This is a genomic window from Sphingopyxis sp. LC81, from assembly GCF_000756375.1.
GTDB lineage: Bacteria > Pseudomonadota > Alphaproteobacteria > Sphingomonadales > Sphingomonadaceae > Sphingopyxis.
Genome location: NZ_JNFD01000026.1, coordinates 1 through 53353, shown reverse-complemented (window position 1 = coordinate 53353; position 53353 = coordinate 1). Strand labels below are relative to the sequence as shown.

Below are 53353 nucleotides of genomic sequence, written 5' to 3'. Positions count from 1 at the left end.
GGTTCAGTCCACCCATCGCCTCGCGGAGTTCCTGCCGCGCGACGACGTGGCCAATCCCCATGCCGCCAAGGTGCGCCTTGTCGAGCAGGGTGAGGCCAGCCGGGAAAAGCTCGCGATAGATGACGCGCTCGCCGAGCCCCGGGATGACGCGGAACCCGACCCGCCGCGACAGCTGGGTCAGCGCCTCGCCGACGCGCCGCATATTATGCGCATCGACGTGCTGGAGGCGGTTGCGCAGGATGATCCAGTCCATCGTCCGCCCGTCGGCCTTCGCGCGCGTCTTGCGCGCGTCCCAGATCAGTTCGGAATAGAAGCTGGGACGGGTGACCTGAAAGGTTTCGGGATCGACCTGTCCGATCAGGTCGAAGTCGATGAAACTGTCGTTGATCGGGGTGACGAGCGTATCGGCGCTGGTCGCGAGGTGGCGCGCGAAGACATCGTCGCGGCCCGGGGTGTCGGCGATCAGATAATCGACGTCTTCGCTCAGCGCCGCGACCTGTTCGTCGAGTTCCTCGATCGTCGACCCGGTGAACACCTCGAAGCGCGGCGTCGGCAACGCGATCTCGCGGCGCTTCGCGGTATTCTCGCGATTTTCGAGATAGCGGTGAAAGGTGCGCTGGCGCGGGTCGAGATCGATCCCCGCGACGCGCCAGCCCTGGCTCGCCAGCGCGACCGCGAAATGCACGGCGCAAGTCGATTTGCCGGTCCCGCCCTTTTCATTGGCAAAGATGATGCGGTGCGGTGCGGGCTTCGTCGCTGAGGTCGTCATGGGGCGTTGCGATTTTCCTGTTTGCGCGGCATGGCGGCCGGCGCGCGAAGTGATATAGTCGCGCCAATATCGGAGGGCGACCAGCCGTGCAAATCATCCGTGACATCGCGATGCTGCACCGTGCCGTTACGGCACTAAAGCAGGGAGGAAAGAGCGTCGCGCTGGTCCCGACGATGGGGTCGCTGCACGATGGCCACCTCTCGCTTGTGCGTATGGCAAAGCGCGTCGCCGACCACGCGGTCGTGTCGATCTTCGTCAACCCGACGCAATTCGGCCCGAACGAGGATTTCGCCGCCTACCCGCGCGACGAGGCGCGCGATGCCGCGATGCTCGTCGAGGAAGGCACCAGTCTGCTCTGGGCGCCCGACGTCGCAACCATGTACCCCGGCGGGCACAGCACGCATATCGAGGTCGCCGAGCTCGGCGCCGATTATTGCGGCGCCGCGCGCCCCGGCCATTTCGACGGCGTCGCGACCGTCGTCGCCAAATTGTTCAACCAGGTGCGGCCCGACGTCGCGATCTTCGGCGAAAAGGACTGGCAGCAGCTCGCGATCATCCGCCGCATGGCGCGCGACCTCGACTTCGGGATCGACATATTGGGGGCGCCGATCGCACGCGATGACGACGGCCTCGCGCTGTCGTCGCGCAACGCCTATCTCTCGCCCGAACAGCGCGCGGCGGCGACCGTCTTTCCGCGTGCGCTGAACACCGCGGCGAAAGCGATCGCGGACGGCGCCGATGTTGGCGAAGCGCTCGCCAGGGCCGAGACGGTGATCGTCGGGGGGGGCTTCGACAGCGTCGATTATGTCGCGCTCGCCGATGCCGACAGCCTCGAACGATTGAGCGCGTTTCGAAAGCCCGCGCGGCTTCTGGCGGCGGCGCGGATCGGAAAAACGCGGCTGATCGACAATCTTCCGGTCGGCGATTAACGCCGAAACCCACCGATTTCCGTGGACTTCGGACGATATCCACAAAAAAGTGCAATCGCCGTTAACGCTTTGTTGACCATAAACCGCAAATTTGGGGCCCGAGGTCTCCATGTGGGGTGGAGGCAAAGGGGGTTATCATGGCGAATAGTCTGAAGTCTGCCCAATATCTGATCGAGAGCCGTCTGCTCGACGCCGCACGCGGCGACGCCAATGCCTATTTCGATCTCGGCATTGCCTTTTCGACCGGCACCGGCGGGGTCGATGTCGACCTGATCCAGGCGCATAAATGGTTCAATCTCGCCGCGCTCGGCGGCAATATCGAAGGCCAGCAGTGCCGCGCCGACTTGTCGGATGAGATGAGCCGCGACGAAATCGCCGAAGCGCAGCGCCAGGCGCGCGCCTGGCTCGACGAGACGGCGCGCCGTCCCGCCGCGCGGCGCTTTGCGGCCTAATCCTTCCGCTTGAAGGGCATCTGCCCTTCCAGCCACTCCATTTCGACTTCTTCCGCCCGCCGTTCCTGTTCGAGGTAATCGGCAACCGCGCGGCGAAATCCCGGGTCGGCGATGAAATGCGCCGACCAGGTCGCGACGGGGCCATAGCCGCGCGCGAGCTTGTGCCCGCCCTGCGCGCCCGCCTCGACGCGGGCAAGGCCGCGTTCGATCGCGATGTCGATCGCGCGATAATAGCATAGCTCGAAATGCAGATAGGGGATCTCGACGAGACAGCCCCAGTAGCGGCCGTAGAGCGTGTCAGCGCCGACGAAGTGCAGCGCACCGGCGACCGGCCTTTCCTCACCGTCATAAGCGATCAGCAGGATGATCTGCTCCGCCATCGCCTCGCCCATCAGGTCGAAGGCGGAGCGCGTCAGGTACGGATGCCCCCATTTGCGCGCGCCGGTGTCCTGATAGAAAAGCCACATCGCGTCCCAATGCTCGGGACCGATCGCGGCGCCCGTCAGCTCGTCGATCCGCAGTCCCTCGACCGCGCGTTGCCGCTCCTTGCGGAGCTGCTTGCGCTTTGCCGAATTCAGCGTGGCGAGGAAATCGTCGAAGCTGCGATAGCCCGCGTTCGCGAAATGAAACTGGATATCGCGGCGGACGAGCCAGCCCGCCTCCTCGAACAGCGGCATCTGCTCGGGCGCCACAAAAGTGGCGTGCGCCGACGACAGCCCGTTCTGCCGCACCACCGCCTCAGCGGCACGGAGCAGCAGCAAGGCGTCGCCCCTGTCATTCGATAGCAGGCGCGGCCCCGGCACGGGAGTGAAGGGCGCCGCGATCTGCAGCTTGGGATAATAATCGCCGCCCGCGCGTGCCCAGGCATCGGCCCACGCATGGTCGAACACATATTCGCCCTGGCTGTGCGACTTCAAATAGGCGGGCGCGGCGGCGACGAGCGCGCCGCCCGCATCCTCGACGAGCAACGGCGCGGCCTGCCAGCCGGTGCCCGCCCCGACGCTGCCCGATTGTTCGAGCAGCGACAGGAAGGCGTGGCCGACGAACGGATTGCCGCCATCGTGCAAGGCGTCCCATGCGGCGGCGTCGATGGCGGCGACGCCGGTTCCGAGCGATATCGTGCGCGCGGGTGGGTCGGCTTCGGCCACCGGAATGCTTAGGCGGGCTTCACCGCGACGATCGCGTCGGCCTCGACCGCCGCACCGAGCGGCAGCACCGCGACGCCGACCGCGGCACGCGCGTGGCGGCCCGCTTCGCCGAACAATGTTTCGAACAGCTCCGACGCGCCATTGGCGACCTTCGCCTGATCGGTGAAGCCGGGGGTGCTGTTGACGAACACGCCGAGCTTGACGACGCGTTCGACGCGCGACCAGTCGCCGCCGAGCGCCTGCCCGATCTGCGCGACGAGCATCAGTGCGACGCGCTGCGCGGCATCCTGCCCGCCCGCGACGTCGACATCCTCGCCAAGGCGGCCGGTGACGACCTGCCCATCGCGGAACGGCAACTGGCCGCTGACATAGAGCAGGCCGCCATGCTCGACGACGGGGACATAAGCGGCGACCGGCGCGGCGGGCTTGGGGAGTTCGAGGCCGAGTTCGGCGATTTTGGCGGCGATATCCATGATCTGTCCTTGTTCTTAAACCGGTTCGGGGGCCGGGGCGGGGATGTTTTCGGCGAGGCGCGCCAGGATCCAGTCGCGCGCCGTCGTCCAGTCGTCGATTCGCGCATGCGCGTGCTTTGCGGGCGCGATCTTGCCGGCGATCGCGGGCTCGCCGACGAGGTGGAGCCGCCACACGTCGGGCGCTTCCTGCGCGACTGACATATGATGGCCGGCGAGATCGTCGATGAACACCGCGACCGAAGGCTGATACTCCTCGATCAGGCGGCGCACCGGTTCGCCCTTGCCGCCGCGGCTGCCGATCACCGGCGCGTGGAAATCGTGGAGCGCGAGCTGCTCAACGCGCGCCTGCTGATGTTCGGGGCCGACGTTGGTGAGCACGACGATATCGGCCTCGGCACCGATCGCCGCCATCGCCGCCAAGGCACCCGGAATCGGATATTGCCGCGTCATTTCCCGGCGGAAAAAGCCGTCGAGCAAGGGCCACACCTCGGCCGCCTCGAGCGGCGTGCCGCATTCCTTGCGCTTCAAGGCGTTCGCGAAGCTCGCGTCCTCGATTCGGAAGATCACGCCATGTTCGGCGTCGACCCATTCGGCGAAGGGCACGACCATGTGCATCAGCACCTCGTCGCAATCGGTGATGACGAGCGGGCGGTTCATGCGGTGGTTCCTTCAAGTCTTTGCGCCGCGGCGGCGATGCTGGCGGGCGGCACCTGCAACGCATCGGCGCAGGCGACAAGGTCGTTTTCGTGGCCCGTCAGGAACGACAGGATCGCCGCGAGCGTCGCCTGCTCACCGAGCGAGGCGCGCAGTTCATCGGGCGCAAGCCCGGTCAGGCCGAGCAGCCGTTCGGCGCGCGGTTCGTCGCTCAAAATCCAGCCGAGCGCCTGAAGCGCCAGCGCGGCATCGCCATCGTGCAAGTCGCGTGTCCCTAATTGTGTCATGCCGCCGATTCGCCTAAACGGGCCGCGTACGCAAGGTGGGGAACATAAGTAACATGGGCAAGACCATCCTGGTCGTCGAAGATAATGAGCTCAACCTGCGTCTCTTCTGCGACCTGCTCAACGCCCATGGCTATAGCGCGCATCCGGTGCGCGACGGACGCGATGCGCTGGCAAAGGCGCGCGAGGTTTCGCCCGACCTGATCATCATGGACATCCAGTTGCCGCATGTCAGCGGGCTCGACCTGATCGGCCAGATGAAGGCCGACCTGACCCTGCGCGCGGTGCCGATCATGGCGGTCACCGCCTATGCGGGGAAGGGCGACGAGGAGCAGATCAAGGCTGCGGGCGCCGAAGCCTATGTGTCCAAACCGATTTCGGTGATCAAGTTCATCGAAAGCGTCGGGGCGTTCGCCTAGTTTTTGTGATCGCGCCGCCCCAATTGCGACGGGCCGCCCAAAATCGTCGGCGAGTCGCTGGCGCGCGCTCCGGCTGCACGATCGGGTTCAGCCACCGGCCAGCTTTCCTTTCCTAATCCTGATCGCGGGGGTTCAGGATGGAAGGACATGAGATGTTTTTGATGAAGAGGCTGGCCTTGACGGCGTTGATCGGCGCGACGACGCTGGCCGCCATGCCGACCGAAGCCGAGGCGCGCAGCCGCCACCATCGGCACGGGCATTACGACCGCGACCATGATCGCTGGCAGGATCGCCGCGAATATCGGCGTCACCGCGAAGGCCGATATTATCGGAACTGCCGCACCAGCGGCACGACGGGACTGATCGTCGGCGGCGCCGCCGGCGCCCTGCTGGGCCGCGAAATCGATAGCCGGGGCGACCGCGCCACGGGCACGATCCTCGGTGCCGCCGGCGGCGCGCTGCTCGGCCGCGAGATCGACCGCAAGCGTCGCTGCTGACCGCGGCGGGGGAAGGAAGGGACCGTCAGGCGGCGCAGGCGTCGCGGGCGGTCCGTTCCGAAAGCCGCGGTGCGGCGGTGCGTAGCCACGGCGCCGAATAATGGATGGCGACGGCGGCTTCCGAGGCCGTGACGGCGGCGGTCCAGGCGCGGGCGATCCAGCGCGTTTCGGGGGTGTTACGGGTCATCTTATGTCTCCTTCACCCGGAACCGCGGAAGATGGGGAGGGGCGGCCCGGACGAATCATTTCTACCTTAGCAAATGCGACGATCGGCGCCGAAATTGATCGTGCGTGCGACTAATTTTCGCGCTACTGTTTAATTCATGCGAAAAATGATCGACCTCGACGATTTCGACCGTCGGCTGCTCGCACTGGTGCGGCACGACAATCTCCAGCCCGCGCGAATCCTCGCCGACAAGGTCGGCCTTTCGCTATCGGCAGTGCTCCGCCGCCTCCGCCGGATGCGCGAGGAGAAGGTGATCGTCGCCGATATCGCGGTGGTCAATCCAGCGCTGACCGGATCGGCGCTCACCATGCATATCCTCGTCCGGATGCAACAGGCGGGGCCGCAGACTATGGATGCCTTCGCGCGCGAGATCGCTCGCCACCCCGAAATCACGGGGGCATGGGACGTGACCGGCGACGATGATTTCCTGCTGAAAGTGCAGATCGGCTCGATGGAGGAATATGACGTCTTCACGCGCCGCGCGCTGGGCGAGGACAAGGGCGTGCATTCGTTCAAGACGATGATCACGATTCGGCACATCATCGAAAATGATATCGCGCGCCGGCCGCTGCGCGATTGATGAGGTGGACTATGGCCTGACGGGGGCGCGGCCGTTAGCGACCGATTGCGGACATAATCTCCCCTCCCGCTTGCGGGAGGGGTCGGGGGTGGGCCAGCAACGTTGCGATCAGCCCACCCCGCTGCGGCTAACAAACAAGTTCGTAAGCCTCGCTACCCCTCCCGCAAGCGGGAGCAGATGCCCGTGTGCCGCTCGAACGGCAGCCTCCCACCCCAAAGCCGCCATTCTCCGGGCACGAAAAAGGGCGGCACGCGGCCGCCCTTCTGGATCCCCGCTTTCGCCGGGATGACGCATTTCCGTCCCACGCGCTTTCAGCGCATGGGGAAATGCATCACTTGATCTTGGCTTCCTTGAACTCGACGTGCTTGCGGACACGCGGGTCGTACTTACGCACCGACATCTTCTCGGTCATCGTGCGCGGGTTCTTTTTCGTGACATAGAAAAAGCCCGTGTCGGCGGTGCTCACCAGCTTGATCTTGACGGTCGTCGGCTTGGCCATGGCCCTGTTCCTCGAATTAACTGCACATCCACCGGAGGTCCGAGGGATGCGGCGGGACTAGGGCCCCGACGTTGGTGTGAAAAACATGAAAGGGCCGCGCGACGCCGCGCCGCCCCTCAATATCCGGGCGCCTTTGGCGGGATTCGGCCTTTCTGTCAAGCGAAAGGAAGGGCGGGCGGCACATCGGCCGCCCGTCCGGGAGGGGTGGGATTGTGGCCCTAGGCGTTCTTGATCTCGAAACGGACGCGCATTTCCTTCCAGCTTTCTTCGGCCACCCCGCCGCGCGTCGCAGCCTTGAAGCGCCACTTCGTCAGCGCGCGCCGTTTCGTCGCCTCGAAAAACGCCGGATCGTCGGTGCTGACCAGCTCGACCGCTTTCACCCGCCCGTCGGTGCCGATCAGCACGCGGACGACCGCGACGCCCTCGATCCCCTCGCGCTGGGCGCGTGCCGGATAGTCAGGCTGGAAAAGATCCGCATAGCGCTGGTCGAGCTGCGCGAGCACCAACTTCGGCATGGGCGGGTCCGGCACCACGGTCGGCCCCGGGTCGTTCCATATGACGTCGGGGACGCTCGGTCCGGTTTCGACGACATTGTCGTTCGTCGTGGTGTAAACCGTGGGCGCGACCGTCTCGGTTGCAGACGTCGTCTTCGGCCAGGTGTCGACGTGGGTCTTTTCTATCGGGGGCGGCGGATCGATCGGTTTCTCGAGCTCGATCAACGTCCCGGTCATCGGTTTGGTCTTCGGCGCCATTTCGATCATCATCGGCGACAATGCGACCGCGACGACGAGCGCGACGGGCAGCCCGACGGCGAACAGCGCGGCGACGGGGTGGTGGCGGGCATCGCTGCCATAGCTGTTGCGCGGCAGCGGCACCGCCGCCCCGGCCGGCGCGGTGGTCGCTTCGGGCGCGGCCATAATGGCTGAAATCAAGGGTATCAGGGTCATGGCATCTCTCCTTGCCTCTATGACCCGGCCCTGCCGCGTTCCGACCGTTGCTGTCGGCCAGGTCAGATCAACGTGATATTATAACATCACGTTGCATGTCAAGTGGATCGGTAAGCAAGCTTTCACACGATGCCGTGGGGAGACCTAGACGGCGGAAAGCCGCGCTACCGCCTGACCCTTGTCGATCAGCGGCAGCAGTTCGGCCATGTCGGGGCCATGATCGCGGGCGGTGAGCGCGCGGCGCAGCGGCAGGAAGAGCGCGCGGCCCTTTGCCCCCGTCGCCTCCTTCACCGCGCCGGTGAGCGCGTGCCAGGGGTCGGCGCCCCAATCGATCGCGGGTGCGGCCTGTGCCGCCGCGGCGAGCACCGGCCGGTCGGCCGCTTCGGCGGGTGGCGGGGTGAAGGGGCCGTCGAACACGGGCACCCACTCGGCCGCCTCGGCCACCGTCATCACATTGGGCCGAATCGCATTCCAGCGCGCTTCGGTGATCGCGGCGGGCAGGCGGTCCGCGATCGCCGCATGGTCGGTGTGGTGCAAGATCTTCTGGTTGAGCAGCGCGAGCTCGGCCTCGTCGAAGCGCGCGGGGGCGCGGCCGAAGCGCGCGAAGTCGATGCTTTCGACCAGCGGGGCAACCTGCGTCACCGGCTCGACCGGATCGCTTGTCCCGAGCCGCGCGAGCAAGGCGACGAGCGCGATCGGCTCGATCCCCGCCTCGCGTAGGCTCGCCATACCGAGCGAGCCCAGCCGCTTCGACAATTTGCCCTCGGTCCCGACGAGCAGCGCTTCATGCGCAAAGGCGGGCGGCGCGGCGCCGAGCGCGGCGAACATCTGGACCTGCGACGCGGTGTTCGAGACATGGTCCTCACCGCGTACGACCTGCGTGATCCCCATCGCGATATCGTCGATCACGCTCGGCAGCAGATAGAGCCAGCTGCCGTCGGCGCGGCGCACCACCGGATCGGACATCGTCTTCGGTTCGAAATGCTGCGGTCCGCGGACCATGTCGGTCCACTCGATCGCCGCGTCATGGTCGAGCCGGAAGCGCCAGTGCGGCGCGACGCCCTCGGGGACCGGCGCATCGGCCGGTTTGCGCTCGTAAACCGGCGGCAGCCCGCGCGAGAGCAATATCTTGCGGCGGATATCGAGCTCTTCGGGCGTCTCGTAACAGGCATAGACGCGCCCCGCCGCCTTCAGCTTTTCGAATTCGGCTTCATAAAGCGCGAAGCGCGCCGACTGGCGCTCCTCGCCGTCGATATCGAACCCAAGCCACGCGAGGTCGGCGCGAATCGCGTCGACATATTCCTCTTTCGAGCGTTCGAGGTCGGTGTCGTCGATGCGCAGCAGGAAACGGCCGCCATGCTTGCGCGCCCACAGCCAATTGTGGAGCGCGGTGCGGACGTTGCCGACATGCAGGGTGCCGGTCGGCGAAGGGGCGAAACGGGTAACGACGGTCATGGGCCGCGCCTATAACCGCATATTCGGCCGCCGTCAGTCGTCTTCCGCGATCTTGCGGTTCTGGACGATGTGCGCGGCCCAGCGCAGCGCCATGCCGACCACCGAAAGCACCGACCCCGCGATGATCGCCCCGATCAGCGCGCGATTCTCACCGGGCGCGGGCCACGCGACCCACGCGAGCAAGACGACGCTGACGATCGACAGCGCATAACCGATCCCGGTGAGCCAGTTCGCCACGGCGCGCTACGCCGTCCGGAAACCGTGGGTGATCGGATAGCGCCGGTCGCGCCCGAAATTGCGCGTCGACAGCTTCACCCCCGGCGGCGCCTGGCGGCGCTTATACTCGGCGAGCATCAGCAGCCGTTCGATCCGCACCACCGCGTCGCGGTCAAAGCCATAGCGCTCGACGACATCGTCGACGCTCGCCTCTTCCTCGACCAGCATATGGAGCATGCGGTCGAGGTCGACATAGGGCGGCAGGCTGTCCTCGTCCTTCTGGTCGGGGCGCAGCTCAGCGCTCGGCGGCTTTGTGATAATGGTGTCGGGCATCACCGGGGTCACCGGGTTGCGCGACAGGCGCGGGACATTTTCGTTGCGCCATTTCGCCACCGCGAACACCGTCATTTTATACGCGTCCTTCAGCGGATTATAGCCGCCCGCCATGTCGCCATAGATCGTCGCATAGCCGACGCTCATCTCGCTCTTGTTGCCCGTCGTCAGCAGCATCGGGCCGAATTTGTTGCTGAGCGCCATCAGGGTGACGCCGCGGATGCGCGACTGGACATTTTCCTCGGTGATATCGACGTCCTTGTCGGCGAAGCTGCCCGCAAGCATCGCGTCGAACGCCTCGACCGCGGGCACAATCGAAATCGTGTCGAGCTTGCACCCGATCATCGCCGCGCAGCCCGCGGCATCGTCGAGACTGGTCTGGCTCGTGAAGCGGCTCGGCATCATCACACACCACACCTTGTCGGGACCGAGCGCGTCGGCGGCGATCGCGGCGCAGATCGCCGAATCGATCCCCCCCGACAGCCCGAGCACGACGCCGGGGAAGCGGTTGCGCTCGACATAGTCGCGCAAGGAAATGATCATCGCGCTGTAGATATCGGCGGGATGCGATTCCCATTCGGCGATCGCGCCGGCTTCGCACGTCCAGCCATCCGCGCCCTTGGTCCAGTGCGTCACGCGCTCCTCGGGCTCCCAGTCGGTCAGCCGGTGCGCCGTCGTCCCGTCGCTGTTCAGCACGAACGAGCAGCCGTCGAACACGATCTCATCCTGCCCGCCGACGCGGTTGAGGAAAATGACCGGCAGCTTTGTGTCGGTGACGCGGCTGGCGAACACCTGCGTCAGGCGCCGCTCGTCCTTGTCGATTTCATAGGGGCTGCCGTTGACCGAGATCAGCAGCTCGGCGCCCTGCCTCGCCAGATGCTGGCAAACCTTCGGCAACCACCCATCCTCGCAGATCGGCAGGCCCAGCTTCACGCCGCGCCATTCGACGATATCGGGGAGCGGCCCGGGAACGAACACGCGCTTCTCGTCGAACGTCCCGTAATTGGGGAGTTCGTGCTTCCTACGCGTCGCGACGATCCGGCCGCCGTCGAGCAGCGCGACGATATTATAGAGGCTGTCGCCTTCCCGCTCGACCGAGCCGACGAGCATCGCCGGACCGCCATCGGCGGTATCGGCAGCAAGCTCGGTGAGCAGCGTCGCGGCGCGTTCGGCCAGCGCGGGCTTCAGCACCAGATCCTCGGGCGGATAGCCGATCAGCTGCAGCTCGGGATAGAGGATCAGGTCGGCGTCCGGGTGCCGCCCGCGCACGTCGCGCATCGCCGCAGCATTGGCGGCGAGGTCGCCCACGACCTGCGTCATTTGCGAAAGAAGGATGGAGAGCTTTTGTGTCATGTCGGTGGTTTAGGCCGACGCACGCCGATTTCAACTGCGGCGCGCGCAGCGGATCGGGCTTTAACCCCTTCCCCTATCGCCCCTCGCTGGCTAAGGGGGCGCGCAATCCCACTCCGCGCGAAAGGGCTTCGCAGCGCATGAAACTCATCTCCGGCAACAGCAACCTCCCCCTCGCCCGCGCGATCGCGGACTATCTGGAACTGCCGCTGACCGACACCAGCGTACGCCGCTTCGCCGACGAAGAGGTCTTCGTCGAAATCCACGAGAATGTCCGCGGCCAGGATGTCTTCGTCGTCCAGCCGACGAATTTCCCCGCGAACGACAATCTGATGGAATTGCTGATCATCAACGACGCGCTGCGCCGCGCCTCGGCAAAGCGCATCACCGCGGTCGTCCCCTATTTCGGTTACGCCCGCCAGGACCGCAAACCCGGCCCGCGCACGCCGATCTCGGCGAAGCTCGTCGCGAATCTGATCACCACCTCGGGGGCCGACCGCGTGCTTGCGATCGACCTGCACGCCGGTCAGATTCAGGGCTTCTTCGATATCCCGACCGATAACCTGTACGCCGCGCCGGTGATGAGCGCGGACATCCAGGCGCGCTTCGCGGGCAAGAATCTGATGGTCGTGTCGCCCGACGTCGGCGGCGTGGTCCGCGCGCGCGCGCTCGCCAAGCGGCTCGACAACGCCCCGCTGGCGATCGTCGACAAGCGCCGTGAGCGCGCCGGCGAATCGGAAGTGATGAACATTATCGGCGACGTGAAGGGCCGCTTCTGCATCCTGATCGACGATATCGTCGATTCGGCGGGCACGCTCTGCAACGCCGCCGCCGCGCTGAAGGCCGCGGGCGCCGAGGGCGTCGTTGCCTATTGTACGCACGGCGTGCTGTCGGGCGGCGCGGTCGCGCGCGTCGATGCGAGCGAGCTCACCGAGCTGGTGATCACCGATTCGATCCAGCCGACCGACGCGGTGAACGACAGCAGCAAGGTTCGCGCGCTCACCGTCGCGCCGCTGCTCGGCGAAGCGATCAAGCGCATCGCCGACGAATCGAGCGTCTCCTCGCTTTTCGACTGATCGCGTCAGCGCGCGACGAGCGCGCCGACGATATGATCGAGCTGCCGCCGGAAGGTCGCATGATCGGGCACGGCATGGACGAGGCCGCGCGCGGTCCAGCATAAAGCCTGCGCCATGCTGCCCGCACGCGAGACCGCCGAGCCCGGGCCGCTGAACCGGATCGCTTCGGCCATCGCGGCGACGAGCCGGCGCTCGGCCGCCCGAACCGCTTCGGGCGGATCGCGCTGGAGTGTGGCGACAATCTCGGCGCCATGCGGCGACGCATGGAGTACGTCCATATGCCGGCCGACCCATGCGTCGAGCGCATCGGTCAAACGTTCGGCGAGCGTCTTTGCGGGCTGGTCGATGCTGGCAAGCGCCGCGGCCAGCGAGCTGTCGATCAGGCGTTTCGTCGCCCAGCCGATGAATGCTCCCTTCGATCCATGCCGGTTATAGAGCGCTTGCCGCGACACACCGAGCGCCAGCGCAACATCCTCCATCGATGTCTTGCGCAGGCCATAGCGCGCGAAGGTCGCGACAATCGGATCGAGAGGAAAATCGCCCGGCATGATCGTGATTTTACAGTTTATACGTATATTGTAAAATTGATAAAATCGAGGCCTCGGCTGGTGCAATAGGTTTGCATGGACTGGCGGCCGGAGCCCCGCTGGGCTAGCGCAGGGCCATGTCGATCACATCAGACCTTACCCTCGCCAATCGTCTCGCCGACGCCGCCGGCGAAGCGATCCGTCCGCTCTTTCGTTCAAACTGGACGCACGAGGCCAAGGCCGACGCCTCGCCTGTGACCGAGGCCGACCGCGCCGCCGAGGCCGCGATGCGCCGCCTGCTCGATGCCGAGGCGCCGCGCGACGGGATCATCGGCGAGGAATATGGCGCCGAGCGTCCCGACGCCTCGCGCCAATGGGTGCTCGACCCGATCGACGGCACCGTCAGCTTCATGGCGGGACGCCCGATCTTCGGCACGCTGATCGCATTGCTCCAGGACGGCTGGCCGATCCTCGGCATCATCGACCAGCCGATCGCGGGCGAGCGCTGGGTCGGCGCGCTCGGACAGCCGACCTTGTTCAACGGGACGCCCGCGCGCACGCGCCCCTGCCGCGAGCTGGCCGATGCGGTGCTCGCGACGACCGGCCCGCAATATTTCGCCGACCATGACGCCGAACATTTCATGGCGCTCGCGGCGAAGACGTCGCACAAGCGCATGGTCTTCGGCGGCGACTGCTACAATTATGGCCTGCTCGCGAGCGGGCATATCGATCTGGTGGTCGAGGCGGGGCTCAAGCTCCATGATTTCGCCGCGCTCGCCCCCATTGTCGAAGGCGCGGGCGGGACGATGTGCGACTGGAACGGCGACCCGCTGAGCGCCGACAGTATGGGGCATGTCATCGCGCTCGGTGACCCCGCGCGGCTCGAGGATGTGATCGAAGGACTCGCCTGCCATCATTAAACGGAAGAGGAGCGAACAATGGCTTTTGAAGGAAGCTGCCACTGCGGCGCGGTGACCTATACGGTCGAGGGCGATATTCCGGGTACGGCGATGAGCTGCAACTGCTCGCATTGCCGGCGCAAGGGCTTCCTGCTCGCCTTCGTGCCCATCGACCAGTTCCGGCTCGAGAGCGGCGCCGACAAGCTCGCGAGCTACAAGTTCAACAAACATAATATCGACCATCAATTCTGCACCGATTGCGGGTGCCAGGGCTTTTCGGTCGGCACGGGTCCCGATGGATCGAAGATGGCGGCGGTGAACCTGCGCTGCGTCCCCGACGCCGACCTCGAAGCGCTCAATATCCAGAAGGTCGACGGCGCGAGTTTTTAGCCCCCGAATCGCTTGCATTTCCGGGCGAATCCCCCTAAGCGCCCCGCTTCCGATTGTGTCGGCTGGCTGAAAGGGCTGCCAGGCCGATACGCAAACGGACTTCCAAAGGAGACCAAAATGCCCAAAATGAAGACCAAGAGCGGTGTGAAGAAACGCTTCAAATTCACCGCTTCGGGCAAGGTGAAGCACGGCGTTGTCGGCAAGCGTCACCGCCTGAGCAGCCACAATGCAAAATATATCCGCACCAACCGCGGCACCAGCGTGCTCAGCGATTCGGATGTGGCCCATGTGCGCCTCTGGGCGCCCTACGGCCTGAAGTAAGGAGCGCTAAGGCATGTCACGCATCAAACGCGGCGTCACCACGCGCGCCAAGCACAAACGCGTATTGGAACAGGCGAAGGGCTATTATGGCCGTCGCAAGAACACCATTCGTGTCGCCAAGCAGGCGGTCGAAAAGGCCGGCCAGTACGCCTATCGCGACCGCAAGGTTAAGAAGCGGAATTTCCGCGGTCTGTGGATCCAGCGCATCAACGCCGCGGTCCGCGCCGAAGGCCTGACCTATTCGCAGTTCATGCACGGCGTGAAGCTGGCCGGGATCGAGCTGGACCGCAAGGTCATGGCCGACCTCGCGATGAACGAAGGCAATGTCTTCGGGGCGATCATCGCCCAGGCGAAAGCGGCGCTGCCCAAGGCAGCCTGACGCTTTTCAGCCAAGCGAACGAAATTAGGGCGGTCCCCGTCGGGGCCGCCCTTTTTCTTTGGGATTTTACGGGATCGGGACGCGCGGCACTACTGCGTGCTGTTGCACGCCTGTCCGCTAATCACCGTATAGCGCTCGGCCCGTGCCATGCAGGCATTGCTGAAAGTCTTGCGCTTCCCTCGCTTCACCGCGCAGACCGGCGCATATTCCTGCGTACAGGCGATCGGCCTTTCGGGGCCCGGGCGTTCCGGACGGGGCATGTTTTCCATGCATCCGGTCGTGAGGAAGATGGTGACAAAGCCAATAGCCGGCAGCGCGGAAATTTTCATGGCAACTCCCCTTCAACCCGGCCCCTGCCGGATTTGGGAATGGTGATCCGCAATGCGGCCGGTTGCAAGCCCCGTCGGCTCAACGTGCAAATTCGGGTCGCTGCCCTGAGAAGCGCCTTTCAAAGGAAGAGGCGGCGCCGGACTCTCGCCCCGCACCGCCTCGACAATGGTTCCAGTGGAAACCATCGCCCCCCGCCCGATCCGAATAGCCGTGGGTCGCAGAAAGCTGACGGCCGGAACGAAGCTCGGAAAATCAGTCGTCTGTTTCAGGTCCCCGCCAAGCCCCATCCCCTTGGCGTCACGCGGCGATTCTCCTCACACGCCCCCTTCGGAGCGGACCACGCAACTATGCCGCAGCCGCCGCGTATAAAATTGTAAGAACCCGACAAATATTGACGCCGGGGCATTGTTTTTCATGCACTTCGCCATCTAGGAATGGGACAGCATGCCGCACAGCGACGCATCTCCTCTTTTCCCGGCCGGCGCGCGCGTCGCCACGCGCTTCTTTCCGCTGTCGCCCGCCCTGCGTCCCTATGTCAGCACCATCTATCTGAGCGAAGTCGCCGGAACCGACGGCAGCCGGGTCGAGGATTATCTGCACCCCGAATGGGCGAACCTGCGATTCGTCGAAGGCGACCGGCCGCTCGCGGCGATCGGCGACAGTCCGGTGGTGGAAACGCCCCGCTTTGTCGCCACCGGCCCGACGAGCACCGCAACCTATTTCGCCGCCGGCAATATGCGCGCCTGGGGTATCGGCATCCTGCCGATGGGCTGGGCGAAATTCATTCCCTTGTCCGCCGAAGACTTGGCCGACCGGCTGACCGACGGCAGCGCGGACCCGGCCTTCGCTCCCTTCGCCCCTTTGCTCGGCGCCTTGCAGCACGTGAATGATGTCGACGCCGCGGCGGCGCTGATCGACGCCCATGTCTGCGCCCTCCTCGCCGACGCGCCGCCCGACGATCCGGTGATCCTCGCCGCGCATCGGGCGCTGGTCGACGACGAGGTGACGAGCGTCGCCGACCTGTCGGCGAAACTGTCGCTCTCCGAACGCTCGATCGAGCGATTGTGCCACCGAGCCTTCGGCTTTTCGCCCAAATTGCTGTTGCGCCGCCAGCGCTTCCTGCGCTCGCTCGGCCGATTCATGCTCGACCCGTCGATGGCGTGGATCGATACGATGGACCATCATTATTACGACCAGGCGCAATTCACCCGCGACTTCCAGCGATTCATGGGGATGAGCCCGCGCGACTATGCCGCGCGCCCCAAGCCGATATTGGGCGCCGCGGCGTTTGCGCGCGCCGCCGCCGCCGGCGCCGCGGTGCAGGGCCTGCACAAGCCGGCCGGATAGCCCCGTTTTCCGCCAAGTGACTTGACCCGCGCCGCGCGTTCGGTGCAAGCGGCAGGCGACGGACGCGCGGCTCGCCGCCCTATCCACAGAACCAGAGAAATGCAGGCCGGCAGCGCCAGCGCCGCCGGAACAGGACGAACGATAATGAGCGATATTCAGGCCATTCAGACCCGGCTCGTGGACGAGATAGCGGCGGCCGCCGACCTCGATGCGATCGAGGCGCTGCGCGTGTCGGCGCTCGGCAAGGCCGGGACGATCACGGCGCTGCTCAAGACGCTGGGCGGGATGACCCCCGACGAGCGGCAGGCGAAAGGCCCCGAAATCCACGCGCTGCGCGAAACGGTCACCGCGGCGCTCGGCGCGCGCAAGGCGGCGCTCGATGCCGCGGCGCTCGACGTCAAGCTCGCCGCCGAAGCGATCGACATGTCGCTGCCCGCCGACACGGCGCCGCGCGGCAGCATCCACCCGGTCAGCCAGGTGATGGACGAGCTCGCCGAAATCTTCGCCGACATGGGCTTCTCCGTCGCGACGGGGCCCGAGATCGAGGACGACTGGCGCAACTTCACCGCGCTCAACATTCCCGAGACGCATCCCGCACGCGCGATGCACGACACCTTCTATTTCCCCGACCAGATGCGCGGGGGCGCCGATGCCGGTCCGGGTGAAGGCGGCCGCATGCTGCTGCGCACGCACACCTCGCCCGTGCAGATCCGCACGATGATGTCGCAGGAGCCGCCGATCCGCATCATCGCGCCCGGCCGCGTCTATCGCAGCGACAGCGACGCGACGCACACCCCGATGTTCCATCAGGTCGAAGGCCTCGTCATCGACCGCGGCATCCATATGGGCCACCTCAAATGGACGCTCGAAACCTTTCTCAAAGCCTATTTCGAACGCGACGACATCGTGCTGCGCCTCCGCCCCAGCTATTTTCCCTTCACCGAACCCTCGGCCGAGGTCGATGTCGGTTATAAACAGGAAAAGGGCCGCCGGATCGTCGGCGGCAATGGCGACGACGACGGCCATGCGTGGATGGAACTGCTCGGCAGCGGCATGGTCAACCGCCGCGTGATCGCGAACTGCGGGCTCGACCCCGACGAGTGGCAGGGCTTCGCCTTCGGGGTCGGGGTCGACCGGCTCGCGATGCTCAAATATGGTATGGATGACCTACGCGCCTTCTTCGACGGCGACCTTCGCTGGCTGTCGCATTACGGGTTCGGCGCGCTGTCGGTCCCGACGCTCAGCGGGGGGATTTCGGCATGAAGATCACCCTCGACTGGCTGAAAGAGCATCTCGACACGAGCGCGAACGTCGATGACGTCGTCGCGACGCTCAACCGTATCGGCCATGAGGTCGAAGGCGTCGAGAATCCCGCCGAGAAGCTCGCGGGTTTTCGCGTCGCGAAGGTCCTGACCGCCGAACGTCATCCACAGGCCGACAAGCTGCAGGTGCTGACTGTCGACACCGGCGACGGCGGCGCGCCGCTTACCGTCGTGTGCGGCGCGCCCAATGCGCGCGCGGGCCTGATCGGCGTGCTTGGTCTGCCCGGCGCGGTCGTGCCCGCGAACGGCATGGAGCTGAAGGTCGCGGCGGTGCGCGGCGTCGAATCGAACGGCATGATGTGCTCGACGCGCGAACTCGAGCTTGGCGACGATCATGACGGGATTATCGAACTCCCCGAAGACGCCCCGATCGGTACGCCCTTTGCCGATTACAGCGGCGCGGGCGATCCGGTGATCGACATTTCGATCACCCCGAACCGGCAGGACTGCATGGGCGTGCGCGGGATCGCGCGCGACCTCGCCGCCGCGGGACTCGGCACGCTGAAGTCGCTCGATATCCCGACGATCGTCGGCGAGGGTGCGCCCGCGACCGAAATCGCTACCCTCGACCCCGAGGGCTGCCCCGCATTCTTCGGCCGCACGATCAGCGGCGTCACCAACGGCACCGCCCCCGAATGGATGCGCCGCCGGTTGGAAGCGGTCGGCCAGCGTTCGATCTCGGCGCTCGTCGACATCAGCAATTATGTGATGTTCGACCTCGGGCGCCCGAGTCATATCTATGACCGCGCCCAGCTGACCGGCGCACTCGCCGCGCGCCGTGCGAAAGACGGCGAGACGGTCACCGCATTGAACGGCAAGGACTATAGCCTCACCGACACGATGACGGTGATCGCCGACGATCATGGCGTCCACGATATCGCGGGCATCATGGGCGGCGAACATAGCGGGTGTAGCGAGACGACGACCGACATCCTGATCGAGGTCGCCTATTTCACCCCCGAGCGCATCGCACTCACTGGGCAGGCGCTCGCGCTGACCAGCGACGCGCGCAGCCGCTTCGAGCGCGGGGTCGACCCGGCGTTCCTCGACGACGCGACCGCGATCGTCACCGCGCATGTCCTCGCGATTTGCGGCGGCACCCCCTCGGCCGTGACGCGCGCGGGCACTCCGCCCGCCGAAGTGAAGACGGTCGATTACGACCCCGCGCTGTCGGCGACGCTCGGCGGCATCGCGATCGCCCCCGAACGGCAGAAGGAAATTCTCGCGGCGCTCGGTTTTTCGGTGATCGAACAAGGCGGCCGCTGGCAGGTCGCGGTGCCGAGCTGGCGCCGCGATGTCGACGGCGCGCCCGATATCGTCGAGGAAGTCACGCGCATTATCGGCTTCGACGCCGTGGCATCGGTGCCGCTGCCGCGTACCGACGGCGTCGCAAAGCCGACCGCGACCGCCGAACAGCTGACCGAACGCCGCGCGCGCCGCGCCGCGGCCGCGGCGGGGTTCGACGAAGCGGTGACCTGGTCGTTCATCAGCGAAAAGGATGCGGCGCCATTCGGCGGCGGCACCTGGTCGCTCGCCAATCCGATCAGCGAAGATCTGAAAGTCATGCGCCCGTCGCTGCTCCCCGGCCTGCTCGCCGCGGCGCAGCGCAACCAGAATCGCGGCGCGAACAGCATCCGCCTGTTCGAGATCGGCCGGCGCTATCTGTCCGACGCCGAGCATCCAACGCTCGCCGTGCTGATGGCGGGCGACAAAAACGCGCGCGGCTGGCAGGCGGGCAAGGCGGCGCCGTTCGATGCGTTCGACGCCAAAGCGGCGGCGCTGGCATTGCTCGAGGCCGCGGGCGCGCCCGCCGACCGGTTGCAGGTGATGGAGGCGGTCACGACCGGCAGCATCTGGCATCCCGGCCAGTCGGCGACGCTGCGGCTCGGCCCCAAGGCGGTGCTCGCCGAGTTCGGCGCGCTCCACCCGCTGCTGACGCGCGCCTTCGACGTCGACGGCCCGGTGATGGCGGTGCAGATCTTCCTCGATGCGATCCCGGCGAAGCGCGCGAGCGGCCCGGCACGTGCGGCGTTCACCCCGCCCGCGCTGCAATCGGTGCGCCGCGACTTCGCTTTCCTCGCGCCGATCGGCCTCACCGCCGCCGATCTGGTGCGCGCGGTCCGCGGCGCCGACAAGGCGGCGATCGTCGATGCGCGCCTCTTCGACCGCTTCGCGGGGCAAGGCGTTCCCGAGGGTCAGGTGAGCCTCGCGGTCGAGGTCGAGCTGCAACCGCTGGAGAAGAGCTTTACCGACGCCGAGCTGAAGGCGATCGCCGACAAGGTGGTCGCCGCGGCGGCGAAGGTCGGGGCGCTACTGCGCGGCTGATCGTCGCGTCGGCGAGGGATGAAGGGGAGAGTTTGATATGAGCACCCGCCACCTCGTCGACCGCGAAATCGCGCCGATCATCGACCTGTTCCCTCGAGTCGATCTCGGCGCGGCGCCGATCGCCCAGATTCGCGCGAAAGCAGCGGAGACCTATTCGATCCTGCCGTCGCCGGTCATCGCGCCCAAGAAACTGGTCGTGCCGTCGATCCATGGCGGGCCCGACATAATGGTCTTCCTCTATCGCCCGGCCGCAATGCGCCCGGGCGGCGGCGCGATCCTGCACATCCACGGCGGCGGCATGGTGATGGGATCGGTCGAGCAGATGCAGGCCGGGCCCGCGGCGCTGGCGGCCGCAGCGGGTGTTCCCGTCGCGTCAGTCGAATATCGACTCGCCCCCGAACATCCTTTCCCCGCGCCGCAGGAAGATTGCTATTCCGCGCTGGCGTGGCTCGCGGGGCAAGCCGATGCGCTCGGCTTCGACGCCGGCCGGATCATCATCGCGGGGGAGAGCGCGGGCGGCGGACTGGCCGCGGCGCTCGCGATCATGGCGCGCGATCTCGGCGGCCCCGCGATCGCCGGCCAGCTCCTAACCTATCCGATGCTCGATCACCGCACCGGCGGCGATGCCTGTCCGTACCAGAATCCCACAACCGGCGAATTCATCTGGACGCGCGCGAGCAACCGCTTCGGCTGGCGCGCGCTGCAGGGCGACTACAAGATCGACGATGCGCGGCGCGGCTGGTTTTCGCCGAGCCTTGCCGAAGATCTGTCGAACCTGCCCCCCGCCTATATCGCGACCGGCAGCCTCGACCTCTTCTTCGACGAAAATCTCGACTATGCGCGCCGGCTCGTCGCGGCAGGGGTGCCGGTCGACCTGCACAGCTATGCCGGCGCGATCCATGCGTTCAACGCGATTCCCGACGCCGCGCTGTCGCAGCGTTTCAACGGCGGACTGCTCGCGGCGGCGGCGATCATGGCGGGCCCCTTAGGCGGCTAAAGGCAAGCATCGTCGGCGATATGGTTTTAGCGAAATATTGAACTATATCGGACCCAAGATGAGGGACGGACATGCCCGGTCATAGCCATTATCAACTTTTCGAAACCGGCGCCGGCATCGCGGCCATCGGCTGGACGAGCACAGGGATAACGAGCTTTCGCTTGCCCGCGCCGACCGCGGCCGAAACCGAGCGTGCAATCTTGCGCCGTCAGCCCGACGCGGTGCGTACCGAGCCCCCGGCCGAAATAGCGGCGGTCATCGACGCGGCGATCCGTTATTTCGAAGGCGAGCGGATCGAGTTTTTCGAGGTGCCGGTCGATCTGGGCGAACAGCCCCTCTTCTTCGCACAGGTCTATACTTTCGTGCGCAAGCTCGGCTGGGGCGAGACGACCACCTATGGCGCCGTCGCACGCGCGCTGGACGCGGGCCCCGAACATGCCCGCGCGGTCGGGCAGGCGATGGCGACGAATCCCGTCCCGCTGATCATCCCGTGCCACCGCGTCATGGCTGCGGGTGGCGGAATCGGTGGGTTCTCCGCACCGGGCGGCTCGCAATCCAAGGCGCGTATGCTCGAACTCGAAGGCGTGCCCCTTCCCCCGGTTCAGCAGGGATTCGATTTCTAGGCCGCGACCGCGTCCTCGCTGTGGCTCGTCGCCGCTTCGAGCAGGCGTTTCTCGAGGCTCTTCACGCGTGCCGTGCTGTCGATCTTGTCGCCGATCAGGTCGGTGACATAGAAGGTGTCGACCGCGCGCTCGCCATAGGTTGCGACATGCGCGCTGTGCACCGTGACCTTCGACTGGAAGAGCGCATAGGCGAGCTGGTTGAGCAGCGCGGGACGGTCCTGCGCATTGACCTCGATCACCGTGAAGCGGTTCGACGCCTTGTTGTCGACAAAGACATTCGGCGCGACGCGGAACGCCTCGGCGCGCGTGCGCGGCAGCGCGCGCGCTTCGAGCTTCGGCAGCAATTTGTGGCGGTTGGCGAGCGCATCCTCGATCGCGCGCGTCAGCCGGTCGATCTGTCCTGCCTCGGCAAACGGCCGACCGAGTGGGTCCTGAACGAGAAAATTGTCGAGCGCGAGCCCGTCGCGCGTCGTGTGGATGCGCGCGTCGATGATGTTGCCGCCGGCGAGGTGGATGCCCCCCGCCATGCGATAGAATAACCCCGGATGGTCGGCGGCGAGCACCATCACCAGCGTCGCACCGCGATCCTCGTCGGGCACCGCGGCGATGTGGAGCGGGGCGTCGCCCGCTTCGCGGATGTGGCGCAGGTTCGCCGCGATCACTTCGACCGGTTCGGCGATCCAATAGCTTTCGGGAAGCGGCCGGATCAGCTTGGCGAAGCCCTTGTCGTCGACGGCGAGCAGCGCTTGCGCCGCTTCCTTCTTCGCCGCAATCCGCGTCTCGCGCCCCTTCTGCTTATGCCCGAGACGCAGCACTTCCTCAGCGGCGTCGAACAATTCGGTGAGCAATTGGCGCTTCCAGCTGTTCCACACGCCGGGACCGACCGCGCGAATATCGACGACGGTGAGCACGAGCAACAGGCGCAGGCGTTCGGGCGATTGCACGACCTGCGCGAAATCGAGGATCGTCTTGAAATCGGCGAGGTCGCGCTTGAACGCGGTCGCCGACATCAGCAGATGATAGCGCACGAGCCATGAGACGGTCTCGGTCTCGGCCTCATTGAGCCCTAGCCGCGGGCAGACGCGCAGCGCGAGTTCGGCACCGAGCACGCTATGGTCGCCGCCGCGCCCCTTGGCGATGTCGTGGAGCAGCACCGCGACATAGATGACGCGCCGCGAATGGATCTGGTCCATGATCGCGGTCGACAGCGGATGGTCGTCCTTCAGTCGGTTCTGCTCGATGTCCGCCAAGAGGCCGATCGCGCGGATCGTATGCTCGTCGACCGTATAATGATGATACATGTCGAACTGCATCTGCGCGACGACGCGGCCGAAATCGGGCACGAAACGGCCGAACACCCCCGCCTCGTTCATCCAGCGCAGCACCGTTTCGGGATCGCGCGGAGACGTCAGCACGTCGAGGAACAGCTCGTTCGCGCGCGCGATGCGGCGGACCCCGCGCGCGTCGATCAGCTTCGCATCGTGGCGCGCCTGCCGCATCGCCTGCGGATGGATTTCGAGGCCATGCTTGTCGGCGAGCGCGAAAATCTCGACCAGCCGCACCGGGTCCGCCTGAAAGAAGTCGTTGCTCGGCAGCGCGAGCCGGCCGCGATCGAGCACGAAGCCGTGAAGCTTGCCCGGGCGCCGCCGGATCGTCGGCAGGAATCGCCGCCCGCGCGCCGCCATCTGGTCGTCGAGATGCGCGAGGAAGGTGCCGGTGACGTCGCCGACGCTTTTCGCGTGGAGGAAATAAAGCTGCATGAAGCGCTCGACCGCGCTCTTCCCCGGCCGGTCGGCGAAGTGCATCCGGCGCGCGATTTCGGGCTGGAAATCGAAGGTCAGCCGGTCCTCGGCGCGGCCCGCGAGCGTGTGGAGGTGACAGCGCACCGCGAGAAGAAAATTTTCGGCGCGCGCGAACTGCCGAAGCTCGCGCCCCGACATCAGCCCCGCGTCGACCAGCTCGGGCACGGTGCGCACGCGGTGGATGAACTTGCCGATCCAGAACAGCGTGTGGAGGTCGCGCAGCCCCCCCTTCCCTTCCTTCACATTGGGCTCGACGACATAGCGCGAGTCGCCCATGCGCTTGTGCCGCTCGTCGCGTTCGGCGAGTTTTTCGGCGACGAACGCGCGCGCATTGCCCGCGACGACTTCGGCGTCGAAGCGCGCCGACGCCTGATCGTAAAGCGCGCGGTCGCCCCAGATGAACCGCCCTTCGAGCAGCGCAGTGCGGATCGTCAGATCCTCCTTCGCCGCACGCACCATCTCGTCGAGCGAGCGGCTCGAATGACCGACCTTCAGCCCGAGATCCCACAAAGTATAGAGCTGCGCCTCGATCACCTGCTCGGTCCAGCTCGTCTGTTTGAACGGGGTCAGGAAGCCGATGTCGATATCGCTATGCGGCGCCATTTCGCCGCGGCCGTAGCCGCCGACCGCAATCAAAGTGATCCGCTCGCCCGCCGAACGGTTCGCCGACGGATAAAGATAGCCGGTGGTGAAATCATGGCTGAGGCGGATGATCTGGTCGATCAGGAACGCCGTCGCATTCGCCGCGACGCGCCCCGACGAGGGCCGTTCGAGCAATCGGCGCTCGATCTCGGCGCGGCCATCCTCGAGCGCCCCCTTGAGCAGGTCGACCATTGCGCGGCGGCGTTTGCCGGTGTCGCTCGTTTCACCGGCGATCTCGTCGAGCCGTCCCGCCAGCGCGCGGCGATCGATGATCGCGCGGCGCTGGTCGAGATTGTCGAACAGGTCGCTCATCGCTCGTCCGCCATCAGCCGCTTGAGTGTATAGAGCGCGTCGAGCGCCTCGCGCGGCGCGAGCGCATCGGGGTCGATTCCCGCGAGCGCTTCGCGCAGCGCATCCTTCACCGCCGCCGGCGCCTCGGCGAGCGTCGCGGCGAACAGCGGCAGGTCGTCGAGCCCCGCGGCAAGCCCGCCGGTCTTCTCGCGTCCCGCCTCGAGTTTCGCCAGAACCGCCTCGGCGCGCTTCACCACGCCCGCGGGCACGCCCGCAAGGCGCGCGACCGCGAGGCCATAGCTGCGATCGGCGGGCCCTTCGGCAAGCTCGTGGAGCAGAACCAGATCGCCCTGCCATTCGCGCGCGCGGACATGGTGGAGCGACAGCGCGTTCAGCGTTTCGGCGAGCCGCGTCAGCTCGTGATAATGCGTCGCGAATAGGCAGCGGCACTTGTTCACCTCATGCACCGCCTCGACCACCGACCAGGCGAGCGCGAGCCCGTCATAGGTCGAGGTGCCGCGCCCGACCTCGTCGAGGATGACAAAGCTTTGCGGGGTCGCCTGCGCGAGGATCGCCGCGGTCTCGACCATCTCGACCATGAAGGTCGAGCGCCCGCGCGCGAGATTGTCGCTCGCGCCGACACGGCTGAACAATCGGTCGACGAGGCCGAGCTTGGCGGCGGCGGCGGGGACGAAGCCGCCCGCCTGTGCAAGCACGACGATCAGCGCGTTCTGGCGCAGGAAGGTCGATTTACCGCCCATGTTCGGACCCGTGACGAGCCACAGTCGGTCGCTTGTCGAGAGCGAGACGTCGTTGGGGACGAAGCGCTCGCCCGATTTCGCGAGCGCCGCCTCGACGACCGGATGCCGCCCGCCGCTGACGTCGAGGCACGGATCGTCGGCGAGATCGGGGCGGCACCAGTTGTGGCTCATCGCATGGTCCGCGAGCGCCGCGGCGACGTCGATGCGCGCGAGCACGTCGCAGCTCGCGGCAATCGCCTCGCGCCGCGCGATCGCGGCGTCGGTCAGCGATTCGAGGTGCGCCATTTCGGCGGCAATCGCGTGGACGCCCGCCTGCGTCACCCGGCTCGCGGCTTCGTGGAGGTCCGACGAGTTGAAGCGCACGACGCCCGCGAGCGTCTGACGGTGGGTAAAGCCCGATTCGGGCGCCATCAGCGCATCGGCGTGCTTTGCCGGCACCTCGACATGATAGCCGAGCACGCCATTGTGGCGGATCTTGAGCGAGGCGATGCCGGTGCGGTCGCGATAGTCCGTCTCGAGCGCCGCGATCGCCTTCCGCCCATCGCGCGCGGTTTCGCGTAGCGCGTCGAGCGCATGGTCATAACCTTCGGCGACATAACCGCCCTGCGCGGCGTCGACCGGCGGGGTTTCGATCAGTGCGCGGCTGAGTTCGTCGACGAGTGTGCCATGGCCGTCGAGCCCCGGAAGCAGGCGCGTGAGCAAAGGCGGCAGGTCGGGCCGGCGCGCTAAACGTTCGCGGAGCAGCCGCGCGCCGCCGAGCGCATCGCGCAGCTGCGCAAGGTCGCGCGGCCCGCCGCGCCCCGCGACGAGGCGGCCGAGCGCACGCCCGGCATCGGGGAGCGCGCGAAGCGCCGCGCGGAGCTCGCCGCGCCACAAGGCATCGCGCGCGAGCCCGTCGACTAGGTCAAGCCGGTCGAGGATCGCATCCTTGTCGGTGAGCGGGCTCGCAAGATCGTCAGCGAGCAAGCGCGCGCCCGCCGCGGTGACGGTGCGGTCGATCGTGCCGAGCAGGCTACCGTCGCGCGCGCCCGCCATGGTGCGGACAAGTTCGAGGCTCTCGCGCGTCGCGGCGTCGATCGCCATGCGCCCCGACGCGAGGTGCCGCACCGGCGGCTGGAGGAAGGTCGGCCCGCCGGTGCCGACATGATCGAGATAGGCGACGAGCGCGCCCATCGCGGCAATCTCGCCGCGGCCGAACTGGCCGAAACCGTCGAGCGTCTGGACGCCGAAGAAATTTTCGAGCCGCTTCTGCGCGCTCGTGCTCGAAAAGTCCGAGGATGGCCGGCGCACGATCTGCCGCGCCGACGAGATCGGCAGGTCTTCGGCGCTCTCGCTGAGCAGAAGCTCCGAGGGCGCGAGCCGCGCGAGTTCGGCATCGACCGCTTGCGCGGGCACCGCGACGACCTCGAAGCGCCCGGTCGAAATGTCGGCCGCGGCAATCGCGACCTCGCCGTCGCTGCCGATCTGCGCGAGCGCGGCGAGCCGGTTCGCGCTGCGCCCTTCGAGCAGCGATTCTTCGGTCAGTGTGCCCGCGGTGACGAAGCGCACGATGTCGCGTGCGACGAGCGCTTTCGATCCGCCGCGCGCCTTCGCCTCGGCCGGAGTCTCGATCTGCTCGGCGATCGCGACGCGGTGCCCGGCGCGGATCAGCCGCGCGAGATAGGATTCGGCGGCGTGCACCGGCACCCCGCACATCGCCACCGGCTGCCCGTCATGCTCGCCGCGCGAGGTGAGCGCGATGTCGAGCGTCGACGCCGCCGCCTTCGCATCGTCGAAGAACAGCTCGAAGAAATCGCCCATGCGATAGAAGAGCAGGCAATCGCCCGCCTTGTCCTTCAGCGACCAATATTGCGCCATCATCGGCGTCGCGGCGGGCGCGGGGTTGTTCATATTGGCAGCGGAGCGGGCGGTGACAGGCATGCGATATGCTTAGGGATGGATATAGGGCCGTGGCAAGACGCGCGCGCGATTCGCGGGTTCCATTTCCGCTTGGCGACGCTAGGGAATGGGCTCGGGCGCGCATCTTGTGAATTCATTTGAGAGGATAAACGATGGATAGTGGCAGCAAGGTGCAATTTTCGGACCGCGAGGCGCTGCTGTATCACGCCTATGGCCGGCCCGGGAAAATCGAGATCGTCGCGTCGAAGCCGATGGCGACGCAGCGCGACCTCAGCCTTGCCTATTCGCCCGGCGTCGCGGTTCCGGTGAACGCGATCGCCGAGGATCCGGCGAAAGCCTATGACTATACGATCAAGGGCAATCTGGTCGCGGTGATCTCGAACGGCACCGCGATCCTCGGGCTCGGCAATTTGGGCGCGCTCGCATCGAAGCCGGTGATGGAAGGCAAGGCGGTGCTGTTCAAGCGCTTCGCCGACGTCGATTCGATCGACCTCGAGGTCGATACCGAAGATCCCCAGCGCTTCATCGAAGCGGTCGAACTGCTCGCGCCGAGCTTTGGCGGCATCAACCTCGAGGACATCGCCGCGCCCAACTGCTTCATCATCGAAGCGGCGCTGAAAGAACGCATGAACATCCCGGTGTTCCATGACGATCAGCACGGCACCGCGATCATCACCGCCGCGGGCCTGATCAACGCCTGTTACCTGACAGGACGCGACCTTGCGACGGTGAAGGTCGTCGTCAACGGCGCCGGCGCCGCGGCGATCGCGTGCACCGCGCTGATCAAGGCGATGGGCGTGCGGCACGAAAATGTCATCATGTGCGATCGCAAGGGCACCATCTATCAGGGCCGCACCGAGAGCATGGACCAGTGGAAGTCGGCGCATGCGGTGCCGACCGAAGCGCGGAACCTGACCGAAGCGCTCGTCGGCGCCGACGTGTTCCTCGGCCTGTCGGCCGCCGGCGCGCTGAAGCCCGAGATGGTGAAGGATATGGCGCCCGCGCCGATCATCTTCGCGATGGCGAACCCCGATCCCGAAATCTCGCCGCCCGATGCACGCGCGGCGCGCCCCGACGCGATCATCGCGACCGGACGCTCGGACTATCCGAACCAGGTCAACAATGTGCTGTGCTTCCCCTTCATCTTCCGCGGCGCGCTCGACGTCCATGCGACCGCGATCAACGAGGAGATGAAGATCGCGGCTGCGTACGCCATTGCCGACCTCGCGCGCCAGCAGGTGCCCGAGGAAGTCGCCGCGGCCTATGGCGGGCGCGCGTCGAGCTTCGGTCCCGAATATATCATCCCCTCACCCTTCGATCCGCGCCTGATGGAAATCGTGCCCGCGGCGGTCGCCGAAGCGGCGATGAAGACCGGCGTCGCGCAGCGGCCGATCGCGAATCTCGACGAATATCGCACCCAGCTCCGCGCCCGGCTCAACCCGACGACGTCGGTCCTCACCCTCGCCTATGAAGCCGCGCGCAACAATCCGAAGCGCGTCGTCTTTACCGAGGGCGAAGAGGAAGTCGTGCTGCGCGCGGCGATCCAGTTCCGCGATGGCGGTTACGGAATCCCCGTGCTCGTCGGACGCGAGGGGCTGCACGACAAGCTCCGTGCGATGGGCGTCGCCGATGCCGAGAGCTTCGAAGTCCACAACAGCGTCAATTCGCCGCACGTCCCGCAGATGGTCGATATGCTCTACGAGCGGCTGCAGCGCCGCGGCTACCTCCGCCGCGACGTCGAGCGCATGGTCAATCGCGACCGCAACATTTTCGGCTCGCTATTGCTCAAAATGGGGCTCGGCGATGCGATGATCACGGGCACGACGCGCACCTATTCGCAAACGATGCGCGAAATCCGGCGCGTGATCGACCATGCCGAGGGCAAGACGCCGTTCGGCATCCACATCCTGGTCGATCAACATCACACCATCTTCATGTCGGATACGACGGTGAACGAGCGGCCGACCGCCGAGATGCTCGCCGATATCGCCGAGCGTACCGCGCAGGTCGCGCGGCGCATGGGCCACGAACCGCGCGTCGCGTTCCTTTCCTATTCGACCTTCGGCAATCCCGAGGGCAGCTGGCTCGAGAGCATCCGCGAGGCGGTTTCGATCCTCGACCAGCGGGGGCCCGCCTTCGAATATGAGGGCGAAATGGCGCCCGACGTCGCGCTCAACGAGAAGGTGATGAAGAATTATCCCTTCTGCCGCCTGTCGGGCCCGGCGAACGTGCTGATCATGCCGGGGCTGCAATCGGCCAATCTCTCGGCGAAGCTGCTCCGCGAACTCGGCGGCGGCGCCGTCATCGGCCCGATGCTCGTCGGCATGGAAAAGCCGGTGCAGGTCGCGACGATGGCCTCGACCGCGTCGGACCTCGTCACGCTGGCGGTGCTCGCGGCCGGCGGGATCGCGCAATAAGAAAAAGCGGCGGTGCCCCGGGGCACCGCCGCTTTTCGGTCCGTTGCCGGTATCTGCGGGCTTATTGCCCCGGCGCACCCGCACCCGGCGCACCGACGGCGCCGATGTTACCGAAAATATCTTCGAAGAAGCTGCGATGACGGCCGAGCGTCGGCGTCTTGTCGCCTTCGGGGCTGATCTTGCTCACCAGTTCGAGTCCGGTGCGATCGACCGCGGCGACGTTGCCCGCGGCGTCGAAGCGGACGCGCAGCACCTGCTGATCGACCGGGCGCGGCTTGGCGAAGGCGAGCTGGCGCGTTTCGCGCGAGACATAATAATATTCATTGTCGCTGAACTGACCGACGAAGGTCGGGCGGCCGAGCGTCTTTTCGACCGATTCGCGGTTGTCGACGCCCGGCGTGATCGCTTCGGTCAGCAAAGGATCGACGACATAGCCCTGCCGCCCCTTCAGCTGCGCGCAGCCGCTAACGGTCAGGGCGACGGCGAGGCCGAGCACGACGAGGCGCGCGCGCGGGGCAGGAAGCGAAAGGATCGAATTCGGCATCAAAAATCTCCGTTGCGCCTGTCCGCCGCTTGTCCGGGCGGTCGGCGCTGGCTCTCGCGCCTCTTAACCGCAAGCGGACAGCGCGCACAAGCTGCTTGTGCCGCGGCAAAGCTTGCCACAAGCTGACCAGCGGCCCTTTTCGGGCGGCCCGAATGCGCCTAAGCAGCTGCCATGTTCTCTCTTCGCAAACTGTTCAAATCCGAGCCCGACCCGCGCGAGGCCCGCCGCCCGCTGTGGAACGCCGTTGTCGCCGCCGCTCGCGCGCCGCACTGGTACGCCGAAGGCACCGTCCCCGACACGCTCGACGGCCGCTTCGACATGATCAGCCTGGTAATGGCGCTCGTGCTGCACCGGATCGACGACGAACCGGCGCACGGGCTCGCGGGCGTCCAGCTCACCGAATTGTTCGTGAACGACATGGACGGGCAGATGCGCCAGATCGGCTTTGGCGACATGGTCGTCGGCAAGCAGGTCGGCCGGATGATGAGCGCGCTCGGCGGGCGGCTCGGCGCCTATCGCGCCGCCGATGGATCGGACGAGCTGCACGGCGCGCTGGTCCGCAACCTGTGGCGCGGTCAAGAGCCCGCCGAAGCGGGGCTCGCGCATGTGATGGCCGAGGTTGCTACGCTGCGCGCGGCGCTGGCGGCGACGCCGGTGGCCGATCTTGTCATCGCCGACCGCATCGGAGCGGTACGTTGAGCACGCCGCCCGAATTCTCGCTGATCGTGACGCTAGCCGACGCCGCGCATGGCCGCACGCTTTCGGTCGAGGTCGATGCCGAGACGCGCGCGCGGGTCGCCAAGCGGCTGGCGCTGGTCGCGCTCGACCGCTTCGTCGTCACCGGCGAAGTCCGTGCGATCGCCGGCGGGATCGGCGCGAAGGGCGAGGTGCAGGCCAAAGTGGTGCAGGCGTGCGCCGCAACCGACCTGCCCGTCCCCGCGGCAATCGTCGAACCCTTCGACCTGCGTTTCCTGCGCGATGTCGATGCGCCCGTTGGCGAGGACGAAGAGATCGAGATCGACAGCGAGGATCTTGACCTGTTGCCGCTCGAAGGCGACCGGGCCGACCTCGGCGAAGCGGCGGTGCAGACGCTCTCGCTCGCACTCGATCCGTTCCCGCGTCATGCCGACGCCGACCGCATCCTCGCCGAAAAAGGCGTGCTCAGCGAAGAGGCTGCGGGGCCGTTTGCGGCGCTCGCCAAGCTGCGCGGAAAGCCCGACGCCTAGCGGCTTTCGTCGGGGGCGGGCTTTGCCTCTTCCCCGACCAGATCGGCGACCGCGGCGTCCAGCCCCGGCTCTTCCTTCGCGGGCGGCGTTTCGGGCTTCGGCTTTTCCGCCGCCTCGCTGGCAGCCTTCTCGTCGCGCGTCGGCGGCAGCGCGCCGCCGAGCGCGTTGGCGAGGCCCAGCAGCTGCTCGCCGATCACCTTGTCGACCGCGGGCGCGATATCGGCGACCTTGAAGCGCATATAGCCGCCGACGACATAGTCGAAGCGCAGCGCGCTGCCCGTCGGGGTTTCCTTGATCTGGATCGTCAGCGTGGCGGTCAGCGCCTCGCCCTGCAGCGGCCCGAACGCACCCGAGAGGCGCAACATCTGGTTCGGTTTCGAAAAGAGGATGCGCGCGTGCTGGACGCTGCCGACGCCCGACCCGGTGTCGGGCAATTTCTCGCAGAAACAGCCGCCCGCCTGCTGATCGAGCCAGAAGTTCGCGGCGTCGCCCGACCAGCTATGATCTTTCGACCACCAGCTTTGCGGCATGCGGAGCATTTTCCAGACATCGGCGGGGGTCGCCGCGACCTGTGCCGTATGCGCGACGGCAAAGCCCGCGTCGCTCTGGTCGACGACCTTGGCATTTGCAGCCGGCGCAAACGCGAGCGCCGCGATCATCGCCGCGCCTGCGAAATATCTGGAAATTGCCATCAGCCTGTCCCCCTTGGCGCCTCAATAACCGGCGCCGGGGGGACTGGCTAGCCTCAGCCCGCGAGGATGGTTTCGATCGCGTCGTTGACCTCGTCGATCGGCGCCATGCCATCGACGTGGGTCACGATGCCGCGCGCTTCGTAGATCGGCAGGATCGGCGCGGTCTTGGCGCGATATTCGGCCATGCGCGTGCGCACCGTTTCCTCATTGTCGTCGGGACGGCGCTTGAATTCGTCGCTGCCGCAAACGTCGCAGGTGCCTTCGACCTTCGGCAGCTTGTAGCGATCATGATAGCCGGCACCGCATTTGGCGCAGCTGAAGCGGCCGGTGATGCGATCGACGAGCGCGTCTTCCTCGACCTGCAGCTCGATCACATGGTCGAGCTTACGGCCGCGCGCCGACAGGATTCCGTCGAGCGCCTCGGCCTGTGCCGCGGTGCGCGGATAGCCGTCGAAGATCACCGACACGTCGCTGCCGAGCTGGTCGAGCCGCTCGCCGATCAGGCCCGAGACGATCTCGTCCGAGACGAGCTCGCCCGCATCCATCACGGCTTTGGCCTGCACGCCGATCGGCGTCCCCGCCTTGACCGCCGCGCGGAGCATATCGCCGGTTGAGAGCTGGACCATGCCATGCTCGTCTTCCAGGCGCACCGCCTGCGTTCCCTTGCCCGCCCCCGGCGGACCCAGCAAAATGATATTCAGCGTCATGGGGACCCCTGTTTGCCCTGCCTGCGCGGATCGACGTAGCGGGCGCTTTAGCGCCGCGCAACGCCCCCCTTCAATTTCGCCTTCTTGATGAGGTCGCCATATTGATGCGCGAGCATGTGGCTCTGGATCTGGCTGATCGTGTCGATCGTCACGTTGACGATAATCAGCAGGCTGGTGCCGCCGAGCGCGAATGGCAGCCCCGACTGGGCGATGAAATATTCGGGCACCAGGCAGATGATCGCAAGATAGGCCGCGCCGATCACCGTGATACGCGTCAGCACGAAATCGAGGTAGGTCGCGGTGTTCTTGCCCGGGCGGATGCCGGGGATGAAGCCGTTCTGACGCTTCAGATTGTCGGCCGTCTCCTCGGGATTGAAAACAACGGCGACGTAGAAGAAGCAGAAGAAGATGATGCCCGCGGCATAGAGCGCCATATAGAGCGGCTGACCGTGCGCGAGATACTGGTTGAGCGTGATCAGGAAATCGCCGGTCGCGGTATCGCCCTGGACGTTCTGGCCCATCATCTGCGTGAGGGTCAGCGGCATGAGCAGCAGCGACGAGGCGAAGATCGGCGGAATCACGCCCGCGGTGTTGACCTTGAGCGGCAAATGGCTGCGGTCGGCCTGCATCACGCCGCGCTGCGTCGCGCGCTTCGGATACTGGACGAGGACGCGGCGCTGCGCGCGTTCCATGAAGCTGATGAAGGCGATGATCGCGATCGCGCCGCCGAACACCGCGAGCACGGTGCCGCCGCCCATCGAACCTTCGCGCACCTGCGTGAACATCTGGGCAAAGCTGCGCGGCAGCTGGGCAAGGATGCCCGCCATGATGATCAGCGACACGCCGTTACCGATACCGCGGCTGGTGATCTGTTCGCCGAGCCACATCAGGAAAAGCGTACCGCCGACGATGCTGATCACCGCGCCGATGCGGAACATCATGCCGGGATCGACGACCGCGGCGATACCCTGCGTCGCGCCGAGCGATTCGAGCCCGACGGCGATGAAATAGCCCTGGATCGCGGTCAGCGCGACGGTGCCGTAGCGCGTATATTGGTTGAGCTTCTTGCGCCCGCTTTCGCCCTCTTTCTTGAGCGCGGCGAGGCTGGGCGACAAAGCCGCGGCCAGCTGCACGACGATCGACGCCGTGATATAGGGCATGACGCCGAGCGCGATGATGCTCATGCGCTCAAGGCTGCCGCCCGAGAAGGTGTTGAAGATGTCGAGGACGCCGCCCGACGCGGCCTGGCTGTAGAGCGACGCCAGCGCAACGGGGTCGACCCCCGGCAGCGGCACGAACGACAGAAAGCGGAAGACGATCAGCGCGCCGATCGTGAACCAGATGCGGTTCTTGAGTTCGGTCGCCTGACCGAACTTCGAAAAGTTCAGGTTGGATGCAAGCTGGTCGGCGCGAGAGGCCATGGGTGTTTTCCTCGGATATTCCGGACCGCGCCCCCCGCGACCCGGCGCCTATGTGCGTTCGGCGTACACGAAGCGCAAGGGGAAAGGCCTATTTAGCGGTGAGCCGACGCTCCCCTGCCGCTTTCAATATCCGTTCGCATCGAGCGAAGTCGAGATGCCCCTCGAACTTGCGCTGTCCCGAGGGATGTCTCGAGCCTGGTTTATCCTGAGCGCCTGCAAGGCAGCCGAAGGGCTCGACACGAACGGGAAATAGGTTGGTCAAATGACAAAGGGCGGCTCCTGAGGAGCCGCCCTTGCCAATAATTATTCCGCCTTGGCTTTGGCGCGGCGCTGGGCCTTCTTGCCTTCGCCTTCGGCCTTGGGTTCGGGCAGTTCGACCTTGCCGCCAGCCTTTTCGACCGCTTCGATCGCGCCCTTCGACGCGCCGGCAACGGCGAAGTTCAGCTTCGCGGTGAGTTCACCCTTGGCGAGGAGGCGGACGCCGTCCTTGCCGCCGCGGGCAACGCCGGCGGCCTTGAGCGCGGCGTGATCGACCACAGCCTTGGCGTCGAGCTTCTTCTCGTCGATCAGCTTCTGCACCTGACCGAGGTTCACGATCGCAAAGTCCTTCGCGAAGATGTTGTTGAAGCCGCGCTTCGGAATGCGCATGTGGAGCGGCATCTGGCCGCCCTCGAAGCCGTTGATCGCGACGCCGCTACGGGCCTTCTGGCCCTTCTGGCCGCGGCCGGCGGTCTTGCCCTTGCCCGAACCGATGCCGCGTCCGACGCGCATGCGGCCCTTGCGGGCGCCATTGTTATCACGAAGTTCGTTAAGCTTGATAGTCATTGCACTCGCTTTCGCTTTTATCGCGCTGATAGATAAAGGTCGGGTCGCGAGGGGCTCAGCCCTCGACGACTTCGACCATGTGCGGCAGCTTGCGGATCATGCCGCGCACTTCCGGGGTGTCGACCAGTTCGACCTCGCGGTGCATCTTGCCCAGGCCGAGGCCGGTCAGGATCGCACGCTGGCTCTTGGGACGACGGATCGGCGAACCGATCTGGCGGATCTTGATCTTCTTGTCAGCCATCGTCTTACTCCGTCACCGCCGCGGCTTCCGCCTCGGCTGCGCGGTCGGATGCACCGCCACGCTTGATCAGGTCCGAAACCTTCTTGCCGCGGCGCTGCGCGACCGACTTCGGGCTGGTCTGCTCGCCGAGCGCTTCGAAGGTCGCACGGATCATGTTGTAGGGGTTCGAGGTGCCGACCGACTTGGTCACCACATCGGCCACGCCCAGCGATTCGAACACGGCGCGCATCGGGCCACCGGCGATGATACCCGTACCGGCGGGTGCCGAACGCAGCGTCACATTGCCGGCACCGAAATGGCCACGGCCATCGTGGTGCAGCGTGCGGCCATCGCGCAGCGGAACGCGAATCATCGCCTTCTTCGCGGCAGCGGTCGCCTTCGAAATGGCTTCGGGCACTTCGCGCGCCTTGCCATGACCGAAACCGGCGCGGCCCTTGCCGTCGCCGACGACAACGAGCGCGGCGAAACCGAAGCGCTTGCCGCCCTTCACGGTCTTCGAGACGCGGTTGATGTGGACGAGCTTTTCGATCAGCTCTTCGCCACCCTCTTCGTCGCGCGGGCGACGATCGTCGCGGCGGCCACGGCCACCGTCACGACCGCCACGGCCACCATCGCGGCCGCCGCCACGGCCGCGGCGCGGAGCCTGGCCATCGGTGGGGGCTGCTTCGGGAGCGCCTTCGACGTTCTGTACTTCGTCTGCCATGATTAGAACTCCAATCCGCCTTCGCGAGCCGCGTCGGCCAGCGCCTTGATGCGCCCGTGGAACAGGAAACCGCCGCGGTCGAACACGACCTGCGTCACGCCCGCCTTTTTCGCGGCAGCGGCGAGGCGCTTGCCAACGTCGGCAGCCGCCGCAGTGGTCGCGCCGGTCTTGCCGCGGACATCCTTGTCCAGCGTCGAGGCCGAAGCGAGCGTCTGCCCGGCAGCGTCATCGATGAGCTGTGCATAGATGTGGCGGCCCGAACGGTGCACCGACAGGCGAGCGCGGCCACCCGCGCGCTGACGGAGGGCGGTACGGACGCGCTGACGGCGTTTTTGGAAAGGGGTAAGATGTGCCATGGCTTACTTCTTCTTGCCTTCTTTGCGGAAGATGTACTCGCCGCGATATTTGATGCCCTTGCCCTTATAGGGTTCGGGCTTACGCCAACGGCGGATTTCCGCCGCGACCTGGCCGACCTGCTGCTTGTCGATGCCGCTGATCTCGATCGTCGTGTTGTCCGGCGTCTTGATCTCGATGCCTTCGGGCACCGCGAAATCGACATCGTGGCTGTAGCCGAGCTGCAGCTTCAGAGTCTTGCCCTGCGAGTTGGCGCGATAGCCGACACCGGTGATCTCGAGGACCTTGGTGAAGCCTTCGGTCACACCCGTGATCAGGTTCTGCACCAGCGTGCGCTGCATGCCCCAGAAAGCGCGAGCTTCGCGGGTCGCGTTCGCGGGCTGGACCGAGATGCTGCCTTCGGCGACTTCATAGTTGATGAGGTCGGAAAGCGGCATCGCGAGCGTGCCCTTCGGGCCCTTGACCGACAGCTGGCCGCCGTCGATCGCGGCGGTAACGCCGCCCGGGATTGCCACTGCCTTTTTACCAATGCGCGACATCAGAACACCTCCGCCAGCACTTCGCCGCCGACATTATGTTCGCGTGCTTCGGCGTCCGAGAGAACGCCGCGCGGGGTCGACACGATGGTGATGCCCAGGCCGTTGCGAATGATCGGAAGTTCTTTCGAACCCGAATAGACGCGGCGACCCGGCTTCGAAACGCGCGCCACATGGCGGATCGCCGGCTGCCCTTCGAAATATTTCAGTTCGATGCGGATGCCCTTGTGCTGGCCCTTGGCACCCAGCGCTTCTTCGCTGTAGCCGCGGATATAGCCTTCGCGCTGGAGAACATCGAGAACACGGACGCGCAGGGTCGAAGCCGGCGTCAGGACGCTGTCCTTCTTCGCCGTCTGGCCGTTGCGGATGCGGGTGAGCATATCACCCAGGGGATCGGTCATTGCCATCTTGTCAGTCCCTTACCAGCTCGACTTCACAACACCGGGGATCAGGCCCTTGTTGGCCAGATCGCGGAGCTGGATACGGCACAGCCGGAATTTGCGATAATAAGCGCGCGGGCGGCCCGTCAGCTCGCACCGGTTACGGATGCGGGTCGGGTTACCATTGCGCGGGATTTCCGCCATCTTGAGGCGCGCGATCAGACGCTCGCCATCGTCGAGCGAGCTGTCCGCTGCAATCGCCTTCAGCTTCGCGTAACGGCCGGCGTATTTCTTCACCAGCTGCTTGCGACGCTCGTTCTTGTTTACCGAACTCAGTTTCGCCATGACTTAAGTTCTCTTTCCTTCTTGAAAGAGCCTGCCTGGTCCCGAAGGGATCAGGCGGCTTCCTTTTCCTGCGCTTCGATCGGGAAGGGGAAGCCGAACAGCTTGAGCAGTTCGCGGGCTTCATCGTCCGTACGGGCGGTGGTGGTGACGATCACGTCCATGCCGCGCACCTGGTCGATGCGGTCATAGTTGATCTCGGGGAAGATGATCTGCTCTTTCAGGCCCATGGCATAGTTGCCACGGCCGTCGAAGCTCGTCGCCGACACGCCGCGGAAGTCGCGGATGCGCGGCATTGCGATCGTGATCAGGCGATCGAGGAATTCATACATGCGTTCGCGGCGCAGGGTCACCTTGCAGCCGATCGGCATGCCTTCGCGCAGCTTGAACTGTGCGATCGACTTCTTCGCCTTGGTCACGACAGGCTTCTGGCCGGCGATGAGTTCCATCTCGGCAGCTGCCGATTCGACCTTCTTCTTGTCCTGCGTGGCTTCGCCGACGCCCATGTTGAGCGTGATCTTTTCGATCTTCGGCACTTCCATCGCATTCTTGTAACCGAACTTTTCGGTCATCGCCTTGACGATCACATCGTCATAGCGCTTGCGCATGCGCGGGGTGTAATTGTCAGCCATTGAGCGTCTCCCCGGACTTCACGGCCACGCGGACCTTCTTGCCGTCCTTGGTTTCAAAACGAACGCGCGTCGGCTTGCCGGTCTTGGGATCGGCAATCGCGACCTTGCTCGCGTACAGCGGCGCTTCCTTGCGTTCCAGGCCGCCCTGCGGGTTGGTCTGGCTCGGCTTGCGGTGGCGCGTGATGACATTGACGCCAGCGACGACGACCTTGCCGTCTTTCGGCAGGCTCTGCGTCACTTCGCCGGTCTTGCCCTTGTCCTTGCCGGACAGGATGACAACCGTGTCGCCCTTCTTGATCTTGTTCGCCATGGTCAGAGCACCTCCGGCGCCAGGCTGATGATCTTCATATAGCCACGGCCGCGCAGTTCGCGGACGACGGGGCCGAAGATACGGGTGCCGATCGGCTCCTCGTTCTTGTTGACGAGCACGGCGGCGTTGCTGTCGAAACGGATGACCGAGCCATCGGCGCGGCGCACGTCCTTGGCGGTGCGAACGATAACGGCGCGATGCACGTCACCCTTCTTCACCTTGCCGCGGGGCTGAGCTTCCTTGATCGACACGACGATCACGTCGCCCACGCCGGCGGTACGACGCTTCGACCCGCCCAGCACCTTGATGCACTGGACGCGCTTGGCACCGCTGTTGTCAGCGACTTCCAATTGTGACTGCATCTGAATCATCGATGCATTTCCTTCTTTTTTGGCCTACCGGGATGCCCCGGCGGTTCCGTGAAACTCAGCTTCAGGCGTCAGCAGCCGGAGCGGTAGCGCTCTTGGGCTTGCTGTGGGTGTCGACCTTGTCGAGCACCTTCCACGTCTTCAGCTTCGAAATCGGCTTCGTTTCCTCGATACGGACGGTTTCGCCGGCCTTGATGGCGTTGTCCTCATCGTGGGCGTGATACTTTTTCGAGCGGCGGATGATCTTGCCGTACAGAGGGTGCTTCACCTTCCGTTCGACCTTCACCACGACGGTCTTGTCGCCCTTGTCGGACACCACCGTACCGGTCAGAATGCGCTTCGGCATCGATAGTCTCCTTACTTCGCGGCCGAGCGCGTGCGCTCGGTCTGCTGCGTCTTGATGCGGGCGATCGAGCGCCGCACTTCCTTGACGCGCGATGCTTTTTCAAGCTGGCCGGTGGCCGCCTGGAAGCGGAGGTTGAACGCCTCGCGCTTCAGTTCGCCAAGCTGTTCGGCGAGCTGGTCGTCGGTCTTGGCCTTGAAATCTTCGGTCTTGGCCATGTCCTTAGCCCTCCAGGTGCGAGGTGTCGCCGAGACGGGCGATCACCTTCGTCTTGATCGGCAGCTTCATCGCGGCGCGTTCGAACGCCAGCGCGGCCACGGGGCCGGGAACGCCGTCGAGTTCGAACAGGATGCGACCCGGCTTCACGCGCGCGGCCCAGAATTCCGGCGAACCCTTGCCCTTACCCATACGGACTTCGGCAGGCTTCGACGACACGGGGACGTCGGGGAAAATGCGGATCCACAAACGGCCCTGACGCTTGATCGCGCGGCTGATCGCACGGCGAGCCGCTTCGATCTGGCGTGCGGTGATGCGCTCGGGTTCCATCGCCTTCAGCCCGTAGGAGCCGAAGTTCAGGCTGGTTCCGCCCTTGGCATTGCCATGGATGCGGCCCTTGAAAGCCTTGCGGAACTTGGTTTTTTTCGGTTGCAGCATGTCAGCAGTCCTTAGCGGCGATCTTCACGAGCCGGACGGACGCCGGTCGTCTGTGCATCGAGCATCAGACGGTCGGTCGCCATCGGGTCGTGGCCGAGAATCTCGCCCTTGAAGATCCACACCTTGATCCCGCACACGCCATAGGCGGTGTGCGCGGTCGATTCGGCGTAGTCGACGTTGGCGCGCAGCGTGTGAAGCGGCACCCGGCCTTCGCGGTACCATTCGGTACGTGCGATTTCCGCGCCGCCGAGACGGCCGGCGCAGTTGATGCGGATGCCTTCGGCGCCCAGACGCATCGCCGACTGAACCGCACGCTTCATGGCGCGACGGAACGCGACGCGGCGTTCGAGCTGATCGGCAATGCCCTGGCCGACGAGCTTGGCGTCGACTTCGGGCTTGCGGATTTCGACGATGTTCAGCGACACGTCGCTGCCCGTCAGTTCACCGAGCTTCTTGCGCAGCTTTTCGATGTCCGCGCCCTTCTTGCCGATGATGACGCCCGGACGGGCGGCATAGATCGAGACGCGGCACAGCTTCGCCGGACGTTCGATCACGACCTTCGAGATCGCGGCCTGCGGCAGGTTCTTGAACACATACTGGCGGATCTTCAGATCCTCGACCAGCATGCGGCCATAATCCTGGCCTTCGGCGAACCAGCGGCTGTCCCAGGTGCGGTTGACCTGCAGGCGCAGGCCGATCGGATTGCTCTTCTGGCCCATCTTACGCCTCTTCTTCCTGTTCGCGCACGACAATGCGGATGCGGCTGAACGGCTTGACGATCCGGGTCGACTTGCCGCGGCCACGTGCGTGCCAGCGCTTCATCGAGATCGACTTGCCCACGCTCGCTTCCTTGATGACGAGCGCATCAACGTCGAGGTTGTGGTTGTTTTCCGCGTTGGCGACGGCGCTGGCGAGAACCTTGCGCACGTCGACAGCCATCGCCTTCTTCGAGAAGGTGAGGATGTTCATCGCGTCTTCGACCTTGCGGCCGCGGATCAGCGCGGCAACGAGGTTCAGCTTCTGCGCCGAACCGCGAATCTGCGTGCCGACCGAGAGTGCCTCGTTATCCGCAACGCGGCGGGGGGACTTTTCCTTGCCCATTAGCGTTTGCCCTTCTTGTCGGCAGCGTGACCGGGGAAGAAGCGCGTCGGCGCAAATTCACCCAGCTTCATGCCGACCATGTCTTCGTTGACCGACACCGGCACGAACTTGCGGCCGTTGTAGACGTTGAAGGTCAGCCCCACGAACTGCGGCAGGATGGTGGACCGACGCGACCAGGTCTTGATCGGGGCATTGCTGCCGCCGTCCTGGGCCGTTTCGGCTTTCTTGAGCAGATGGAGGTCCACGAAAGGACCCTTCCAGACCGAGCGAGCCATGGCTTACCTCTTCTTCTTCGCGTGACGCGACCGGATGATCATCTTGTCGGTCGACTTGTTGTGGCGCGTACGCGCACCCTTCGTCGGCTTGCCCCACGGGGTAACCGGGTGACGGCCGCCCGAGGTACGGCCTTCGCCGCCGCCATGCGGGTGATCGACCGGGTTCTTTGCAACACCGCGCGTCAGCGGGCGCTTGCCGAGCCAGCGACCGCGGCCGGCCTTGCCGAGGTTGGTGTTCTGGTTGTCGGGGTTCGACACCGCACCGACCGTGCCCATGCACTCGCCGCGAATGTAACGCTGCTCGCCCGAACCGAGACGCACGATGACGAGACCGCGGTCACGACCGACGACCTGTGCATAGGTGCCAGCCGAACGGGCGATCTGGCCACCCTTGCCCGGCTTCATCTCGATGTTATGGACGATCGTGCCGACGGGCATCTGCGACAATTCCATCGCATTGCCCGGCTTCACGTCGGTCTTCTTGCCAGCAACGACGGTGTCGCCAACGGCCAGACGCTGCGGCGCCAGGATGTAGGTCTGCTCACCGTCTTCATACTTGACGAGTGCGATGAACGCCGTGCGGTTGGGGTCATATTCCAGACGCTCGACGGTAGCCGGCATGTCCCACTTGCGACGCTTGAAGTCGATGAAGCGGTACTTCTGCTTGTGGCCACCGGCGATACCGCGCGAGGTCACATGACCCTTGTTGTTGCGGCCACCAGTCTTGTTCTTGCCTTCGGTCAGCGCCTTGACGGGCTTGCCCTTCCACAGCGACGACTTGTCGACGAGGATCAGGCCGCGCTGCGCGGGGCTGGTCGGATTATAGGATTTAAGTGCCATTTTCTCTGCCTTTTCCTACAATCAGACGCCGGTCGTGACGTCGATCGTCTGGCCTTCGGCCAGGCGAACGATCGCCTTCTTCACGTCGCTGCGGGTGTAGGGCTTGCCCTTCCAGCGCTTGGTCTTGCCCTTGGTGATCAGCGTGTTGACGCTGAGAACCTTGACATCGAACAGCGCCTCGACGGCGGCCTTGATCGCGGGCTTGGTTGCGTCGTTCGCAACCTTGAACACCACTGCGTCATTTTCGCTGAGCAGCGTCGACTTTTCAGTGATCACCGGAGCGAGAATCACGTCATAGTGACGCGCGTCGACTGTTTTTGCCTTAGCCATTGAAGCGTGCCTCCAGCTTTTCGAGGCCGGCGCGGGTCAGAACCAGCGTATCGGCGCGCAAAATGTCATAGACGTTGGCACCCATCGCCGGCATCGAGTCGATGCCGATGAGGTTGGCCGACGCCATGGCGAAGCTTTCGTGCACTGCATCACCATCGATGAAGAGTGCGCGATTGCCGAGTTCGAGCTTGCCGAGCTGGCCGGCGAGCGCCTTGGTCTTGGCATCCTTGAGCTCGAGCGTGTCGAGAACGAGGATCTTGCCGCCCTTCGCCTTGTCGCTCAGCGCCATTTTCAGGCCGAGCGTGCGGATCTTCTTGTTCAGCGAGTGGCCGAAGGTGCGGGCACGCGGGCCATGCGCCTTGCCGCCGCCGATGAAGATCGGAGCTGCGCGATCGCCGTGACGAGCCGTACCGCCGCCCTTCTGACGACCGAACTTCTTGCCGGTGCGCGACACGTCGCTGCGTTCGCGGGCGGCGCGAGCCGGGCCACGGCGCTTTTCGAGCTGCCAGCTGACGACACGGTGGAGGATGTCGGCGCGCGGGTCGACGCCGAACACATCGTCGTTAAGATCGATGTCCGCGCCGGCCTTGCCGTCGATGGTGTGAACCTTGACCTTCATGATCAGGACTCCTGTGCGCCGTCGGTGGTGGCAGTGTCGACCACGGTTTCTTCAACCGGGGTTTCCACAGGCGCATCAGCCGGGGCTTCTTGATTGGCATTCGCTGCGCTCTTGATGCCCGCAGGATAGGGGGCCTCGGGATGGCGCGGCAGCTTGACCGCATCGCGGACCATCAGCCAGCCGCCCTTCGAGCCAGGGACCGAGCCCTTGACGAAGAGAAGGCCGCGCTCGACGTCGGTGCGGACGATTTCGAGATTCTGCTGGGTGCGGTTGCGCGCGCCCATGTGGCCGGCCATCTTCTTGTTCTTGAAGACGCGGCCCGGATCCTGGCGGTTACCGGTCGAACCATGCGCACGGTGGCTGATCGAAACACCGTGGGTTGCGCGCATACCGCCGAAACCCCAGCGCTTCATCGCACCGGCAAAGCCCTTACCCTGAGTCACGCCCTGGATGTCGACGATCTGGCCAGCGACGAAATGGTCGGCCGACAGTTCGGCGCCGACGTCGAGCGTCGCGTCGTCAGCGACGCGGAATTCGACGACCTTCGCCTTGGGTTCGACTTCGGCCTTGCCGAAAGCGCCACGCTGCGGCTTCGCAACATTCTTCGCCTTCGCCGAGCCGGCACCGAGCTGAACGGCCACATAGCCGTCACGTTCTTGTTCGCGCACAGAAATGACCTGACAGCCTTCGAGGCTCAGGACGGTGACGGGCACGTGGCGGCCGTCGTCCTGAAACAGGCGGGTCATCCCCATTTTCTTCGCGATCACGCCAGTCCGCATGATCATACTCCTCAACAGAGGCCGGGCGGACCATTCCGCACGGCGTGTGGGACCTCATCAAGGCGAACCCCGACGAGAACCCTCCCAGCCCAAAATTTCGATGCATCGCCCCGTCCGGGCTGAGGTGCCGCCTTCCCGTGGGAGAGCGGCGAGACGGGGGACGCAGCCCGGTCTGGATGTTTCCGAAGAAACGACCGGCGGTATCCACCCTATCGTCGGTCCGGATCGCGCCGGACAATGCAGTCACCGAGGTGTCCTGCCGATAGAGACCCCGGATCAGATCCGGGGCTGCGTTGGCTTAGGCCAACTTGATCTCAACATTCACGCCCGCGGCGAGGTCGAGCTTCATCAGCGCGTCGACCGTCTGCGGGGTGGGCTGCACGATGTCGAGCAGCCGCTTGTGGGTACGCACCTCGAACTGCTCGCGCGACTTTTTGTCGACATGCGGGCCGCGGTTCACGGTAAATTTTTCAATACGCGTCGGAAGCGGGATCGGGCCGCGAATAAGCGCTCCGGTACGACGTGCCGTGTCGGCAATGTCGGTGGTGGCCTGATCGAGCACGCGGTGATCAAAGGCCTTCAGGCGAATGCGAATATTCTGCGTTTCCATGACTGTTCCAGTCGAATCCCGTCTAACGATGCGAAAGAGCCGAAATGGCCTGCTCCGATTTCCGCAGGGAAACCGGATCGGCCATCAAAATTCTTTAAGCTACGAGCCGCGCGAATCGCTTCCGAATCGCGCGGCTCGCGGCCCTATATTACTTTGTGACCGTGGCCACAACCCCTGCGCCGACCGTGCGGCCACCTTCGCGAATTGCGAAGCGGAGACCCGGGTCCATGGCGATCGGAGCGATCAGCTTGACCGACAGCTGGACGTTGTCGCCCGGCATGACCATTTCGGTGCCGGCGGGCAGAATGACTTCGCCGGTGACGTCGGTGGTGCGGAAGTAGAACTGCGGACGATAGTTCGCAAAGAACGGCGTGTGACGGCCGCCTTCGTCCTTCGACAGGACGTACACTTCCGAGGTGAACTCGGTGTGCGGCGTGATCGAGCCGGGCTTCGCCAGAACCTGGCCACGCTCGACTTCTTCACGGCCGACGCCGCGGATCAGCGCACCGACGTTGTCGCCAGCCTGGCCCTGGTCGAGCAGCTTGCGGAACATTTCGACGCCGGTGACGACGGTCTTCTTGGTGTCCTTGATGCCGACGATTTCGACTTCTTCACCAACCTTGACGACGCCCGTTTCGATACGGCCGGTGACGACGGTGCCGCGACCCGAGATCGAGAACACGTCTTCGATCGGCATCAGGAAGGGCTTGTCGAGCGGACGTTCCGGCTGCGGGATCCACGCGTCAACGGCAGCCATCAGCTTCAGGATCGCGTCCTTGCCGATGGCGTCGTCGCGACCTTCGAGGGCGGCGAGAGCCGAACCCGGGATGATCGGAATATTGTCGCCGTCGAAGTCACGCTTCGACAGTTCTTCGCGGATTTCGAGCTCAACGAGTTCGAGCAGTTCGGGATCGTCCAGCTGGTCGACCTTGTTGAGGAAGACGACCATGGTCGGAACGCCGACCTGCTTCGCGAGCAGGATGTGCTCCTTCGTCTGCGGCATCGGGCCGTCAGCAGCCGACACAACGAGGATCGCGCCGTCCATCTGGGCAGCACCGGTGATCATGTTCTTCACATAGTCGGCGTGGCCCGGGCAGTCGACGTGCGCATAGTGGCGGCCGTCGGTTTCATATTCGACGTGTGCGGTCGAAATGGTGATGCCGCGCTCGCGCTCTTCCGGAGCCTTGTCGATGTTCGCGAAGTCGACGGCGGCGTTACCCGCGACGTTTTCGGCGAGCACCTTGGTGATCGCTGCGGTCAGCGAGGTCTTGCCATGGTCGACGTGACCGATGGTGCCGATGTTGCAGTGCGGCTTCGTCCGCTCAAATTTAGCCTTGGCCATGATGGTATAACCTTCTTGTTCAATGTTTGCGTTGATCAGTCCTGGACGAGCCTGCTGAATCAGGCGCCGCCCTTAGAGGGTCTTGCCGCGCGGTGCAAGCCCGCGCGGCTTTGACCCATCAGGCCATCTTGGCCTTCACTTCTTCGGCGACGTTGGTCGGCACTTCTTCGTAATGCGAGAATTGCATCGAATAGCTTGCGCGACCCTGGCTGAAGCTGCGCAGCTGATTGACGTAGCCGAACATGTTCGCCAGCGGAACGATCGCCTCGACGACCTGGGCGATACCCCGGCTGTCGGTGCCCTGGATCTGTCCGCGACGGCTGTTAAGGTCGCCGATCACGTCGCCCATGAATTCCTCAGGGGTAACGACTTCGACCTTCATCACCGGCTCGAGCAGCTTGATGCCGGCCTTCGCCGCCACTTCACGCATCGCCGCACGGCCCGCGATTTCGAACGCAAGCGCCGACGAGTCGACGTCGTGATACGCGCCGTCCGTGAGCTTGATTTCGAAGTCGATGATCGGGAAGCCGATCATGTGACCGTTTTCGGCCGACTCGCGCATGCCCTTTTCGACCGACGGGATATATTCGCGCGGAATGTTACCGCCCTTGATCTCGTCGATGAAGGTGATGCCCGCGCCGCGTTCGCCGGGAGCGACGCTGACCTTGACGCGGCCGAACTGGCCCGAGCCGCCCGACTGCTTCTTGTGGGTATAGTCGACGTCGACGGCCTTCGCGAGCGATTCGCGGTACGCCACCTGCGGCGCGCCGACGTTCGCTTCGACCTTGAACTCGCGCTTCATGCGATCGACGAGGATGTCGAGGTGAAGCTCGCCCATGCCCTTGATGATCGTCTGACCCGATTCATGGTCGGTCGACACGCGGAACGAGGGATCCTCGGCAGCCAGGCGATTGAGCGCGATGCCCATACGTTCCTGGTCGGCCTTGGTCTTCGGTTCCACCGACAGCTCGATGACCGGCTCGGGGAATTCCATCCGCTCGAGGATGATCGGCGCGTTGGTCGCGCAGAGCGTGTCCCCGGTGGTGGTTTCCTTGAGGCCGGCAAGCGCAACGATGTCGCCCGCATAGGCTTCTTCGATGTCTTCGCGGCTGTTCGCATGCATCAGCAGCATGCGGCCAACCTTTTCCTTCTTGTCCTTCACCGAGTTCAGGTACGTGCCCTTGTTGAGCGTACCCGAATAGATGCGGGCGAAGGTGAGCGAGCCGACGAACGGGTCGTTCATGATCTTGAACGCGAGCAGCGACAGCGGCGCCGAGTCCGAAGTCTCGCGCGAGTCGGGCTGGTCGTTCGACGGGTTGATGCCCTGAACGTCAGGGATGTCGAGCGGCGAAGGCAGATAGTCGACAACCGCGTCGAGCAGCGTCTGGACACCCTTGTTCTTGAACGCCGAGCCGCAGAGGACGGGAACGAACGCCTGTGCCAGCGTGCCCTTGCGGATCAGCTTCTTGAGCGTGGCGACGTCGGGAACGGTGCCTTCGAGATAGGCTTCCATCGCGTCGTCGTCCTGTTCGACGGCGAGCTCGACGAGCTTTTCGCGATATTCCGCCGCCTTGTCGGCGAGGTCGGCGGGGATTTCTTCATAGAAGAATTCGGCGCCGAGGCTTTCATCCTTCCAGATGATCGCACGCTCGTTGACGAGGTCGACGAGGCCCTTGAAGCCGCCTTCCGAACCGATCGGCAGATAGAGCACGGCCGGGGTCGCGCCGAGGCGATCGATGATCGTCTGAACGCAATAATAGAAATCGGCGCCGGTGCGGTCGAGCTTGTTGATGAAGCACATGCGCGGCACGCGATACTTGTCGGCCTGGCGCCACACGGTTTCCGACTGCGGCTCAACGCCGGCAACGCCGTCGAACGCGGTGATCGCGCCGTCGAGCACGCGCAGCGAACGCTCGACTTCGATCGTGAAGTCGACGTGTCCGGGGGTGTCGATGATGTTCAGGCGATGCTCGGGGCCCTGACCTTCTTCGGCCTTCCACAGGCAGGTGGTGGCAGCCGACGTGATCGTGATGCCGCGTTCCTGTTCCTGCTCCATCCAGTCCATCGTCGCGGCGCCGTCATGGACTTCGCCGATCTTGTAGGACTTGCCGGTGTAGTAAAGGATACGCTCGGTCGTCGTGGTCTTGCCGGCGTCGATGTGCGCCATGATCCCAAAGTTGCGATAATTTTCGAGCGGATGGCTGCGTGCCATGGTCTTTTCCTTGGATGTGGGGGGCGGCCTTTGGAGCCGCCCCCGATATAGGAATGATTGTTACGATTGCGAGACGCGGCAGCGTCCCGCGAGCGCTTACCAGCGGTAGTGGCTGAAGGCGCGGTTCGCTTCGGCCATGCGATGCGTGTCTTCACGCTTCTTCACGGCGTTGCCACGGTTGTTCGACGCGTCGAGCAGTTCGCCCGACAGGCGCGCGGCCATCGTGGTTTCGCTGCGGTTGCGCGCGGCGGTGATCAGCCAGCGGATCGCGAGCGCCTGCGCACGTTCGGGACGGACTTCGACCGGAACCTGATAGGTCGCACCGCCGACGCGGCGGCTGCGGACTTCGATGTTCGGGCGGATGTTCGCCAGCGCTTCGTGGAACACGCCGAGCGGTTCCTTCTTGGCGCGGGTTTCGACCGATTCGAGCGCACCGTAGACGATGCTTTCGGCGACCGACTTTTTCCCGTCCAGCATGACGCTGTTCATGAATTTCGACAGCACGACATCCCCGAAACGGGGATCGGGCAGGATTTCGCGGCGTTCAGGACGACGACGACGAGCCATAGGTAATTCCTTTTACAACAGCATCCCGGCGCATGCGCAGCCAGGGATGATCAAATAGCCGAAAAAGCGGTCCTTACTTCGGACGCTTCGCGCCGTACTTCGAACGGCTCTGCTTGCGGTCCTTCACGCCCTGCGTATCGAGCACGCCGCGCAGGACGTGGTAACGCACACCGGGAAGATCGCGGACACGACCGCCGCGGATCAGCACAACGCTGTGTTCCTGGAGGTTGTGGCCTTCGCCGGGGATGTAGGTGATGACTTCGCGCTGGTTGGTCAGGCGGACCTTCGCAACCTTGCGGAGCGCCGAGTTCGGCTTTTTCGGGGTCGTCGTGTAGACACGGGTGCAAACGCCGCGCTTTTGCGGGTTTGCGTCCATCGCCGGGACCTTGGACTTCACCTTCTGGGGAGTCCGGCCCTTGCGGACCAGCTGGTTGATCGTGGGCATGAATGCTTCACCTTTAAATGTCCGCCCATCAAAGCGAACGGTTACTGTACCGCGGTGGATGAAGCTCCGGCCGCTAACCCGCCAAAAAAGGCGAAAAACGGCCGACCTGATAACAGCAAAAGACCCCGGCGGATCGCTACGATCTTCCGGAGGCTCCATCCGCGCCAGCAATGTTCAAGCGCTGTTGCAACTGAAAAAGGCGGCAAACCGTCCTTTTCGGTCGAGCGGGCCCCTAGACCCGATTCCTCCCATGGTCAAGGGCGCGGTCAAGGGGCGGGCAATATTGTTGCGCCTGCCGGGGCGGGCTATCGGTCGCCCATGCCCGCAGTTCGCCATGCCAGCTTTGCGCCTCACATCGCGCCCGACACGCGATTGCTGATCCTCGGCAGCCTGCCGGGCGTCCGTTCGCTCGCCCAGCAGCAATATTATGCACATCCGACGAACCAGTTTTGGCGCCTGCTCGGCGAGGTCATCGACCAGCCGCTCGCGGACCTGCCCTATGGCGACAGGCTGGTCGCCCTGCGCGAGGCGAAGGTCGGGTTGTGGGACGTGATCCGCAGCGCCGAACGGCATATGAGCAGCGACAGCCAAATCCGCGAGGCCGAGGCGCACGACCTCGCGGCGTTGATCGCCGAGCTGCCCGACCTCTGCATGATCGCCTTCAACGGCGGCAAGGCCGCGGCGATCGGACGGAAGCAGCTGCCGCCGCTCGAAGGCACCGCAATCGTCGACCTGCCGTCGAGCAGCGCCGCGCATACCATCGGCTTCGCGGCGAAGCGCGATCGCTGGCTGGCGCTGCGCGGCGCGCTCTGATTCAGTCGACCACTGTCCCGCGCGCCATCACGAAATCGACCTTCTTGAGCACGCGCACATCGGCGACCGGGTCGCTCGCCACCGCGATGATGTCGGCGCTCTTGCCCGGCGCAATCGTGCCGATCTCGTTCGACAGCCCGAGCAGGTCGGCGGCATTGACCGTTGCGGCCTTCAGCGCCTCGGCGGGCTTCATCCCATGCTGGACCATCAGTTCGAACTCGTCGCCGTTGCGGCCGTGCTTCGACACGCCGGCGTCGGTGCCGAAGGCGATGCGGACGCCGCGCGGGACGAGCTGCTGGAGGCTCTTGCCGGTGATCTCGATGCGCCATTTGATCTTGGCGAGCACGTCGGGCTCATAGGCGTTGGCGTTGGCGGCGATGCGTTCCTTGTAGCCGTTCACGGTCGAGAGCGTCGGGACATAATAAGTCTTCGATTTCGCCCACGCCGCGATCGTCGCCTCGTCGAGGATCGTGCCATGCTCGATCGAATCGGCACCCGCGTCGATCGCGAGGCGGATGCCGTCGGCGCCGTGCGCGTGGACCGCGACCTTCTTGCCGAACAGATGCGCGGTGTCGACGATCGCCTGCGCCTCGTCGTCGAACATCTGCTTTCCGAGCCCCGCACCGATGCGGCTGTTGACCCCGCCGGTCGAGGCGAATTTGATCACGTCGGCGCCGCGCCCGATCTGCAGCCGCACCGCGCGGCGGCAATCGTCGGCGCCGTTGCAGGTGTTGCCCGCGCCCGCGAAGAAGGGGCGGAGCTCGTCGCGATAGCCGAGCGATCCGTCCATATGGCCCGCGCTGCCCGAAATGCTGTTGCCGGCGTCGACGATGCGCGGCCCCTGCACCTTGCCCGCGAGGATCGCATCCCTGAGGGCGAGGGTCGCGCCGTCGCCGTCGCCGAGGTTGCGCACCGTGGTGAAGCCCGCGCGCAGCGTCTTCATCCCGTTCGCCTCGGCGTTGAACGCCTGCGCCGCGGGGCTGAGCGTGATCTCCTCGAGCTGACCGGCGATGCCGCCGGCGTCGCTCGTCAAATGGACATGGCTGTCGATCAGGCCGGGGAGGACATATTTGTCCTTGAGGTCGATCAGCGTCGCGCCGGGGTCGGCGGGCTGATAACCGTCGGCAATCGACACGATCTTGCCGCCCTCGACGATGATCGTCGAGGCGCCGCGCGCGGGTTTGCCCGGTTCGGCGAGCAATTGCCCGGCGTGGATCACGGTGCGCGTCGGCGCCTGCGCGGCGAGCGGCGAGGCGAGCGCCGCGCCGATGAGCGCGAGCGGAAGAATATGAATCGGCTTCATTCTGGCAACCCCTGTTCTGATCTTTGGGGAGCGTTAAAGCCGATCAGAAGCCCCTCGTAAAGCGGAGCGCCGCGCCCCGGTCGTCGGGCATCGCGGCGATATGGCCCGGATCCTGCCGCCACCATGTGTTCGCAATGAGTTCGCCGCCGAACAGCGACAACGCATAGCTCGCTTCGACGACCAGCTCGCGGCCCGTCGGCGCGAGGTTGTAGGTGCGGCGGCCGAAGTCGGTGCGGCCGCTCGCATAATCGTGCGCGACGGGGAGCATCAGGTCGATGCCGCCGCGCGCGACGCGCAGTGGCTGGGCGAAACGGAGCGCGGCGCGGTCCCCGGGGCGCACCAGATTGGCCTTGGCGATGTCGAAGGAGAAAGCGGTCGACCAGAGCGCGCCGCCCGCGATCAGGCCCTGGCTGTCGGGGCGCGTCCACATCTGGCGCCAGGCGGCCGCAACTTTCCAATCATCGCGCATATCGAGGAGGAGGCTGGCGTCGCCGACGAGGCTGGTCGCGCCGCCCGCGCCGAACATCGGGCCGAGGCGGGCGCCGAGGAGGCTGTCCGATTCGCGCAGCCAGCTCGCGCCGAGCGCGGTGCGGACGGGGCCGAAGCGCGCGTCCCACGCGGCGCCGACACGCTGGTAGCGGCTGTCGTGGCGCGAGCGGTAGCGGAGCAGGGGGTCGTCCTGCCAGCGCGAGCCCGACACCCAGCCATTTTCCAGTATGATATTAACATATTGATTATTAAAGATATTATGCCGGATTATTGTGCCGATTCCGGGGCTGGCGGCAAAGCCAAGGCCCTCGTGCGCGGCGTCGCCGATCAGCATCGCATGGCTGCTTTCGCCGCGCTCGCCCGCGAGCAAGCCGCCGGTGCCGCGGCCAGCGGCAAAGCCGATCCGCGTGCGTCCGTCGAGGCGCGTCATCACCGAGGCGGCGAGGGTGCGCGCGCGCTGCGCATCGTGGAAGGAAAGGCCCGCGAGCGCGTCGGTGCCGCCGGTGCCGGGCGCGGTGACGAGCGAGAGCGCAAGCGATTGGCTGGCGGCGCTTTGCTGGCGGACGAGCCCGCCGATCGCGCCCGACAGTTTGAAGTCGGGGCGCCGCGACGCCAGCGAACCGCCGAAATCGACGTTGAAGGCGCGGCCGAAGCCATCGGTGACGAGGCCCGTCGTGCCCGCCCCGCCGGCATCGCCCATCGGGCCGCCGAGGATTCCCAGCGGCGCATCGAGCGCGACCGCGGTCGCGGTGCCCGCGAGCGATGTGGCGCCCATCGGCTGGAAAGCGCGCGCAATGTCGAGGATGCCCTGTCCATAGACCGCATCGTCGCCCGCGGCGCCCGCGTCGCGCGCCGATTGATAGAGGAGCGAGACGATCTGCTGGCTCGACAGGTTCGGAAACGCCTGCGCGATCAGCGCGACCGCGCCCGCGACCTGCGGCGCCGCGAAGCTGGTGCCGTTCAAAACGAAGACGAAATTGCCCTCGGTCTTGAGCACGCCATTTTCATAGGCGCAGCACACGCCCTCGCCGAGCGCACTGAGGTAGGAGCCGGCATAGCCGCCCGCGCGGTTGCTGAACCCCGAAATCGCGCCATTTTCATTGACCGATCCGGCAATGACAACGAGCCCGCCGCCCGCGTCGCGCAGCCCGCGCGCGAAGAAATCGGGGTTGTTCGGGTCATTGCCGTTCGCGGTCGTGTCGCCGTCATTCCCCGCCGAGACGATGACGATGATCCCCGCCGCGGTCGCGCGCGCGACCGCGGCGCGCAAGGTGGCTCCGGGCGGGGATTCGCCGCCGAGCGAGATGTTGACGACGCGCGCGCCCGCGCCGACCGCGCGGTCGAGCCCCGCCGCGATCGCGGTTTCGGGAAATCGGCAGCCGCTTTCGTCGTTCGACGGATCCTCGGTCGCGCAGCTGCCGGGCTGGTCGGCGCGCAGCACGAGCAGATTGGCGTTGAAGGCGATGCCGAAGGTGCCGACGTCATTCTTTCCGCCGAGCAACAGCTGCGCGACATTGGTGCCGTGCGTCCCTTCGCCGTTGATGCCGCGCGATCCGGCGAGGTCGATCGATTGCGACGAGATGCGGCCGGCGAATTCGGGGCTGTCCTGATCGATCCCGTCGTCGATGACGCCGGCGAGGATATTCTGCCCCGTCGCCCCCGCCTGATAGGCGGTGATCGCACCATGGAAATTGACCCCGTCGGAGCGGCGCGTCTCAGCGGTATCGAAATTGCCCGTCGGCGGCGGGGTCGGCGTGGGCGTAGGCGTGGG

65 protein-coding genes (1 of these 65 cut by a window edge) are annotated in these 53353 nt (G+C 65.5%); 19 read left to right on the top strand and 46 right to left on the bottom strand.

Going from position 1 to position 53353, the window contains the following annotated elements:
• A protein-coding gene (locus FG91_RS13440) for a division plane positioning ATPase MipZ (protein ID WP_037515710.1) crosses the window boundary here: on the bottom strand, window positions 1-769 show its 5' portion. It extends 53 nt beyond the left edge of the window; only the first 769 of its 822 coding nucleotides appear in the window; it begins with the start codon at window positions 767-769; its stop codon lies off the left edge, out of view.
• 86 nt (window positions 770-855) lie between these two features.
• Here FG91_RS13440 and panC point away from each other — a divergent pair, with 86 nt between their 5' ends.
• Both panC and FG91_RS13430 read left to right on the top strand, forming a co-directional pair.
• On the top strand, window positions 856-1698 hold the full coding sequence (gene panC, locus FG91_RS13435; protein WP_037515708.1) for a pantoate--beta-alanine ligase: 843 nt from the start codon (window positions 856-858) through the stop codon (window positions 1696-1698).
• A gap of 137 nt (window positions 1699-1835) precedes the next feature.
• The gene (locus FG91_RS13430) at window positions 1836-2150 is read left to right on the top strand and encodes a sel1 repeat family protein (protein ID WP_037515851.1); all 315 of its coding nucleotides are present in this window, start codon (window positions 1836-1838) and stop codon (window positions 2148-2150) included.
• On the opposite strand, the gene FG91_RS13425 is transcribed toward FG91_RS13430, so the two are convergent.
• From FG91_RS13425 to FG91_RS13410, 4 genes are read right to left on the bottom strand one after another with little or no spacing between them, the layout of a single operon-like run.
• Complete coding sequence (locus FG91_RS13425; RefSeq protein WP_037515707.1) at window positions 2147-3298, bottom strand: GNAT family N-acetyltransferase; 1152 nt, start codon at window positions 3296-3298, stop codon at window positions 2147-2149. The two genes, FG91_RS13430 and FG91_RS13425, sit on opposite strands and share 4 nt — an antisense overlap.
• Before the next feature lie 8 nt (window positions 3299-3306).
• A complete protein-coding gene (locus FG91_RS13420; RefSeq protein WP_037515706.1) occupies window positions 3307-3771 on the bottom strand; it encodes a RidA family protein in 465 nt (154 codons plus the stop codon).
• Window positions 3772-3786: 15 nt separating this feature from the next.
• Window positions 3787-4428, bottom strand: a complete 642-nt coding sequence (locus FG91_RS13415) for an HAD family hydrolase (protein WP_037515705.1) — start codon at window positions 4426-4428, stop codon at window positions 3787-3789.
• Complete coding sequence (locus FG91_RS13410; RefSeq protein WP_037515704.1) at window positions 4425-4712, bottom strand: DUF3572 domain-containing protein; 288 nt, start codon at window positions 4710-4712, stop codon at window positions 4425-4427. Before FG91_RS13410 ends, FG91_RS13415 begins: the two co-directional genes overlap by 4 nt.
• A gap of 53 nt (window positions 4713-4765) precedes the next feature.
• Between FG91_RS13410 and FG91_RS13405 the strand changes: the two genes are divergently transcribed.
• Window positions 4766-5128 carry a response regulator gene (locus tag FG91_RS13405; RefSeq protein WP_037515703.1) on the top strand — a complete coding sequence of 121 codons (363 nt, stop codon included), beginning with the start codon at window positions 4766-4768 and terminating at the stop codon, window positions 5126-5128.
• A 161-nt stretch (window positions 5129-5289) separates the two neighbouring features.
• Window positions 5290-5625 (top strand): glycine zipper 2TM domain-containing protein, encoded by a 336-nt coding sequence (locus FG91_RS13400; protein WP_037515849.1) that lies wholly within the window; start codon window positions 5290-5292, stop codon window positions 5623-5625.
• 25 nt (window positions 5626-5650) lie between these two features.
• Here the strand turns inward: FG91_RS13400 and FG91_RS22060 are convergent, their stop codons facing one another.
• Window positions 5651-5812, bottom strand: coding sequence for a hypothetical protein (locus FG91_RS22060; protein ID WP_161785662.1), 162 nt, complete (start codon window positions 5810-5812; stop codon window positions 5651-5653).
• Between the two features lie 145 nt (window positions 5813-5957).
• Between FG91_RS22060 and FG91_RS13395 the strand changes: the two genes are divergently transcribed.
• On the top strand, window positions 5958-6431 hold the full coding sequence (locus FG91_RS13395) for an Lrp/AsnC family transcriptional regulator (RefSeq protein ID WP_235212036.1): 474 nt from the start codon (window positions 5958-5960) through the stop codon (window positions 6429-6431).
• Window positions 6432-6762: 331 nt separating this feature from the next.
• Here the strand turns inward: FG91_RS13395 and rpmG are convergent, their stop codons facing one another.
• The 5 genes from rpmG to FG91_RS13370 all read right to left on the bottom strand — a co-directional run bounded on the left by rpmG (window position 6763) and on the right by FG91_RS13370 (window position 11234).
• Window positions 6763-6930: a 50S ribosomal protein L33 gene (gene rpmG / locus FG91_RS13390; RefSeq protein ID WP_037515700.1), complete on the bottom strand. Its 168-nt coding sequence runs from the start codon at window positions 6928-6930 to the stop codon at window positions 6763-6765.
• Window positions 6931-7148: 218 nt separating this feature from the next.
• On the bottom strand, window positions 7149-7877 hold the full coding sequence (locus FG91_RS13385) for an energy transducer TonB (protein ID WP_037515698.1): 729 nt from the start codon (window positions 7875-7877) through the stop codon (window positions 7149-7151).
• A gap of 144 nt (window positions 7878-8021) precedes the next feature.
• Window positions 8022-9332: a glutamate--tRNA ligase gene (locus FG91_RS13380; RefSeq protein ID WP_037515696.1), complete on the bottom strand. Its 1311-nt coding sequence runs from the start codon at window positions 9330-9332 to the stop codon at window positions 8022-8024.
• A 33-nt stretch (window positions 9333-9365) separates the two neighbouring features.
• Window positions 9366-9569, bottom strand: coding sequence for a hypothetical protein (locus FG91_RS13375; RefSeq protein WP_037515694.1), 204 nt, complete (start codon window positions 9567-9569; stop codon window positions 9366-9368).
• 6 nt (window positions 9570-9575) lie between these two features.
• Window positions 9576-11234, bottom strand: coding sequence for an NAD+ synthase (locus tag FG91_RS13370; RefSeq protein ID WP_037515692.1), 1659 nt, complete (start codon window positions 11232-11234; stop codon window positions 9576-9578).
• A gap of 137 nt (window positions 11235-11371) precedes the next feature.
• Here FG91_RS13370 and FG91_RS13365 point away from each other — a divergent pair, with 137 nt between their 5' ends.
• Window positions 11372-12307 (top strand): ribose-phosphate pyrophosphokinase, encoded by a 936-nt coding sequence (locus FG91_RS13365; protein WP_037515690.1) that lies wholly within the window; start codon window positions 11372-11374, stop codon window positions 12305-12307.
• Between the two features lie 5 nt (window positions 12308-12312).
• Here the strand turns inward: FG91_RS13365 and FG91_RS21055 are convergent, their stop codons facing one another.
• A complete protein-coding gene (locus tag FG91_RS21055) occupies window positions 12313-12855 on the bottom strand; it encodes a TetR/AcrR family transcriptional regulator (protein ID WP_052187582.1) in 543 nt (180 codons plus the stop codon).
• 116 nt (window positions 12856-12971) lie between these two features.
• On the opposite strand from FG91_RS21055, the gene hisN reads away from it, so the two are divergent.
• The 4 genes from hisN to rplT all read left to right on the top strand — a co-directional run bounded on the left by hisN (window position 12972) and on the right by rplT (window position 14823).
• Window positions 12972-13754, top strand: coding sequence for a histidinol-phosphatase (gene hisN / locus FG91_RS13355; RefSeq protein ID WP_037515688.1), 783 nt, complete (start codon window positions 12972-12974; stop codon window positions 13752-13754).
• Window positions 13755-13772: 18 nt separating this feature from the next.
• Window positions 13773-14123: a GFA family protein gene (locus FG91_RS13350; protein ID WP_037515686.1), complete on the top strand. Its 351-nt coding sequence runs from the start codon at window positions 13773-13775 to the stop codon at window positions 14121-14123.
• 117 nt (window positions 14124-14240) lie between these two features.
• A complete protein-coding gene (rpmI, locus tag FG91_RS13345; RefSeq protein WP_037515684.1) occupies window positions 14241-14444 on the top strand; it encodes a 50S ribosomal protein L35 in 204 nt (67 codons plus the stop codon).
• A 13-nt stretch (window positions 14445-14457) separates the two neighbouring features.
• Window positions 14458-14823, top strand: a complete 366-nt coding sequence (gene rplT, locus FG91_RS13340) for a 50S ribosomal protein L20 (protein ID WP_037515683.1) — start codon at window positions 14458-14460, stop codon at window positions 14821-14823.
• Between the two features lie 89 nt (window positions 14824-14912).
• Here rplT and FG91_RS13335 read toward each other — a convergent pair whose 3' ends face one another.
• On the bottom strand, window positions 14913-15152 hold the full coding sequence (locus FG91_RS13335; RefSeq protein ID WP_052187581.1) for a hypothetical protein: 240 nt from the start codon (window positions 15150-15152) through the stop codon (window positions 14913-14915).
• A gap of 445 nt (window positions 15153-15597) precedes the next feature.
• Here FG91_RS13335 and FG91_RS13330 point away from each other — a divergent pair, with 445 nt between their 5' ends.
• The 5 genes from FG91_RS13330 to FG91_RS13310 all read left to right on the top strand — a co-directional run bounded on the left by FG91_RS13330 (window position 15598) and on the right by FG91_RS13310 (window position 21767).
• Complete coding sequence (locus FG91_RS13330; protein WP_081940586.1) at window positions 15598-16500, top strand: helix-turn-helix domain-containing protein; 903 nt, start codon at window positions 15598-15600, stop codon at window positions 16498-16500.
• Between the two features lie 144 nt (window positions 16501-16644).
• Window positions 16645-17763, top strand: a complete 1119-nt coding sequence (pheS, locus tag FG91_RS13325) for a phenylalanine--tRNA ligase subunit alpha (protein WP_037515841.1) — start codon at window positions 16645-16647, stop codon at window positions 17761-17763.
• Window positions 17760-20147 (top strand): phenylalanine--tRNA ligase subunit beta, encoded by a 2388-nt coding sequence (gene pheT / locus FG91_RS13320; RefSeq protein ID WP_037515682.1) that lies wholly within the window; start codon window positions 17760-17762, stop codon window positions 20145-20147. The genes pheS and pheT overlap by 4 nt, the downstream gene beginning before the upstream one ends.
• 37 nt (window positions 20148-20184) lie before the next feature.
• The gene (locus FG91_RS13315) at window positions 20185-21144 is read left to right on the top strand and encodes an alpha/beta hydrolase (protein WP_037515681.1); all 960 of its coding nucleotides are present in this window, start codon (window positions 20185-20187) and stop codon (window positions 21142-21144) included.
• A gap of 71 nt (window positions 21145-21215) precedes the next feature.
• A complete protein-coding gene (locus FG91_RS13310; protein WP_037515680.1) occupies window positions 21216-21767 on the top strand; it encodes a methylated-DNA--[protein]-cysteine S-methyltransferase in 552 nt (183 codons plus the stop codon).
• Here FG91_RS13310 and FG91_RS13305 read toward each other — a convergent pair.
• Both FG91_RS13305 and mutS read right to left on the bottom strand, forming a co-directional pair.
• The gene (locus FG91_RS13305) at window positions 21764-24523 is read right to left on the bottom strand and encodes a [protein-PII] uridylyltransferase (protein ID WP_037515679.1); all 2760 of its coding nucleotides are present in this window, start codon (window positions 24521-24523) and stop codon (window positions 21764-21766) included. The two genes, FG91_RS13310 and FG91_RS13305, sit on opposite strands and share 4 nt — an antisense overlap.
• Window positions 24520-27183 (bottom strand): DNA mismatch repair protein MutS, encoded by a 2664-nt coding sequence (gene mutS / locus FG91_RS13300; RefSeq protein WP_052187580.1) that lies wholly within the window; start codon window positions 27181-27183, stop codon window positions 24520-24522. The genes FG91_RS13305 and mutS overlap by 4 nt, the downstream gene beginning before the upstream one ends.
• A gap of 131 nt (window positions 27184-27314) precedes the next feature.
• On the opposite strand from mutS, the gene FG91_RS13295 reads away from it, so the two are divergent.
• Window positions 27315-29579: an NADP-dependent malic enzyme gene (locus FG91_RS13295; protein ID WP_037515677.1), complete on the top strand. Its 2265-nt coding sequence runs from the start codon at window positions 27315-27317 to the stop codon at window positions 29577-29579.
• A 61-nt stretch (window positions 29580-29640) separates the two neighbouring features.
• Here FG91_RS13295 and FG91_RS13290 read toward each other — a convergent pair whose 3' ends face one another.
• On the bottom strand, window positions 29641-30123 hold the full coding sequence (locus FG91_RS13290) for an outer membrane protein assembly factor BamE (protein ID WP_052187579.1): 483 nt from the start codon (window positions 30121-30123) through the stop codon (window positions 29641-29643).
• A gap of 171 nt (window positions 30124-30294) precedes the next feature.
• Between FG91_RS13290 and FG91_RS13285 the strand changes: the two genes are divergently transcribed.
• Together FG91_RS13285 and FG91_RS13280 are read left to right on the top strand one after the other, a co-directional pair.
• The gene (locus FG91_RS13285) at window positions 30295-30822 is read left to right on the top strand and encodes a ubiquinol-cytochrome C chaperone family protein (RefSeq protein WP_037515675.1); all 528 of its coding nucleotides are present in this window, start codon (window positions 30295-30297) and stop codon (window positions 30820-30822) included.
• Window positions 30819-31349 carry a YceD family protein gene (locus FG91_RS13280; protein WP_037515673.1) on the top strand — a complete coding sequence of 177 codons (531 nt, stop codon included), beginning with the start codon at window positions 30819-30821 and terminating at the stop codon, window positions 31347-31349. The genes FG91_RS13285 and FG91_RS13280 overlap by 4 nt, the downstream gene beginning before the upstream one ends.
• On the opposite strand, the gene FG91_RS13275 is transcribed toward FG91_RS13280, so the two are convergent.
• From FG91_RS13275 to rpsL, 28 genes are all read right to left on the bottom strand, one after another.
• Window positions 31346-32041 carry a hypothetical protein gene (locus FG91_RS13275; RefSeq protein WP_037515671.1) on the bottom strand — a complete coding sequence of 232 codons (696 nt, stop codon included), beginning with the start codon at window positions 32039-32041 and terminating at the stop codon, window positions 31346-31348. The two genes, FG91_RS13280 and FG91_RS13275, sit on opposite strands and share 4 nt — an antisense overlap.
• A gap of 53 nt (window positions 32042-32094) precedes the next feature.
• Window positions 32095-32748, bottom strand: a complete 654-nt coding sequence (locus tag FG91_RS13270) for an adenylate kinase (protein WP_200878451.1) — start codon at window positions 32746-32748, stop codon at window positions 32095-32097.
• Window positions 32749-32795: 47 nt separating this feature from the next.
• On the bottom strand, window positions 32796-34169 hold the full coding sequence (gene secY / locus FG91_RS13265) for a preprotein translocase subunit SecY (RefSeq protein WP_037515670.1): 1374 nt from the start codon (window positions 34167-34169) through the stop codon (window positions 32796-32798).
• Window positions 34170-34472: 303 nt separating this feature from the next.
• Window positions 34473-34994 (bottom strand): 50S ribosomal protein L15, encoded by a 522-nt coding sequence (gene rplO / locus FG91_RS13255; protein ID WP_037515667.1) that lies wholly within the window; start codon window positions 34992-34994, stop codon window positions 34473-34475.
• 55 nt (window positions 34995-35049) lie between these two features.
• Window positions 35050-35235 (bottom strand): 50S ribosomal protein L30, encoded by a 186-nt coding sequence (gene rpmD, locus FG91_RS13250; protein WP_037515666.1) that lies wholly within the window; start codon window positions 35233-35235, stop codon window positions 35050-35052.
• A gap of 4 nt (window positions 35236-35239) precedes the next feature.
• Entirely contained in the window at window positions 35240-35938 is a 699-nt protein-coding gene (gene rpsE / locus FG91_RS13245) for a 30S ribosomal protein S5 (protein WP_037515665.1), read from the bottom strand.
• A gap of 2 nt (window positions 35939-35940) precedes the next feature.
• Window positions 35941-36294, bottom strand: a complete 354-nt coding sequence (gene rplR, locus FG91_RS13240; protein WP_037515664.1) for a 50S ribosomal protein L18 — start codon at window positions 36292-36294, stop codon at window positions 35941-35943.
• Window positions 36295-36297: 3 nt separating this feature from the next.
• Window positions 36298-36831, bottom strand: coding sequence for a 50S ribosomal protein L6 (gene rplF, locus FG91_RS13235; protein WP_037515662.1), 534 nt, complete (start codon window positions 36829-36831; stop codon window positions 36298-36300).
• A complete protein-coding gene (gene rpsH / locus FG91_RS13230) occupies window positions 36831-37235 on the bottom strand; it encodes a 30S ribosomal protein S8 (RefSeq protein WP_037515661.1) in 405 nt (134 codons plus the stop codon). The genes rplF and rpsH overlap by 1 nt, the downstream gene beginning before the upstream one ends.
• Window positions 37236-37247: 12 nt before the next feature.
• Window positions 37248-37553, bottom strand: coding sequence for a 30S ribosomal protein S14 (gene rpsN, locus FG91_RS13225; RefSeq protein ID WP_037515659.1), 306 nt, complete (start codon window positions 37551-37553; stop codon window positions 37248-37250).
• A gap of 50 nt (window positions 37554-37603) precedes the next feature.
• Entirely contained in the window at window positions 37604-38182 is a 579-nt protein-coding gene (gene rplE, locus FG91_RS13220; protein WP_037515658.1) for a 50S ribosomal protein L5, read from the bottom strand.
• Window positions 38175-38492 carry a 50S ribosomal protein L24 gene (gene rplX, locus FG91_RS13215; RefSeq protein WP_037515657.1) on the bottom strand — a complete coding sequence of 106 codons (318 nt, stop codon included), beginning with the start codon at window positions 38490-38492 and terminating at the stop codon, window positions 38175-38177. Before rplX ends, rplE begins: the two co-directional genes overlap by 8 nt.
• Window positions 38493-38494: 2 nt before the next feature.
• Window positions 38495-38863, bottom strand: coding sequence for a 50S ribosomal protein L14 (gene rplN / locus FG91_RS13210; protein WP_011543078.1), 369 nt, complete (start codon window positions 38861-38863; stop codon window positions 38495-38497).
• 61 nt (window positions 38864-38924) lie between these two features.
• Window positions 38925-39206 carry a 30S ribosomal protein S17 gene (gene rpsQ / locus FG91_RS13205; protein ID WP_037515656.1) on the bottom strand — a complete coding sequence of 94 codons (282 nt, stop codon included), beginning with the start codon at window positions 39204-39206 and terminating at the stop codon, window positions 38925-38927.
• Window positions 39207-39217: 11 nt separating this feature from the next.
• Window positions 39218-39421, bottom strand: a complete 204-nt coding sequence (rpmC, locus tag FG91_RS13200) for a 50S ribosomal protein L29 (RefSeq protein WP_037515654.1) — start codon at window positions 39419-39421, stop codon at window positions 39218-39220.
• A 4-nt stretch (window positions 39422-39425) separates the two neighbouring features.
• Window positions 39426-39857, bottom strand: coding sequence for a 50S ribosomal protein L16 (rplP, locus tag FG91_RS13195; RefSeq protein ID WP_037515653.1), 432 nt, complete (start codon window positions 39855-39857; stop codon window positions 39426-39428).
• A gap of 11 nt (window positions 39858-39868) precedes the next feature.
• Window positions 39869-40576 (bottom strand): 30S ribosomal protein S3, encoded by a 708-nt coding sequence (gene rpsC, locus FG91_RS13190; protein ID WP_037515652.1) that lies wholly within the window; start codon window positions 40574-40576, stop codon window positions 39869-39871.
• 1 nt (window position 40577) lies between these two features.
• The gene (gene rplV / locus FG91_RS13185) at window positions 40578-40958 is read right to left on the bottom strand and encodes a 50S ribosomal protein L22 (protein WP_037515650.1); all 381 of its coding nucleotides are present in this window, start codon (window positions 40956-40958) and stop codon (window positions 40578-40580) included.
• Entirely contained in the window at window positions 40958-41233 is a 276-nt protein-coding gene (rpsS, locus tag FG91_RS13180) for a 30S ribosomal protein S19 (RefSeq protein WP_037515648.1), read from the bottom strand. Before rpsS ends, rplV begins: the two co-directional genes overlap by 1 nt.
• Before the next feature lie 3 nt (window positions 41234-41236).
• Complete coding sequence (gene rplB / locus FG91_RS13175; RefSeq protein ID WP_037515646.1) at window positions 41237-42073, bottom strand: 50S ribosomal protein L2; 837 nt, start codon at window positions 42071-42073, stop codon at window positions 41237-41239.
• Window positions 42074-42094: 21 nt separating this feature from the next.
• Window positions 42095-42403, bottom strand: coding sequence for a 50S ribosomal protein L23 (locus tag FG91_RS13170; RefSeq protein WP_037515644.1), 309 nt, complete (start codon window positions 42401-42403; stop codon window positions 42095-42097).
• Window positions 42396-43022, bottom strand: a complete 627-nt coding sequence (gene rplD, locus FG91_RS13165; protein WP_037515642.1) for a 50S ribosomal protein L4 — start codon at window positions 43020-43022, stop codon at window positions 42396-42398. The genes FG91_RS13170 and rplD overlap by 8 nt, the downstream gene beginning before the upstream one ends.
• A 2-nt stretch (window positions 43023-43024) precedes the next feature.
• Window positions 43025-43801 (bottom strand): 50S ribosomal protein L3, encoded by a 777-nt coding sequence (gene rplC, locus FG91_RS13160; protein ID WP_037515835.1) that lies wholly within the window; start codon window positions 43799-43801, stop codon window positions 43025-43027.
• A gap of 298 nt (window positions 43802-44099) precedes the next feature.
• Window positions 44100-44411 (bottom strand): 30S ribosomal protein S10, encoded by a 312-nt coding sequence (gene rpsJ / locus FG91_RS13155; RefSeq protein ID WP_003042199.1) that lies wholly within the window; start codon window positions 44409-44411, stop codon window positions 44100-44102.
• Window positions 44412-44559: 148 nt separating this feature from the next.
• The gene (tuf, locus tag FG91_RS13150) at window positions 44560-45753 is read right to left on the bottom strand and encodes an elongation factor Tu (RefSeq protein WP_037515641.1); all 1194 of its coding nucleotides are present in this window, start codon (window positions 45751-45753) and stop codon (window positions 44560-44562) included.
• 118 nt (window positions 45754-45871) lie between these two features.
• Window positions 45872-47965 (bottom strand): elongation factor G, encoded by a 2094-nt coding sequence (gene fusA, locus FG91_RS13145; protein ID WP_037515639.1) that lies wholly within the window; start codon window positions 47963-47965, stop codon window positions 45872-45874.
• A gap of 96 nt (window positions 47966-48061) precedes the next feature.
• Window positions 48062-48532, bottom strand: coding sequence for a 30S ribosomal protein S7 (gene rpsG, locus FG91_RS13140; RefSeq protein WP_037515638.1), 471 nt, complete (start codon window positions 48530-48532; stop codon window positions 48062-48064).
• A 73-nt stretch (window positions 48533-48605) separates the two neighbouring features.
• Window positions 48606-48977 carry a 30S ribosomal protein S12 gene (gene rpsL / locus FG91_RS13135; protein WP_037515637.1) on the bottom strand — a complete coding sequence of 124 codons (372 nt, stop codon included), beginning with the start codon at window positions 48975-48977 and terminating at the stop codon, window positions 48606-48608.
• A gap of 318 nt (window positions 48978-49295) precedes the next feature.
• On the opposite strand from rpsL, the gene FG91_RS13130 reads away from it, so the two are divergent.
• Window positions 49296-49790 (top strand): DNA-deoxyinosine glycosylase, encoded by a 495-nt coding sequence (locus FG91_RS13130; RefSeq protein WP_052187578.1) that lies wholly within the window; start codon window positions 49296-49298, stop codon window positions 49788-49790.
• A 1-nt stretch (window position 49791) separates the two neighbouring features.
• Here the strand turns inward: FG91_RS13130 and FG91_RS13125 are convergent, their stop codons facing one another.
• Window positions 49792-51093 carry a metal-dependent hydrolase family protein gene (locus FG91_RS13125; RefSeq protein WP_037515636.1) on the bottom strand — a complete coding sequence of 434 codons (1302 nt, stop codon included), beginning with the start codon at window positions 51091-51093 and terminating at the stop codon, window positions 49792-49794.
• A gap of 43 nt (window positions 51094-51136) precedes the next feature.
• On the bottom strand, window positions 51137-53353 hold a 2217-nt coding region (locus FG91_RS13120; RefSeq protein WP_052187577.1), incomplete at its 5' end, for a S8 family peptidase.

Bases quoted from the DNA above. Each gene is read 5' to 3' on its own strand.
- FG91_RS13430 (WP_037515851.1), top strand. From the start codon at position 1,836: ATGGCGAATAGTCTGAAGTCTGCCCAATATCTGATCGAGAGCCGTCTG.
- FG91_RS13420 (WP_037515706.1), bottom strand. From the start codon at position 3,771: ATGGATATCGCCGCCAAAATCGCCGAACTCGGCCTCGAACTCCCCAAG.
- FG91_RS13415 (WP_037515705.1), bottom strand. From the start codon at position 4,428: ATGAACCGCCCGCTCGTCATCACCGATTGCGACGAGGTGCTGATGCAC.
- FG91_RS13410 (WP_037515704.1), bottom strand. From the start codon at position 4,712: ATGACACAATTAGGGACACGCGACTTGCACGATGGCGATGCCGCGCTG.
- FG91_RS13405 (WP_037515703.1), top strand. From the start codon at position 4,766: ATGGGCAAGACCATCCTGGTCGTCGAAGATAATGAGCTCAACCTGCGT.
- FG91_RS13400 (WP_037515849.1), top strand. From the start codon at position 5,290: ATGAAGAGGCTGGCCTTGACGGCGTTGATCGGCGCGACGACGCTGGCC.
- FG91_RS22060 (WP_161785662.1), bottom strand. From the start codon at position 5,812: ATGACCCGTAACACCCCCGAAACGCGCTGGATCGCCCGCGCCTGGACC.
- FG91_RS13395 (WP_235212036.1), top strand. From the start codon at position 5,958: ATGATCGACCTCGACGATTTCGACCGTCGGCTGCTCGCACTGGTGCGG.
- rpmG (WP_037515700.1), bottom strand. From the start codon at position 6,930: ATGGCCAAGCCGACGACCGTCAAGATCAAGCTGGTGAGCACCGCCGAC.
- FG91_RS13385 (WP_037515698.1), bottom strand. From the start codon at position 7,877: ATGACCCTGATACCCTTGATTTCAGCCATTATGGCCGCGCCCGAAGCG.
- FG91_RS13380 (WP_037515696.1), bottom strand. From the start codon at position 9,332: ATGACCGTCGTTACCCGTTTCGCCCCTTCGCCGACCGGCACCCTGCAT.
- FG91_RS13370 (WP_037515692.1), bottom strand. From the start codon at position 11,234: ATGACACAAAAGCTCTCCATCCTTCTTTCGCAAATGACGCAGGTCGTG.
- FG91_RS13365 (WP_037515690.1), top strand. From the start codon at position 11,372: ATGAAACTCATCTCCGGCAACAGCAACCTCCCCCTCGCCCGCGCGATC.
- FG91_RS21055 (WP_052187582.1), bottom strand. From the start codon at position 12,855: ATGCCGGGCGATTTTCCTCTCGATCCGATTGTCGCGACCTTCGCGCGC.
- hisN (WP_037515688.1), top strand. From the start codon at position 12,972: ATGTCGATCACATCAGACCTTACCCTCGCCAATCGTCTCGCCGACGCC.
- FG91_RS13350 (WP_037515686.1), top strand. From the start codon at position 13,773: ATGGCTTTTGAAGGAAGCTGCCACTGCGGCGCGGTGACCTATACGGTC.
- rpmI (WP_037515684.1), top strand. From the start codon at position 14,241: ATGCCCAAAATGAAGACCAAGAGCGGTGTGAAGAAACGCTTCAAATTC.
- rplT (WP_037515683.1), top strand. From the start codon at position 14,458: ATGTCACGCATCAAACGCGGCGTCACCACGCGCGCCAAGCACAAACGC.
- FG91_RS13335 (WP_052187581.1), bottom strand. From the start codon at position 15,152: ATGAAAATTTCCGCGCTGCCGGCTATTGGCTTTGTCACCATCTTCCTC.
- FG91_RS13330 (WP_081940586.1), top strand. From the start codon at position 15,598: ATGCCGCACAGCGACGCATCTCCTCTTTTCCCGGCCGGCGCGCGCGTC.
- pheS (WP_037515841.1), top strand. From the start codon at position 16,645: ATGAGCGATATTCAGGCCATTCAGACCCGGCTCGTGGACGAGATAGCG.
- pheT (WP_037515682.1), top strand. From the start codon at position 17,760: ATGAAGATCACCCTCGACTGGCTGAAAGAGCATCTCGACACGAGCGCG.
- FG91_RS13315 (WP_037515681.1), top strand. From the start codon at position 20,185: ATGAGCACCCGCCACCTCGTCGACCGCGAAATCGCGCCGATCATCGAC.
- FG91_RS13310 (WP_037515680.1), top strand. From the start codon at position 21,216: ATGCCCGGTCATAGCCATTATCAACTTTTCGAAACCGGCGCCGGCATC.
- FG91_RS13305 (WP_037515679.1), bottom strand. From the start codon at position 24,523: ATGAGCGACCTGTTCGACAATCTCGACCAGCGCCGCGCGATCATCGAT.
- mutS (WP_052187580.1), bottom strand. From the start codon at position 27,183: ATGCCTGTCACCGCCCGCTCCGCTGCCAATATGAACAACCCCGCGCCC.
- FG91_RS13295 (WP_037515677.1), top strand. From the start codon at position 27,315: ATGGATAGTGGCAGCAAGGTGCAATTTTCGGACCGCGAGGCGCTGCTG.
- FG91_RS13290 (WP_052187579.1), bottom strand. From the start codon at position 30,123: ATGCCGAATTCGATCCTTTCGCTTCCTGCCCCGCGCGCGCGCCTCGTC.
- FG91_RS13285 (WP_037515675.1), top strand. From the start codon at position 30,295: ATGTTCTCTCTTCGCAAACTGTTCAAATCCGAGCCCGACCCGCGCGAG.
- FG91_RS13275 (WP_037515671.1), bottom strand. From the start codon at position 32,041: ATGGCAATTTCCAGATATTTCGCAGGCGCGGCGATGATCGCGGCGCTC.
- FG91_RS13270 (WP_200878451.1), bottom strand. From the start codon at position 32,748: ATGACGCTGAATATCATTTTGCTGGGTCCGCCGGGGGCGGGCAAGGGA.
- secY (WP_037515670.1), bottom strand. From the start codon at position 34,169: ATGGCCTCTCGCGCCGACCAGCTTGCATCCAACCTGAACTTTTCGAAG.
- rplO (WP_037515667.1), bottom strand. From the start codon at position 34,994: ATGACTATCAAGCTTAACGAACTTCGTGATAACAATGGCGCCCGCAAG.
- rpmD (WP_037515666.1), bottom strand. From the start codon at position 35,235: ATGGCTGACAAGAAGATCAAGATCCGCCAGATCGGTTCGCCGATCCGT.
- rpsE (WP_037515665.1), bottom strand. From the start codon at position 35,938: ATGGCAGACGAAGTACAGAACGTCGAAGGCGCTCCCGAAGCAGCCCCC.
- rplR (WP_037515664.1), bottom strand. From the start codon at position 36,294: ATGGCACATCTTACCCCTTTCCAAAAACGCCGTCAGCGCGTCCGTACC.
- rplF (WP_037515662.1), bottom strand. From the start codon at position 36,831: ATGTCGCGCATTGGTAAAAAGGCAGTGGCAATCCCGGGCGGCGTTACC.
- rpsH (WP_037515661.1), bottom strand. From the start codon at position 37,235: ATGGCAATGACCGATCCCCTGGGTGATATGCTCACCCGCATCCGCAAC.
- rpsN (WP_037515659.1), bottom strand. From the start codon at position 37,553: ATGGCGAAACTGAGTTCGGTAAACAAGAACGAGCGTCGCAAGCAGCTG.
- rplE (WP_037515658.1), bottom strand. From the start codon at position 38,182: ATGGCTGACAATTACACCCCGCGCATGCGCAAGCGCTATGACGATGTG.
- rplX (WP_037515657.1), bottom strand. From the start codon at position 38,492: ATGGCGAACAAGATCAAGAAGGGCGACACGGTTGTCATCCTGTCCGGC.
- rplN (WP_011543078.1), bottom strand. From the start codon at position 38,863: ATGATTCAGATGCAGTCACAATTGGAAGTCGCTGACAACAGCGGTGCC.
- rpsQ (WP_037515656.1), bottom strand. From the start codon at position 39,206: ATGCCGAAGCGCATTCTGACCGGTACGGTGGTGTCCGACAAGGGCGAC.
- rpmC (WP_037515654.1), bottom strand. From the start codon at position 39,421: ATGGCCAAGACCGAAGATTTCAAGGCCAAGACCGACGACCAGCTCGCC.
- rplP (WP_037515653.1), bottom strand. From the start codon at position 39,857: ATGCTGCAACCGAAAAAAACCAAGTTCCGCAAGGCTTTCAAGGGCCGC.
- rpsC (WP_037515652.1), bottom strand. From the start codon at position 40,576: ATGGGCCAGAAGAGCAATCCGATCGGCCTGCGCCTGCAGGTCAACCGC.
- rplV (WP_037515650.1), bottom strand. From the start codon at position 40,958: ATGGGCAAGGAAAAGTCCCCCCGCCGCGTTGCGGATAACGAGGCACTC.
- rpsS (WP_037515648.1), bottom strand. From the start codon at position 41,233: ATGGCTCGCTCGGTCTGGAAGGGTCCTTTCGTGGACCTCCATCTGCTC.
- rplB (WP_037515646.1), bottom strand. From the start codon at position 42,073: ATGGCACTTAAATCCTATAATCCGACCAGCCCCGCGCAGCGCGGCCTG.
- FG91_RS13170 (WP_037515644.1), bottom strand. From the start codon at position 42,403: ATGGCTAAGGCAAAAACAGTCGACGCGCGTCACTATGACGTGATTCTC.
- rplD (WP_037515642.1), bottom strand. From the start codon at position 43,022: ATGAAGGTCAAGGTTCACACCATCGACGGCAAGGCCGGCGCGGACATC.
- rplC (WP_037515835.1), bottom strand. From the start codon at position 43,801: ATGCGGACTGGCGTGATCGCGAAGAAAATGGGGATGACCCGCCTGTTT.
- rpsJ (WP_003042199.1), bottom strand. From the start codon at position 44,411: ATGGAAACGCAGAATATTCGCATTCGCCTGAAGGCCTTTGATCACCGC.
- tuf (WP_037515641.1), bottom strand. From the start codon at position 45,753: ATGGCCAAGGCTAAATTTGAGCGGACGAAGCCGCACTGCAACATCGGC.
- fusA (WP_037515639.1), bottom strand. From the start codon at position 47,965: ATGGCACGCAGCCATCCGCTCGAAAATTATCGCAACTTTGGGATCATG.
- rpsG (WP_037515638.1), bottom strand. From the start codon at position 48,532: ATGGCTCGTCGTCGTCGTCCTGAACGCCGCGAAATCCTGCCCGATCCC.
- rpsL (WP_037515637.1), bottom strand. From the start codon at position 48,977: ATGCCCACGATCAACCAGCTGGTCCGCAAGGGCCGGACTCCCCAGAAG.
- FG91_RS13130 (WP_052187578.1), top strand. From the start codon at position 49,296: ATGCCCGCAGTTCGCCATGCCAGCTTTGCGCCTCACATCGCGCCCGAC.
- FG91_RS13125 (WP_037515636.1), bottom strand. From the start codon at position 51,093: ATGAAGCCGATTCATATTCTTCCGCTCGCGCTCATCGGCGCGGCGCTC.